The sequence below is a fragment of the Bradyrhizobium sp. USDA3516 genome, from assembly GCF_057651995.1.
The window spans coordinates 173,728-231,398 of the sequence record NZ_JBYGYN010000013.1 but is presented as its reverse complement, the minus strand read 5'-3'; the positions used below and the strand labels follow the sequence as shown (position 1 = coordinate 231,398).

Sequence of the window (57,671 nt, the reverse complement as noted above, 5' to 3'; positions counted from 1 at the left end):
TTGAGGAACCGGCAGACGCGAATTCAATGCTATGCTGAGCACAAATAACATCAACGCTGATCGCCCGCAGCCTCACAGGTTGAGGCCGCGCGTTCTCGGGGATCCATCGCGAAAGATCCTGCGGGAATTCGGAGCCACGCGCTCACTGTACGCCAGAGGCGCGACTGCACTGCGGCACGCACAGCCGTCATTGCGTTGCTCGTGTGGCTTCATTTTGGGAACGCAAGCCGTTTGGTCGCTCGCGAGAGAATGAATTGACCGATGCTTGGTGAAAGAAGAGCATGCAGACGCTTGCGCCTCTACAAAATCAACCTCTGCCCGACATCGAGCTGTTCGGCGCGAACTTTATCGCGCAACTGCGCTCCAAAAACGGCAGGAAGCCTGCCGCAGACGCTAGCCCGAGGGACAAACGCCTGGAAGCCAACGCTCGCCGCCGCAAGCCGTGCTGGCCATACCTTGGTCTCTCGCAAAGCAAGGGCAGCGTAGAAGCGCTGGGCTACGAGACCTTCGCCAGAATGGCGAACAGCGCCCGGAGCTATATCGGGGACAAAGGCCGCGGTGTAGTGAGGGAGCTCCAGTGCTTATACGCAAAGACGCTCTGGATAACGGCGTTACGGAGCGACCGATACCGCCGAACCCCGCGAAGCCTGCTGCCTTCATGCAAGGTAGTTCAACGCGGCGTGCTTGCTCATTCGCGCCGCCGTGCTGTGCATGACTACCAATGCTGGTAGGTTACCCGAGCCCACTCTCTCTCTAAAGTCCCACTGTACCCTGAGGCGGCGGGCCTCACGGGAAAGCCGGGTGGGTTAGCCTTGTGATCCCCCGAGGCTGACTACTGAGCCAGCGGTACGTGATAGGGACAGCGCCTTCCTTCCTCCAATGGGGGGTGCCGAGTCATGTCGCCCCCAGCGTTCCGGCGAAGCGGATGCGACAGATTGCGCATTTATCCACCCTCCCTGGTGGACATCGGCGCCGAGTCGCATCCGCGCTCTTTCTCTCGAACTCGCTAATTGCGTCTAATTTTCGCGCCTGACAGGGAGGTAGGCTGACGAGCTCATTAAGCATTTTGACGAATCGAAACCCAATCGTCCTCCACACGCGAACCCAGCGTGGAGCACGAGCCGGTAACGGCGCGAGGTATTCGAATTCGAAAGCAAGTGTGCGCAATCCGAATGGCCAATCCTGCATCGAAGAGCCCACGAGCCAGGGGGCGTGAAGTCATACGGCGATCAGTCATTAAACGCGCGGTGGATTGGTTGAGTGTCAATCCGGCGCGTGGTCCCAATGCGGTTGCCGCTCATCGCAAGCGCGCCGAATTGCTGATCTGAGGCGTAACGGCGATATCGCTGCCAGCGGCAAGCGGCCCGCGCCACATGCTCGCCTTCATTATTTGATTGCGCAGGTCTGTCAGCTTTCGGTAAGCCAGCCCCGATAAAAAAGCGTTGGGTTTAACGGGGCTTGGCAGGGACAGCGCATGAGCTGAAGGACCACCATGCGCCGAGTCACGCTTCCGTTAAGCTCATTGCATTGCGGATGCGGCAGAGTGGTGCCTCATGATGCCCCCAGGCTGCCAGGCGCCGAGTCGCGTCCGCAATGCTCACAACTCGCAGGTTAGTTCTCCTCTCGATTTCGATCGTTTTTGCAAGCAATCAGCTTCTTGCCGCCGCTTAAAGCTCAGTTTGGAGCAGTTAGCTGGGTGGCAGGGAAAGCGTTGCCAACTGCATGCGTGGCGAAAAAGTGCTGATTTATGTTCTGCTAGTTCAACAAGGAGTCCGGGCGGGGTAGGGACAGCGTCTGCTCCAGCGCAACCAAACGGCGCCGAGTCGCACCCACACTGCTTCCGATCAATTTTCGCCAACACTCAGGAAGGGAAAGGAGAGTGCTTTGGCTTAGTCCGGTGCGCTGTTGTCTTGATGCAATTGTGTCCGCCACGTGTGGCAACGACGACGCCCGCAGCGTCGTCGATTCTTCAACGCGGTACTTCCTGTCGCGGCTTTCAAGGTCTCGGATAATCTTCTCATTCTATCGCGCTTCGTCTGGACTTGCCCTGCCAACATTCTTGCGCCTCTCATGTGCGTTCGGCCTGACATTGTCTTTTATGCACTGTTTTCTATCTACGCCCACGTGTCTGGTCATGCTGGTGTCTCCAATCGCTTTAAGGCAAAGGCCCAGTTTAGAGGGGCGACGATGAGATGGGGCCGACCTATTTTGGTAGGTGCCCTTCATTACTTCTCGCAGATATAACTTAGTCACCCTTGAGAATTTGAGCCTCATGGGAGCAAAGGTGGCCAGCCCCAGTCCTTGTGACCGGGTTGGCCGCCAGCGCTTGCGACACCATGCCCAAGGCAGCTACAGGCCAAAAATGCATATATTGGAGCGGCATATCACCACCCTGCGGTCGCAAGCGCTTGCGGTGCTTGTAGCCAAGCAGGTCCGTGCCTCCGATCAGTCTCTGGGACTATCAGATCGCAAGGTCGCCACATTGAACATGGACGAAGTCCAGGCCATGCTAACCATACTCGATTGCATGAAACCCAACCTGCGGCCGAAGGAAGCACGGCAGATCGCTGCGCGCATACGCGCGCTTTTAGAGGGGGCGCATGAGTGTCAGCCGGTTCGGGTAGCATGTCTGTGAGCCCCCTAGTGTGAGCTCTCGGTAGGTTGTCCAACAGGTCGTGAACGAGGAAGCTGGAGTTAGCGAAGCTTTAGCCCACTCCTGGAGAATTGATAGGCACGCATAAGGATGCGGCTCTGACGCCGAGAGATCGGGAAGCCATGGTCCCGAGCGTGAGAGCCTGACAAAGGCCAACCGCGCTGCAATTCGGGCCAAGTCCGTCGCCAAGTGGGTCAGGCGTTCCGCAAGGGCAGGTGTCAATAGCGTGATCGCTCTACAAGGTTTCTTTGAACGCCGAGCCAAACTCTGCCTGCCACATGCGCCGAAGTCGGAGTGCGACGACCGCGCTATGCCGATTGCGCAGCTTGATCCGGCCGAACCGGTGCGGCGCTATGAACGTGAACATCCCGTGAGCTGACACATCGATATCAAAAAGCTGGGCAAGTATAACTGTGCCGGCCGGTTGAAAGAGCAGCCTGCAGGTACGCGGCGAAGAACCTGGCCAGGATTATGTCGACATCTGAATCGAGGATGCCTCAATACCTCCAGCAAGGCGATGAAGAGCGATCGTCAGGGCTGCGCCGCGGCCGTCCTCAAGGCGAGGACGCCACAAGCGTCGGCGTCAAGACCAGCAAGTCAGGACCGACAACGGACCCCGCTACGAACCTTTGCTTCCCGCTAAAGCGGGCGAACGCCTCGGCCTCGAGTAAATCGGCACCAAGTTCTATTGGGGCTCTTTAGCGACCGAGATCTGCTGCTGCGGTGCTTGGAAATGCGATCTTGTCAGGCCGCAGTATTGCGCACCTTGGCGGACCTCAAGGCATTCTACACTGCGCATCGTCGATCCAGCCCGTGAGCTGCTCTAGAGCAGACCGGATCGCTTGCCTACAGAGGCAGCCGGTAGGCGAATCGGCGGAAGCCGACGCACGCCTGCATTACTAACAGACAAGCGAAGAAAGTCTCGCGGCGATGATGGCGCAACCAAAAGGATTTTCATCCATTCCCGGGCCATTTTTGAGCCGTCGATTTCTTTTTCTCTTGTGCAAGTTGACAATTTTCTTCCCCGCTCCCTAGGAAGTACCGTTTGCGCGGAAGGCTGAATTTCTTCAAACGAGAACAGTATACGCCGCGAAGCATGAGACGGAGGCAATCTTCATTACCACGGCTCCATCAGCCCTCGATCCACCCCCTTATCTCGCAGCGGCCCTCCACCAAGGAGTTCGTAAACATCCGCAACAAGAACTCCGGGACGCAGTCAGTTAAGCTAAAGCCGAAGAGGTTCACCTGCGTTTCGCAGCAACTAGACTGCTGATCACCCGACATATTCGATCATTTCGTCGCTGTGGATAGCTATGACTTCGGAGTCGTTGACGAGTTAACCGAAGTTCAAGCTTTGCCACATTCGCACCTGCAAAATCGAACTGAGGTCCAAATGAGCCACGTTTCGGAGAAGCCGACCGATCGCATCACAATTCCCATGCTGCAGCGGTGGAAGCAGGACGGTCGGCGTCTCGTCATGACGACTGCCTACGACGCGGTTGCGGCGCGTATCGCGGATCCGTCCGTCGACATCATTCTTGTCGGTGACAGTGTGGGTAACGTTTGCCTTGGATTCGAAAATACGCTTCCAGTGAGCGTTGCGATGATGAACCATCATCTGGATGCGGTGGTACGTAGCAAGCCTCGTGCTTTACTCGTCGCCGATATGCCGTTTCTAAGCTTCCACGTCAGCGTCGAGGAAACGATACGCAATGCTGGCGGATTCCTGCAGCGAGGCGCAGCTGCAGTGAAACTCGAGGGCGGTGGCAAGAGAATCGAGATAGTACGGGCGCTTGTCGATTGCGACATTCCTGTGATGGGTCATCTCGGTCTTATGCCTCAGAGCGTCAACGTGATGGGCGGCTTCAAAGTGCAGGGTCGGAAAGCGGATGAAGCGTTGCGTTTGCTCGATGATGCTCACCTTCTGCAGGAGGCCGGCTGTTTCGCCTTGGTCTTGGAGGGCATTCCGGCCGAGCTTGCTGCTCGAGCGACCAAGTCCTTGACAATACCGACAATCGGGATCGGCGCCGGCCCGGACTGTTCAGGCCAGGTGCTCGTGTTTCACGACGTACTGGGCCTCACTGGAGGTCATCGCCCCAAATTCGTTCGCGCCTATGCAGAAGGCTTTCAGCATTTGCATGATGCGCTCTCGCGCTGGGCCGCGGATGTCCGCGGTGGTGCATTCCCGGGACCGCAAGAGTCCTATAGGCTTCCCGAAGACGTCGGAGAGTCAATTGCCACCTGGGCGCCGTCCAACCCAACTTGATATAGAGCTACACATGCAAACAATCACGACGGTCGCTGAACTTCGCCGTACTCTCGCTAAATCCCGCGGCGCCAATCGACGGGTCGGATTGGTGCCGACAATGGGCTATCTTCACGATGGCCACATGGCGCTGATCGCAGCGAGCCAGGCGCAATGCGACCTCACGGTCGTCAGCATCTTCGTCAACCCCACTCAGTTCGGACCAAACGAGGATCTCAGCAGCTATCCGCGCGACTTTCTACGTGATGAGGAACTGTGCCGTGATGGCGGTGTTCCTCTTCGCGCCGGATACACAGGAAGTTTATAGGAGCCATTTCGAAACCTTCGTTGAACCGGGCGACCTCGCCAAACCTCTGTGCGGAGTCTTCAGGCCTGGGCATTTTCGCGGTGTGGCGACCGTCGTATGCAAGTTGTTCAACATGGTGCAGCCCGATGTCGTATTTTTTGGGCAGAAGGATTTTCAGCAATGCGCAGTCGTGCGTCGCATGGTGATTGATCTCAATCTCCCGATCGAGATGGTCACTGTACCAACCGTTCGCGAACGCGATGGGCTCGCAATGAGCAGCCGCAACCGCTATCTCAGCAAAGAAGAGCGTCAGCGGGCCCTTGCGATCAACCGGGGACTATCCGCCGCGCTCGACGAATTTCGCTCGGGAGAGCGCAACGTAGAAATGCTGATTGCGGTCGCCAAGGGGCATTTAGAGGCAGTTGACAGATTGCAGTATCTTGAACTTGTCGACGGTGACACGCTCAAAACCGCCGATAGTCCACTGCGGCGCCCCGCGGCGCTTTGTGCGGCAGCCTACGTTGGCTCAACGCGTCTGATCGACAACGTCTTACTGGGTTGCCAACTCGGTAGCGAAATGCGTAGCTAAACCGCGCGCAGCATATTGAGTGGCAAGAAATGCTCAAAGCACCTCCGAAAGGCGCGTCGAGCTGGCAGCGAAGGGCCAACTCCAACGCGACTTTGTTTAGCGACTTAGCGAGGATAGGTAGCCGGTGCGTATGGAATATTGTGGGACCTAAAACTTTGTGTCTGGCAACATCACCAGATTTGCTCTACGGCGATCAGCGATCAATTCGACAAACCTTCGTATAGTGCTCTATAGCTCAGGCTATATCACCCATTTACCTTTGTAGAGTTGAGCACCCGTCACGTCGCGTGTACTTTCGACGTCGAACCTCAATCATTGGTCTGCGGGTCAGTGCGAAACCTGAGCTGCTGCCTTGCTATAATTCGTTAAGCTCCAATCAGTCGTTACGACGAACATCTGGAGTCAGGACCTCCGGCTGAGAAGACAGGGGCTTTATAGCAGGCGCCGATCATCGAGATGGGGATTGAGCCATCAGAGCAGCGGAATAACATTCACTCGAGCGACGAACATGGAAGCGAAGGATAGTGCGTCCGCACCCGCGAGCACGTGAGCTCTTAGAGTAGCCAATAGCGCGTCCCTCGTACCGGGGGCTAGCACAGCCGCAGCATTGGTGATCATTGCCGCTTTATAAGTTGCGGCGAATCTGCATCCCACTCTTGATACATGAGTCGATATGGCATTTACCGAGCTTTTCATCAAACGTCCGGTATTGTCTATCGTCGTCAGTTCCTTGATTTTGCTGATCGGCTTGCGCGCGGCCACCGTACTGCCGATCCGGCAATATCCCAAGCTATCTAATACGGTCGTCAATATCACGACGTCCTATCCTGGCGCTTCTGCCGACATGATCCAGGGGTTCATCACCTCTCCCCTGGAGCAGGCTGTCGCGTCCGCCGAGGGGGTTGACTACATTAGTTCCTCGTCTGTGCTTGGTACTTCGACCATCAAAGTCTACATAAAGCTCAATTTTGATCCCAACGAAGCGCTCACGGAGGTGCTCTCCAAGGTCAACTCAGTCAAACACCTGATCCCAAAGGAATCAAGCGATCCAGTTGTTACGAAGTCGACGGGTCAGAAGACTGCTGTCATGTACATCGCCTTCTCCAGCGAGGAACTGGCGGCAAGTGCGATCTCCGACTATCTCTCACGCGTTGTGCAACCGGTTATCTCAACGGTCGACGGCGTTGCAGCGGCAGACATTCTCGGCGGCCAGAATTTTGCGATGCGGCTATGGCTCGATAGTGCGAAAATGGCTGGGTACGGCGTGTCGCCGGCTGAGGTTTCGGCTGCAATCGCCGCTAACAACTTCCAGGCCGCGGCGGGGCAGACCAAGGGCTATTTCACTATCTTCGATGTCACGGCAAACACGGATCTGCGGAGTGTCGAAGATTTCAAGCGCATGATCGTGAAGGCCAATGACGGTGGCTTTGTGCGCGTGGAGGACATTGCGGTAGTGGAGCTTGCCGCGCAGACTGCTGACGTTAGTGTCGCGATGAATGGCGAGCACGCGGTCTTTGTCGGCGTGCAGGCGAGCCCGCAAGGAAATCCTCTAAACATAGCGCGAGGCGTTCGAGGGCTGTTTCCAGAAATCGAGCGTAACCTGCCGCCGTCATTGAGAATGAAAGTAGCCTACGACTCCACCAAATTTATTCAATCATCGATCGATGAAGTTGAGAAGACGCTCATTGAGGCCGTCGTGGTCGTTGTGGTCGTGATCTTCCTGTTCCTGGCCTCGCTGCGCTCGGTCATCATTCCTGTTGTCACTATTCCGTTGTCGCTCGTGGGTGTCTGCAGCATGATGCTCGTGCTGGGGTTTTCATTCAATCTCTTGACCCTCCTTGCAATGGTACTCGCTATCGGTCTCGTAGTCGACGACGCGATAGTGGTGGTAGAGAACATTCACCGCCATTTAGAAGAAGGTGCAACGCCGCGAAGGGCTGCCACAGCGGGAGCGCGCGAGATCGTCGGCCCCATTGTCTCGATGACGATTACTTTGGCTGCGGTGTATGCCCCAATCGGATTTCTGGGCGGCCTCACCGGTGCGCTGTTCCGCGAGTTCGCGTTTACGCTAGCTGGAGCGGTGATCGTCTCGGGCGTGATCGCTTTGACGCTATCGCCGATGATGTGCTCGCTCCTCCTGAAGCGCGACGAGGGGGGACGGTTTGCACGATTTGTGAACCGTGGGTTCGCCGCCATGACACAGTGGTACGGCCGCAAGCTCGACCGCTCGCTTGACTATCGACCGGTTACGGGCCTGTTTGCGCTAACCATGCTTGGCCTCGTCGGCTTTCTCTATATGCACACTTCCAAAGAGCTCGCCCCCGAGGAGGATCAAGGGATCGTATTCGCTTTAACGAAGGCGCCGAAATACGCCAACATCGACTACCTCGACTATTACGGCACCAGGCTCGAAAACGCGTTCCAGAAATTTCCAGAGACTGACTTGAGCTTCGTGCTCAATGGCGTTAGCGGCCAGCAGAGTGGCCTCGCGGGCATGCTGCTCAAGCCCTGGGACGAGCGCACGCGATCATCGATTGTACTAAAGTCCCTCGTCCAGGCCGAGCTGTCAAAAATCGAAGGCATCAACGCGTTTGCCTTTAGCTTGCCTCCGCTTCCGGGCGGTTCGGACGGGCTACCAGTGCAGATGGTGATCAATTCGACCCTCGGCTTCCAATCCATCTATGAGCAGATGTCAAAGCTGAAGGATGCGGCGCGTAAGAGCGGCCTGTTCATGGTGAGCGACTCCGACCTGGAGTTCAACCAGCCGGTGGTACGAATCAAGGTCGATCGATCCAAGGCTAACGAGCTTGGCATAACCATGCAGACCATCGGGAATGCGCTTGCCACATTACTGGGGGGAAACTATGTGAACCGCTTCAATTTGCAGGGCCGCTCATACCAGGTGATCCCGCAGGTTCCCCGAGGGGAACGTCTGGTGCCGCAAGCAATCGGGAGCTATTACGTAAAGAACGCGACAGGCTCAATGCTTCCACTGTCTACCGTAGTCTCCATCGAGACCGCCACCGATCCGAACGCGCTCACCCACTACAACCAGCTCAATTGCGCGACTTTTCAGGCAGTGCCGATGCCCGGCGTCACGATCGAACAGGCTGTGGATTTCCTGGAAGCCGAGGCGAAGAAACTACCGGCAGGATTCAGCCACGACTTCCTGGCCGACGCGCGCCAGTATGTGCAGGAGGGTAATCAACTGGCCATTACATTTGCATTTGCACTCATCATCATATTCTTGGTGCTTTCGGCTCAGTTCGAAAGTCTGCGCGATCCGCTCATAATCATGATCAGCGTGCCGATGGCAATTGTCGGCGCGTTGATTCCGCCGTTCTTTGGCTGGGCGACCATGAACATCTACACCCAGGTTGGACTGTTGACACTTGTCGGGTTGATTTCTAAGCACGGCATCCTGATGGTTGAGTTCGCCAATGAGCTGCAGCTCAAGGAGAGATTTGACCGTCGCTCGGCTATAGAGATGGCGGCGCGCGTCCGATTGCGCCCAATATTGATGACTACGGCGGCGATGGTCACGGGCTTCATCCCCTTGTTGACTGCAACGGGAGCTGGAGCGGCGAGCCGCTTCTCGATCGGGCTCGTCCTCGCCGCCGGCATGTCTGTCGGCACTCTGATCACGCTGTTCGTTCTCCCAGCGCTTTACGTCGCGATCGCGTCCGATCACCGTGACGACGCGAGCGCCGACCGTGCGAGCCTAGCCGAGCTCGACTTCACCGGCGCTGCTGATGCCGAGATGGCCAGGTAATGACCATCAAATAGATGTGGGTTTGCTTCGTGGTGCGCGCGAAGGAGCCTAGGACCGCTTCAAGTTTCCTGGGACGTCGAGATCTTCGCGCACTTGGTGCCAAGCTGGGAGCTTCTGCTCGGAGAAGAATACTTCGGTGGTCCGCTGCTGGCTGGTAGGCGAAGCGGCGCCGGATATTCACGGCTTCGGAACCAAGCTCGACCCACCGGAGGGGGCAAAAGACAGTTGATGCTCTCTTGATAAATAGGTGGATTTACCAATCATCGTGAATGGCTCGGCCCGCCATTCGGATCGTTGGTGGGATTGCTCTAATCCGTGATGCAGGCTTCCTTCTCGAGAACAAGCCGATCACTCTTGTGCCGTCGATCGCTCTCGATGCGAAACGCCCGGTATGCCAGCTGAATGCCCTCCTTGAGCGAGGTGGTGGCGCGCCAGCCGAGCCCAGATAGCCGACTGACGTCGAGCAGCTTGCGCGGCGTTCCGTCGGGGCGCGACGTGTCGAAGCTGATCTCACCGCGAAAGCCGACGGCGGCGGCAACCATGAGTGATAACTCGGCGATGCTGATGTCCTCGCCGGTGCCGATATTGACCGGTTCTGGCGAGGAGTAGGTCTTCATCAAATGGATGCAGGCGTCGGCGAGATCGTCGACGTAGAGAAATTCGCGGCGCGGCTTGCCGGTACCCCACACCACGACGTTGCTTCCGCCCGCAATCTTGGCCTCGTGGAAGCGGCGGATCAGCGCGGCCATGACGTGGCTGTATTCGGGGTGATAATTGTCGCCAGGCCCGTATAGATTGGTCGGCATCACGCTGATGAAATCGGCGCCGTACTGGCTGCGATACGCCTCGGCCATCTTGATGCCCGCGATCTTGGCGATTGCATAGGGCTCGTTGGTCGGCTCCAGCGGGCCGGTCAGCATCGAGTCCTCTCGCAGCGGCTGCGGCGCCAGGCGCGGATAGATGCAGGAGGAGCCGAAGAACATCAGCTTCTCGCATCTGTTGGCATGGGCTGCCTGGATCACGTTGCTCGATATTGCGAGGTTGTCGTGGAGAAACTCTGCGCGCAGGGTGTTGTTGGCGACTATACCGCCGACCTTGGCTGCGGCGAGGAACACGGCCTGCGGCCTCTTCGCTGCAAACCAGGCAGTCACCGCGGCTTGGTCACGCAGGTCAAGCTCGCTTCGTGACACCGTCAAGAGATCCACCTGCTCGCGTGCCAGTCGGCGCATCAGCGCCGCGCCGACCATGCCGCGATGGCCGCCGACGAAAACGGTCTTGCCTTTCAGCTCAAACGCCGCGATTGCCATTTGCTGCGTCCTGTCTGGCTTGGACGAGATCGCTGGCGACCATTTCCTTCACCATTTGCGAGAACGACGTTTTCGGCGCCCAGCCGAGTTTCGCGCGCGCCTTGCTGGTGTCCCCGATCAGGAGATCGACTTCGGTTGGACGGAAATAGGTGGGATCGACCTGTACCAGGGTCTTGCCAGAAGCCTTATCAATGCCGACCTCCTCGACGCCCTTGCCACGCCATACGATGCTGCGCCCGACCTCGGCAAACGCCAGCTCGACGAACTCGCGGACAGACCGCGTCTGGCCGGTCGCAAGCACGAAGTCACCGGGCTCGTCCACCTGCAGGATCCTGTGCATGCCTTCGACGTAGTCACGGGCATGGCCCCAGTCGCGCTTGGCCTCGAGATTTCCGAGATAGAGCTTGTCCTCGAGGCCGACCTCGATGGCGGCGACGGCGCGGGTGATTTTTCGGGTGACGAAAGTCTCGCCGCGGGTGGGACTCTCATGATTGAACAGGATGCCGTTGCTCGCGAACATACCGTAGGCCTCACGGTAATTCACCGTAATCCAGTAGCCATAGAGCTTGGCGACGCCATAGGGCGAACGCGGATAGAATGGCGTGGTTTCTGTCTGTGGCACCTCTTGCACGAGGCCGTAAAGCTCGGAGGTCGAGGCTTGGTAGAAGCGCGTCTCCTTTTCCATGCCGAGAATGCGGATAGCTTCCAACAGGCGCAGCACACCGATCGCGTCAGCATTGGCGGTGTATTCCGGACTCTCGAAACTGACGTGGACGTGGCTCTGTGCGGCGAGATTGTAGATTTCGGTCGGCCGAATCTGCTGCACAAGCCGGATCAGGTTGGACGAATCGGTCATGTCTCCATAGTGCATTAAGAACGGCACATCGGCGGCATGCGGGTCCTTGTAAAGATGATCGACGCGCGCGGTGTTGAAGGAAGACGACCGGCGCTTGACCCCATGCACGGTGTAACCGAGACCGATCAAATGCTGGGCGAGATATGCGCCATCTTGCCCGGTGACACCAGTAATCATCGCGACGCGCCGGTTTGAATTGTGAGCCACCATGATGTCTCGCTTACTTGCGCCAAAAGAGTTCGCTATGAAAAGCCATTGCGTAGTCGCTTCCCGAAAATCTAGATGGGCACGCGCGCGCCAATCTCACTAAAGGAGCGCGATCGTTAGCCCCTGTCATACACCTCATGAAAGAATACAACACCATATACGTTGATTTATAGGTGGACCTGCCAACACATTGATCTTAAGGGGATGAAACTCAGGCGACGTCGCAACGGTGATGATCCTAGGCAGGTGAGATGAATTGTAAGCGCTGGTGCGCCCGCTCGGGGCGCTTTCCGGCTGGCTATATTTCCAAATGAGACAGATGTCGTCCATCTGTGAGCCTTATCTATCCTCACGCGCATGTATGCATCCGCGCGCTCTCAGGGAGGCGGAGGAGCTGCGGGTTGCGGCTTCCAAATAGGAGACTCAGTCTTAACGGTCGGCATAACAACTATAGTCCCCGCCGGTCCCAAATAGCTGGTTTGCAGCAGGCGATGCACAGCCGACGTAAAACAAATGAGAAGGGCTGGCAAACGTTGGTATAGACCGTCGAACATTTCGATATCGAAAGTTTACGTTAGTACAATGGAGCTTCGACGCCGATCCTCTAATCTTGACCGAACGTAAGTTGCCTCAATCCGAGTATGACAAGTGTCTTGAGCCCGCGCCGGAAATTCGTTCTGAGGAGAACTAGACAATTCAAGCTAGAGCCGCCGCGCAGGTATATCACCAGCAGACCATGTAGAGGATGTGGGCAGCGTTCTTTTTCTGTCTGAGGCGGAGAGAAGCCGAGACCAAACGTGACCGCTCTCGACCCGATCCTGAGACGCATAGACTGAGTTGTTGCGCATCAACTTCATCGCGGGGGGCGGTATCGCTGCTCATTGTTTTGGAAACTTAGAAGGGGCGCGCGAGATGGCTCATGAGTTCGGGTGAGTCTGTTTGTGCCGAGCTGGATGTCGGCGCGCAGGCGCAACTGCACGTTCGGCTCTCGTCGAGGCGGTCACGGCGTTGGCGACACCATCGCAGCGTCTATTCGAATAGCTAGCTAAAGGAAGAAATGAAGCCGATGGCTGGAAAAAGATCTAAATCACGCGGGCGAATGCAGATGCGATAAAGGCGCCCGCGGAAGATTCGAACTTGAACCCCGTTGTTGTCGGGCAAGCGAGTTCTATCACGGGCTCCTATAGCGCGGACGCCAGACTCCTCGAAGTTGGGCTGCATGGATTGATATGTGTGGAATTATTGGCATTTTGGGACGTGGTCCGGTCGTTGAGAAGCTGGTCGCGTCACTCAGGCGACTGGAATATCGTGGCTACGACTCAGCGGGTCTCGCGACTCTCGAAGGTCTCCGTATCGAGCGCCGCCGCGCTCAAGGTAAGCTGAGAAACCTTGAGGAGCAGTTGCGCTATAGTCCCCCTGTGGGTCAAAGCGGCATCGGTCACACCCGCTGGGCGACTCATGGAAAGCCGACCGAGAGCAATGCTCATCCGCATGCGACGGAAAATGTCGCGGTCGTTCATAATGGGATCATTGAGAATTTCCGCGAGCTGCGAGCGGAGCTGGAACGAAGTGGAGCCGAGTTTTACTCAGAGACGGACACCGAGGTTGTGGTGCATCTCGTCGAGTTCTACCTCAAAAACGGCTACTCACCGCAGGATGCGGTGCAGGCGTCGTTGCCGCGCTTGCGCGGTGCCTTCGCGTTGGCATTCCTTTTCAAGGACCACGACGATCTTTTAATCGGTGCGTGCAAGGGGTCGCCTCTTGCGATCGGACATGGTAACGGCGAAGTGTATCTAGGATCTGATGCGATCGCGCTCGCGCCTCTGACCAATACCATTACCTATCTTGAGGACGGTGACTGGGCCGTGCTTACGCGCGCGACGTGCGCGATCTATGGTGCAGACGGCTGTGTCGTCCGACGGGAAACATCAAAGTTTGCTGTGTCGTCTCTCCTTGCGGAAAAGGCTAATTATCGCCACTTCATGGCTAAAGAAATCCACGAGCAGCCGACAGTGGTCGCGCAGACATTGGCGCATTATCTTGATGAGGCGGCCAAGCGGGTAGCGCTGCCGCTCGCATTGCCCTTCGACTTCAATTCCATTCAGCGCATTTCAATTACTGCGTGCGGTACCGCAAGCTACGCCGGGCACATCGCCAAATACTGGTTCGAACGGCTGGGGCGCTTGTCTGTGGAGATAGATGTAGCCTCTGAGTTTCGATATCGGGAGGCGCCTCTGCGCCGGGGCGATCTCGCGATCGTCATCTCGCAATCGGGCGAGACGGCCGACACACTAGCTGCGTTGCGATACGCCAAGGGCCAGGGCCTGCATACGATATCTGTAGTTAATGTCCCGACGTCGACGATTGCGCGCGAGAGCGAATCCGTTCTGCCGACGCTGGCTGGGCCGGAGATCGGCGTCGCTTCCACCAAGGCATTTATCTGCCAGCTGATGGTACTGGCGGTGCTTGCCATCGCAGCAGGGAGAGAGCGAGGTAAGCTGTCTGAAATCGATGAATCGAAGCTCGTGCAAGAGCTCATCGAAGTGCCGCGGTTGGTCGCTGCGGCCTTGTTAGTCGAGCCGCAAATTGAGAAGCTCGCGCGCTATATCGCCCGCGCGAGGGCGGCACTCTACCTCGGTCGTGGCACATCGGCTCCGCTGGCGTTGGAGGGCGCGCTCAAGCTGAAGGAAATTTCGTATATCCACTCAGAAGGTTACGCCGCCGGCGAGCTTAAGCACGGGCCGATCGCACTGGTCGATGAGGCTATGCCTGTGGTGGTGATCGCGCCTTACGATGGCGTTTTCGAGAAGACCATTTCGAACATGCAAGAAGTGGCGGCTCGCGGCGGCAAGATCATCCTGATCACCGATGCGAAGGGCGCTTCGGAAGCGACGGTGGACACGCTCGTGACCATCGTTCTGCCAACAATGGTCGCAAGCTTTACGCCGATGGTCTATGCTATTCCGGTCCAGCTCTTGGCTTACCATACCGGCCTCATAAGCGGCGCGGACGTGGATCAGCCGCGCAATCTCGCGAAATCCGTCACTGTGGAATGAGACTGCAGTGTTGCTATCGAGGCGTCAGGTTTCGGCGCCGACGCGTTCGGTTTGCGGCTCCTTTCCTCGGTTGGTGGGTCATGGATCTCGAAAAGTTCCCAATCCGGAGTCGCTGGTAGCTGCCGTGGGGTCTCGCAACCTCGAGCGATGCTACGGTCAGCCCGCCTCAGTGTAGTAGGATCGGCCACCCTATAGGCGGCTTTGGGTGCCTGTCGGCCTGCAAGGTGCTGGCGAAGCCGTTCAGGAGCCATTTGCAATCCGCCACAAGAGCCAAGAGTTCCACCTTGATTGGCCTGATGATGCTCCAAACCGTATGCTGGGATTGGACGGGTCGCGATGCTGCCGTCATGAAGCGCGCGCTCTACAATGCGCTTCTGCCCAGTATCGCGATCGATGCAAAGGATCCAATTGGCATCGCCAGTGAATCGTGGATCGACCGTTCCAACGGAGGAGGATCCTCGCACTGCTCGCTTCTCATTCAACCTAGTGAATCAATGCGCAAGCGCGCCACGTTCCACTAGAAGCAGGCCCTGCGTCAGCTAACGTGAGGGCGGCCGGCAGCATCACGTCAGATTCTCGTAAGCCTGAGTCCCTATCTGCGCCGCAGGGCCTAGCAAGCCTGAACCAGACGTGGAAATTCATGCCCGACCGGAGCACCAATTGCATGTATAATCGGATCAATGGCTCGTCCTATTTCACATCCTCTCCCCTTGACGAGACTGATGAGCAAAATGACGCAGACAGTTTCGCGGATGCGTTTCGGCGGCTGCGTTTAGCCCCGTCAAACTCCAGCGGCACTTCGTCTTCGACAACACGGCCCTATTGGCTTGATTCAAGCCCGCCTATCGTAGAGCTCGATAAGCGGTCGTTCAGAATGGCGGCACAGGGCTATCACAGCGACGAAATCAGGAAAATCGCCGATAACCCACATGAATATTCGGACTTCGTCTCTCGGAAAGCGGCACGAACTGCAGAGCTTGCACAGAAATATGGAACAGCTTCAGATTCTGATAACGCGCGATACTTCAGCTATCAATTAGGAAGCGAGAGTGTCGGCCTTCTACGAATGGAAGGGGGCGACAGCATGACGAATTTCGAGGTCGAAAACTGGCAGGAGCTGTTTCCCGGCCGATCTGGGACGACTGCTACTGTAGATCTTCAGGTCGTTCATCCGCTTGTCGAGAACGCTGGCGATATTCTGCTCGAGCATCAACTTGGAATCGCCGGTGAGCGGCCACTGCTAAATTTGCGTCCGGCGAATCCGGAGGCAAGAGCCCGTGCTGCAAAGATGGGGTTCGTGGAGGTTGACGCCGATAACATGGTCCTAGACCCAGCGAGGTCAGACAAGTGGGTGAGGAATGGCGAGGGCAAGTGGCAGCGAGAAGGCACCGCTTCGCGGTATCTTCGCAAAGCTGACGACAGCCAAGATCGTAAAATCGAGATGCCAGCGAGTGCTCCAACATACGATTATGAAGATGATTTCATGTGACCATGGAATCACCGGGCATTAGGCCCCTGGTGATCTAGCCTGCTCCGCACTTCCGTGCGGCGGGCGGCGGTTAGCCAGAGTACCGTGCTTAGCTCAGAATGCTCTCTCCTCAATTCTCCTTGGCTGAGCAGTTGCTGACTGTTCGCGCCTGCGAAATTAGGGGCCTATTGAATAAGCCTATTGCTGAGAATGCCCGCCTGCGGCGACGACCTGTTCTGCCCCCCGCCAACCGGGGGGCGGGACGGGTGGCGCCGAGCACGTTGGACGGGCTTGAACCACAAGTCTTCTGCAGTTGAAGCTTGCGAAGAAATAATGGCGTGGACGCCGGACGAGAGTCGGTCGCAACAATGTACAGCGAAGCGGCTGCCCAATGGACGACCCGGGCCCGCTCAACGGACGTAAGGATCTGGTGAGCACGAGGATCGTGCAGAACACTCTCACCAGAGAAGCGGTGCGTAAGACATGAGGGGCTACAAGCGAAGCTCCATTCTCGTCGTCACCGCGGTAGGGCTGAGCATAGCCAATCTCGTGCGTGCCGGGCGCACGCGGGCAACTCCGCTCTGCAATGGAATAAATAACCTCGCTCCAGATGGAGCTAAGAAGGGCTTAGGCGCAACGACGGCTCTGTATTACCATGAGCGTAGGCGTGGAATGAGCCGGTGCCAGCGTCTCTCGCAGGATAGTCTGTTCTGCAGCCGCCCAAATCCGTAAAGCCTGGAGGCGCAAGAAATTGCTGGCCGTAGCATATTTGGAGTAAGCCGGGGTTCGAACTGAGAACGTTGCCAGCCGACTTGATTGTTGCCCACGAGCTTTTAGATCGGACATCAACTCAAGCTGCAGGTTGGAATCAGATACCGCCTCGGGCGCTATATGCCTTCAGTGCGTTGTCGAGGCACTTAAGTAACTCTTGTCCGCCAAATGGTTTGGCGAGGAAGCCAATTGCGCCCGCCTCCAGGGCTGACGTGCGCACTCGCTCGCTGGGGAACGCTGTAATGAAAATGAATGGTGCTTCGTAGCCACGCGTCCGCATTTGCGCCAGCAGCTCCAGCCCGCTCATGGCCGACATCTGCACATCGGTAATGACACAGGATATCTCGTTCAACTGCGGCGACCGCAGGAGCGCCTCGGCCGACGCAAATATCTGCACGACGTAGCCACGCGATTTCAAGAGGTTCCCTGTCGCCGCACGGACTGAGGCGTCGTCGTCAACGACGGAAATCAAAGGCGTGGGCAAGATGAGCTCTCCTGACGCAGGAACAGTGGCTGCCAAAGTGTTAGCCACCTTCGGCGAAAATGGGCTGGAGAGATGAAACTGTAAAATCATACTTGCGTTTGTTCAGGATGATTTGCACGAAGTCCCAGCGTCTCGCTCATCCTGATCAGCTCGGCCAGCGACCGGGCACGCATCTTTTTCATGACGTGACCCCGGTAGATCTTGACGGTGATTTCGGCAAGCCCAAGTTCGGCGGCTACCTGCTTGTTCATCAGGCCGGCCGTGACCAGTTTCATCACCGCCTGCTCTCGCGGGCTTAAGGTCCCAAATAGAGACTGCAAGTTCGTGACGGTTCGCTGAGTTTCCCGCCTCTTGCGATCGCGTTCGGTCGCCGCAACCACGGCATCGAGCAATTCCTGATCGCGGAACGGCTTGCTGAGAAAATCGACCGCACCTCCCTTCATGGCCCTGACGGTCATGGGAATGTCGCCATGACCGGTGATGAAAATGATCGGGATGTGTATGTTCAGCCTGGCCAGCTCGGTCTGGTAGTCAAGGCCGCTGAGGCCTGGCAGCCGGACATCAAGAACTAAACAGCTTGTGACGTCGGGAATTGTGCTCTGCAGCATTTCCCGGGCCGATCCGAACGCAACGACCTCCAATCCTACCTGGCGGAAAAGGTTAGTAAGCGAGCGGCGCACCGAGATGTCATCCTCAACGACAAAGACGATCGCCTTCGTCGAGGCCTCGGCATTGCTCCCCTCACTTGGCGAGTCAAACGGTCCTGTCACTGGAGGGCCTCCTTATGCACTGGCAAGAAAAACTGAAAGGTCGCGCCCGGTTCATCTTTATGAAGAAGCGATAGCCTCCCTCCGTGAGCTTCCACGATAGATCGGCAGATCGAAAGTCCCATTCCAAGGCCACTCGACTTGGTGGTGAAGAAGGGGTCCAACACGTGGTCAGCGTCCTTCTCAGCGATCCCGACGCCGCAATCGGCCACGGCAAGCTGCACGCGCCCCAGATCGTCCTTGGATGATTGAATCAGAAGTTCGCGCGGCCGGTCTGTAATTGCGTCCATCGCCTCGATTCCGTTCATTACCAGATTGATGATCACCTGTTGTAGCTGAATTCGGTCCCCGAGGATCCTAGGCAGAACGGCCGTTAACTCGGTTCGCAACGTCACCCGGTGGCTCACCAGCTCTCGTGTTACCAGCGCGACGACGTCCCTGACGACATCATTAATGTCGAGCGGCACCATCTCAATCTCGCCTTTCTTCGCGAGTGCGCGAACACTACGGATCACCTCGCTTGCACGGATCGCGTCTTCGATGATCCATTCCACTGAAGCGCGCGCTTCGGCAAGATCAGGAGTTTCGCGAGCCATCCATCCGAGGCACGCATCGGCGTTGGTGAGAATAGCGGCGAGTGGCTGGTTTATCTCGTGGGCGATGGAGGTTGTCAGTTCTCCTAACGTCGTTACACGCGTCACATGGGCAAGCTCCGCCTGTGCCTTTCGCAGGTCTTGTTCGGTCTGATCGGCGCGAATAATGGCTGTGATGTCAGTGCTGACGCCACGGTAGCCCAGAAAATTACCGTTTCCGTCGAAGAAAGGCTTGCCACTCGTGCGGACGTAGATCGGAGATCCCATCCGATTCACGGTACGGTAGACGAGATCCCGAAACGGCTGACGCGCCTGCAACGTCGCCCGATGTTGCCGCCACTTTTCGGGCTCCTCTTCGACGTCGCACGCAATCTCCCAGCGAGGCAGGTCCATCAATCCAGTGGCCAAAATTCCTGCAGTGCTGGTGTGCTCGGATAAGCGGGTCACCCGATGATCTGGACCGGTCTCCCAGAGCCAGTCGGAAGCTGTCTCGGCGTAGTCGCGAAAGCGCTGTTCGCTTTCGCGCAGCGCGACAAGCGTGTTTTCCAGGCGTTCCCTAGCTGCGTGTTGATCGGTGACATCCATATGTGTTCCGATCAGCTCGCTGACCTTACCATCACTAGCGGCGACAACATGCGCAACCGAGTGTATGCGCCTTGTCCTGCCATCTGGCAGAAGGATACGGAAATCATATTCGAACCGCTCCTGCTCCTTTTCTCTCGCCTGGCGCTGCACCTCCTGTAACCGTGGCAAGTCTTCCGGATGGATGCGCGAGCGAATGGTCTCTATCGATACCGGCTCTTGTGGGTCAAAGCCGAACAATCGGTCAACTTCCGCGGACCGATAAACGAAATCTAGCCCGTGGACGTCCCAGGACCAGCTGCCTGTGTGGGTGAGATGCTGGGCCTCGGCCAGATAGGCCTCGCTGCGACGCAACTGCTGTTCTGCCCTCCTCGCTGCCGTAATATCGGTAGCTGCCCCAACAAACTCGATTTCACCAGAAGCGCTTCTCGTGAGCCGTGCCTTAGCACGGATGTGCTTCACAGAGCCGTCTGGTAGCAGCAATCGATACTCGTGCTCGAAACCGCTCAAGTCTCGCATCGCTCCATCGATAACTTCTTTAACCGAAGCCCTATCATCTGGGTGAGTGCGATCAACGACAAGCTGCGGCGAGGGGATCGTTTGAGGATCTAATTGGAAAATCCGAAATGTTTCCTTTGACCAGAATGCCTCGCCAGTGGTGGCGTTCCAGCTGAAGCTGCCTGTATGACTCAACTCCTGCGCTTGAGCCAAATGTGCTTCGCTCCGCTGCAGGGCGAGTTCGGTCCGCTTTCGCTCCGTGACATCTTCGCAGGCGATAAGGACAATGGGCCGGTCGTCCGCCCAAAGCATGGCTTTGGCGTTTTCACGTACCCACAACACGGAGCCGTCCTTCCTGACTTTCTGGACGTCCCACGTGCGCGATTGTCCAATATCCTCAAGGCACGCCCGAATGCAGTTGTGAACGAATGCGCGATCCTCCTCAAGAAATATGCCGAGTACGGAGTGGCCGATCAGATCTGCAGGAGCATAGCCGAGTTGTGTCGCGCCGAATGTATTGACGTTAAGGACAGTGCCGGCTTTATCGAGCATGAAGTACATGGCCGGATTGTGCTCGAAGATTGCTCGCCACCGTTTTTCACGATCCTCCAAATCCGCCGCGCTGCGCTGAAGCTTGACCGCAGCTACACGCGCAGCCTCTCTTTCCTGGCGGAGCTTTCCGATCAGGTACGTTCCTACAATGGAGACAAGAAAGAATGCGACAACCACTGGAAGATCGCGGGAGTCATCGATTTGCAGGCTAAACGCCGGCGGCGCAAAGTAGTATGCGAGAGCAGCGATTGCCATGATGCAAAGCGCGGACGACGCGATGAAGCTGCCCATCAATGAAAATAGCAAGACTACTAACAAATAGGCGAACGCCGTCGCGGCGAAATGGGCATTGAGGTATACGCAACTTAATGTAACAGCGGCTAGCGTTATGCCGCCGAAGGTCAACTGAGGGGCTGAACGTTTAAGACTGCTTATCTGGATAGACATTTTGAGACCGTCCGGCCTGTCTCCGGCGGGAGAGCTATAGCATTTTAGGCAAAAATGGGGCAATCCTCGTCGCTTGGGTCGAGCGTGCCCGAGATTGATCACCTGCTGCCGAACTCAGCACGTGCGGGGAAAAAACGCATTATAAACATGCGTATAGTTGTCCTAAACTTTCGAAGAGGTGCCGCTGACGTGCAGCACTCGAAGCTGAAATTTCTGACTTTCCGCCCCTGCCGATAGCCCTCCCGGCATTCGTTCGAGCCTGCCCCGATGCGCCCTCCTTACGCCCCCCGGACCGAGGACCGAGGATCTAGTTCAGCCGAGAGGTTGAAGCTAAACGATCAGGCGCGCCTCCGAACCGGCAAAGAACAGAAACAAGCGGCCGCCCCCGGCACAGTCTGCGAAGGAAAGCACAACCTTCATGTGCCGAGACAGGAACGAAAAGTTGCGCGAGTGCTACCGGTGCGATTGGGCCATCGCGCCTAGCTGCTCGGTCAAGGATACCTCCATCTGAACTGCGGCGAGCCGCCCACGGCACCGTCGGTTCGGTGTCATGCGGCGCTGGATTCCAGCGAAACCCACCCTGAAGAAGCCGCTATTTCTTTGATCGCGTGCTTTTCAGGAGGACCTGCCCGGCCGCGACGCGGGCGCAAGAGCTGTGCACTGGAGAGCGCATGAGAAAGTGCCAGCTCGCCTTAAGTCGGCTTGGCCGATTCGAGTCAATTCGTGTTCGGATGGTGGCGGTTAAGATCCGGGACCTACTTCATTGTGCTTGTAGGGTCGATAGTGGTCGAAGCTGTGGGCTGGTTGAGTCGAGCCTGCAGCGTCCCGTGCTCTAGCTCGTCTTCCCACCAGGATACGAACACGGCCGCGATACCATTGCCGATGATGTTGGTCAGGGCGCGAACCTCGCTCATGAATTTGTCGATCGAAAACACGATTGCCATGCCCGGCACCAGCGCTGGGTTTACCACCGACAATGTCGCAGCGAGGGTGATGAAGCCCGCGCCGGTGACGCCGCTTGCTCCCTTCGACGTTAGCATTGCCACGAGCAAGATCGTGAGCTGCTGGTTAAAGGAGAGATCGACCCCGAGTGCCTGGGCAATGAACAATGTTGCAAGTGTCATATAGATGTTAGTGCCGTCGAGGTTGAAGGAATAGCCAGTTGGCACCACCAGTCCGACGACCGTCTTGGAGCAGCCCAGCCGCTCGAGCTTCTCCATCAATTGCGGCAGCGCGCTTTCGGAGGACGACGTACCGAGCACGATCAGAATCTCGTCTTTGATATAGACAAGGAACTTGAAAATTGAAAAGCCGACGAGGCGCGCGATCAGGCCGAGTACCACCACAACAAACAGCGCGGCTGTTGCGTAAAACAGCGCGATCAGACCGATCAAATTACCGAGCGCTGCCGGCCCGAACTTGCCGACCGTGAAAGCCATGGCGCCGAAGGCGCCGACGGGGGCCGCTTTCATTACAATAGCGATCACGCCGAACACGGCTTGCGCGACGTCGTCAATCATGCCGCGCAGCCGCTCCCCACGCTTTCCCAGCGCCATCAGAGAAAAGCCGAAAAGGATCGCGAACAGGAGAACCTGCAGAACATCCCCGCGAGCGAAGGCGCCGACCACGCTATCGGGAATGATGTTGAGAAAAAAGTCGACGGTCTTCGAAGCTTCCGCTTGCTTGACGTAATTGGCGACCGCCGCAGCATCCGGCTTGACCGTAAGGCCATGGCCGATTTGGACGAGATTGCCCATAACAAGGCCCAACAGCAAGGCAAAGCTGGACACGATCTCGAAATAGAACAGCGCCTTGACGCCGACGCACCCGACTTTCTTCGCATCCTGGATATGCGCAATACCAGATGTGACGGTACAGAAAATAATCGGCGCGATCACCATCTTGATAAGCTTGATGAACCCGTCACCGAGAGCCTTAATCCAGTCGTTGGTGGCTAGAGATGGCCAGAGGCAGCCGACCACGGCGCCAATAAAGATCGCGATCAGCACTTGAACGTAGAGGATCTTATACCAAACTTGCGACGCGCGTGCGGGCGCCGCAGTTGCCATGGTGGTCATGACGCTTCCTTCCCGAATATACTCGAATGCGAGCCGCCGCGCCCTTCAGAGGCGGCAGCGTCATACGAGACTCATCATTTTAGCCGTGTCCGATTGAAGACGGTTCCGGGAGCCGGCGCGTCCTTCCAAAGGCAGGCGCTTAGTTACGTTGTCCATTCTCCTTAAGCAAGATATGCACCAGATGCCTAAACTGCGGCCGATTGATCAGTCGTGGACAAGTCGTCTGCCCGGGCGCATCGGCTGAGTCGAGCGCGGACCGCATGCGCAAGATCGGACAAAATAATTGCAGCGTAGCGCCGCCTTGGCGGAGTTACGTCTCGCCTGGGAGCGTTAGCGTGATCGATATGCACACACTGCTGAGATCGATGCAACAACACGCGGCATCGGTAAAATCGATAGTTTGGATCGAACGCATTTGTCGGATGGAAGCGCGGCTTGGGAATAGATTGTTCTGAAAAGCCTTTGATGGATGAACTGCGTTGTGGCTAGCGACAAAGCTCGCTGTGCACGGGGGCGTTTGTCTCCAGGCCTTTGCTTACGATCCGCATTGGCTATGTCGACCACGAGGCGGCCTTCGCTGGCGGCTCCTCGGGCCTTTGCGACCTCGCAGAGGCAGCGTTACAACGAGTTCTCGGCTAACCGTTCGTGTTGCGGCCAAACGGCGAGCTTGCTTCCGCCCGCTACACTACCGCCGCGGCGAGCCGTCGACCAACCACATAGGATCCTCTTCGGCCGGCAAAGTCGAACGCTTCGTTGCGGGGCCGTCGCTGTTTGCTCGGGAACAATGATGCCGAAAACCTGACAGAGTGTTAGGTCCACTCCAAAGTGACGTCGCCTTCCACTCGACTGTCTCTCGCATTGAGCATGGAGCTGCCACTGTTCGCACCCGGCACAGGAATTGCTGACGACAAATGAGAAGTTGCCCGGTCATATGGACCGAAGCGGACCTGCCACAGGAGTTGTCGATGAGGCTTGCGATGCTGCTCTTGCTCGCACAAAGGAAGCGCGTGAATTTGGCGGCCGCCGCGAGCCGCCGCGCGACCAATTGGCCATTCGCGCCACCTCCCCGTGTGAGCCGCACGTGCAGGCTATCACTGTCAGGATACGTCGGCCCACACTCTCTGGCGGGCTGACGCAGATGGAAGTGGTTTGGGCAGAGATTTCGCAATCCCTTGCGCTCACGATTGAGCTCGCCAGTGTGACGACCGTGATCCTTCTCTTGATTAGTGTGCCCCTCGCTTGGTGGCTAGCGCGCTCAAAGACCTTTGCGAGCGAGGCGGTGGCCACGATGATCGTCCTGCCGCTGGTGCTGCCGCCAACGGCTCTCGGCTTTTGCGTCCTCGTTTTGCTCGGCCCCCACGGACCGGGTGGCGTTCTCGCCTCTTTCTGGGGCGAGCGTACGCTAGCCTTTACCTTCGCCGGAATCGTCGTCGGATCGGTCCTCTCGGCGCTGCCGTTGGTCGTGCAGCCGATCCGTAGCGCCTTTGTTGCGATAGGCGATCTCCCCTTGGAAACGAACGGGCGCGTTCCGCCGTTCTACGCCTTCATTGCCGTCACCGCGCCACTGGCGCGACTGGAATTCATTAAAGCCGCCGTGGTTGGCTTTTCTCATACGATCGGCACATTCGGCGTCGTGATGATGATCGGCGGCAATATTCCTGGACGCACCAAGGTGTTGTCGGCCTACGTCGTAGACTTCGTCCAGGCGTCGCGCTGGCGTGAGGCAGGTGTGGTCGCCGGTGGTATGGTGATGTTCGCCTTGGCGACAATCTTCACTTTGGCGCTCATCGACAGACACTGTGCCAGGAGGGGCACCCAATCGTCTTAGCGCTGCGGCCTGACATTCCGATAATGCCGGGCAGCAGTCTAGCAAACTGGGCCCAGTCATCCTTCCGAGGGTACAATGAAAAAGCTTGCTATCGCCACGGCAGCTGCTGGATTCGCTCTCAATTCGGTGCACTCCGCGCCTCTGCCCGAAGCAGCGGCCGATGAGGTAGGCGTTTCTCAGCAGCGCATTGCCAAGCTAGACGACTTCTTCGCTCGTGAGATCGCAAGTAAACGCGTGCCAGGCGCGGTGGTTGCAATCGCAAGAGACGGAAAGTTGATTCACTACAAAGCGTACGGCCAACTCGACCCCGCAAAAGGAAGGCCGATGCGACTCGATGCGATCTTCGCGCTTGCTTCTATGACCAAACCGATGGTGGCCGTTGCGGGGCTCATCCTCATGGAGCAAGGTCGCCTACCTCTACAAGCCAAGCTTACTGATTACTACCCGGAATTCGCAAACATGAAGGTGGCAGTGCCACAGCATGACGGCTCATTAGAATTCCGAACACAGAGTTCTGCGATCTACATCCACGATCTTTATCGCCACACATCCGGACTCACCTACGGTGCGCCCGGCAGCTCAGACCAAGTGGTGCGTCTCTATCCCGGTTTCGCCGATCCGCCCCTAAGAGGCGATAAGCAGGCTTTCATTGAAGCGATTACCAAGCTGCCGCTAGCGCACCAACCGGGGACTGAATTCGAATACGGCTTCTCGACCGATGTGCTGGGAGCTGTCATTGAACAGGTCAGCGAACACCGATTGGGCGACTATCTCACCCGGAACCTATGGAAGCCCATCAAAATGCAAGATGCCACTTTCCATTTGTCGGAATGGCAACGCGACCGCCTCGCGCGCCCATTTTCGGAGGACCCCCTGACGGGAAAGCCGCAAGACATCGGACTCCTCGAAAGCCAGACGAAGTTTGACTGCGGCGGAGCCTGCGCATTTGCGACAGTGGGTGACTACGTGCGCTTTGGACAAATGCTGCTCAATGGCGGGGAGCTGGACGGGCAGCGAATTCTTGGTCCGAGGACGGTGGGCCACATGATCTCCAACCACCTTGGGCCAGAGATCAAGAATAAAGTCGCCAATGTCGAGCCGCATCGTGCCGGCTTCGGCTTCGGGCTTGGAGTGGCTGTACGGCTAACCGGAGGGCTCTCGGCGGTTCCGGGCAATCCAGGAGAGTTCACCTGGACCGGCGCCTACGGCACACAATTCTTCTGCGACCCAAAAGAGCGTCTGGTCGTGGTGGTCGGAACGGCAGCGCCCGGGGAAATCCGGACGTACTACCGCGAACAAGTCCAATATATCGTCTATGCTGCCATAATCCGATGACTCTCCGCCAAAAGGCTCGATGATCCGTTTTGGGTAGTAGGTAGGCAGTGTTGCTAGTACCCATGGATTTCGACTGAGTCTTGCCGTTGCCATCTATCCGTGTCGGATGGATCGTACCGATGCGTCAAGACGCGATCGCCTTCCGAAGAAGCCCCTGCAAGCCGGTGAGTGTCGCGATGCGCCCAGACGTCGCGCCTTGCCAACGATGGGCTTGCGTGATGAAGGCTCTTTGATGATAACTTTAAACGTCCGGTCTCTTGCCCACAGCGCCGTAGCGATCACGTGCGACCTGCCGCTATTACCAAAGTCAGATCGAGTCGATCCAGACTGTAAAGCAACGTCAGCGGGGCGCATCGCAGCTCGGTCCATTGCCGCCTCTCTTCCTCGCTCGACGGCCGCTTTTGGACGGGCTGCCTGTGCAGTCGCGAGCATCAGAGCTTGAACGCCTCGTTGGTCAGCAATCGGCAAGCCTGATTGGGGGAAGGCAGTGCAGTGCCCGTCAACTGCACCAATTCTATTCGACAATCGGACTGATGAGCGTAGCGATTGTAGGATAGTCTGCGTGCAGAGGTGAGCCATCGTACTGATTTGTTGATGTGCTCACATCTTCGAAACTGAACACCATTAGCATGACAGATCCATGGCAAAGCTACTGGTGGGTGGCTGGGTTCACAATTTCGAAAATCTCAGCGATCGATTGATGTCCTAAGTCTTTCGCTTCGCTGGCCTGGTTCTTGCTGAACCATCAGCAATTCGTAACGGCCACGGCTACTCACTTGGAAGGTTTCATGGATGATGCAACGGAAACGTTCTACAGCGTGATCAGACGTCAGGGTATCACGCGTCGTAGTTTCCATAAATTCTGTAGTGTGACGGCCGCGAGCTTGGGGCTTGGTTCGCTCACCCCAAGCAGTATTGCCCACGCCCTGGAAACCAAACCGCGTGTGCCCGTCATCTGGTTGCACGGGCTCGAGTGTACCTGTTGCTCGGAAAGCTTTATCCGCTCGGCCCATCCCTTGATTAAAGACGCGCTGCTGTCGATGATTTCGCTCGACTACGACGATACGCTCATGGCGGCGGCTGGACATCAGGCTGAGGCCATCCTGGAAGAAACCCGTGCCAAGTACAAAGGCCGGTATGTGCTCGCAGTGGAAGGCAATCCGCCGTTGAAGGAAGGGGGCATGTTCTGCATTGATGGCGGCAAACCGTTCGTTGAAAAGCTCAGGTGGATGGCGGAAGGGGCCATGGCGATCATCGCTTGGGGCACGTGTGCGTCCTGGGGATGCGTGCAAGCGGCCAAGCCCAATCCGACTGGCGCGGCGGCGATCGATAAGGTGATCACCGACAAGCCCATCATCAAGGTGCCCGGGTGTCCTCCTATCGCAGAGATCATGAGTGGTCTCGTGACGTTCATAGTCACGTTCGGAAAACTTCCGGAGCTCGATCGCCTAGGACGTCCAAGTATGTTTTACTCCGAGCGCATTCACGACAAGTGCTATCGGCGTTCCCATTTCGACGCTGGCCAATTCGTCGAAGAGTGGGACGATACGTACGCCCGCAAGGGCTATTGCTTGTACAAGATGGGTTGCAAGGGGCCAACCACCTACAATGCCTGTTCGGCCGTTCGGTGGAACGGCGGCGTCTCATTTCCCGTTCAATCCGGTCACGGCTGCCTCGGTTGTTCCGAGGACAGCTTCTGGGACAAAGGTTCATTTTACGACCGACTCACAACCATTAAGCAGTTCGGAATCGAGGAGAACGCCGACAAGATCGGCATGGCCGCTGCCGGGGTGGTCGGGCTAACGGTCGCTGCTCATGCGGCGGTCACCGCCGTGAAGCGGTTGACCCACAAGCCGGATCGCGCGGCCGATAAAGGCGACCCGAGTTGAGGAGACACGAAGGTGGCCGTCCAGACGCCGAATGGGTTCAGTCTCGATCGTTCCGGTAGGCGAATCGTCATCGATCCGCTGACGCGGATCGAAGGCCACCTCCGCGTCGAAGCCAATCTCGATTCCGACAATGTAATTCGCAATGCGGTCTCAAGCGGGACGATGTGGCGTGGCATCGAAGTCATCCTGCGCGGGCGCGATCCGCGCGACGCCTGGGCGTTCACCGAGCGGATTTGCGGGGTCTGCACCGGCACCCATGCGCTCGCCTCCGTGCGCGCGGTTGAAAATGCACTGGGAATTGCGATTCCGGAGAATGCCAATTCGATCCGTAATATCATGCAGTTGTGCCTACTCGTGCATGATCACCTCGTACATTTCTATCACTTGCATGCGCTGGATTGGGTCGACGTGGTTTCCGCGCTCAAGGCCGATCCCAAGTCAACCTCGGCGCTCGCGCAGTCTATCTCGCCCTGGCCGCTGTCATCCCCCGGCTATTTTAAAGATTTGCAGATCCGGCTCAGCAAATTCATCGGGTCAGGGCAACTCGGTCCGTTCAAGAATGGCTATTGGGGGCATCCGGCCTACAAGCTACCACCGGAAGCAAACCTGATGGCGGTAGCTCATTATATGGAGGCGCTGGACTTCCAGAAGGAGATCGTCAAGATCCAAGCTATCTATGGTGGCAAGAACCCGCATCCGAACTGGCTGGTCGGCGGCGTCTCCTGCGCGATCAACATCGACGGAATCGGTGCGGTGGGCGCGATCAATATGGAGCGACTGAATATCGTATCTTCGATCATCGACCGCTCAATCGAGTTTGTCGAGCAGGTCTATCTGCCCGACATTGCTGCAATCTGCTCGTTCTATAAGGACTGGCTCCACGGCGGTGGCCTGTCGAGCAAAAGCGTGATGTCCTATGGCGACATCCCCGAAAACGCCAATGATTGTTCTGAGAAAAGTCTCAAGCTGCCGCGCGGGATCATTCTTAATGGCAATCTCAATGAGATACTGCCGATCGACCATGGTGATCCCGAGCAGATCCAGGAATTCATCGCGCATTCATGGTATAAATACCCCAGTGATAGCGGTGGGCTCCATCCCTGGGACGGCATCACTGAGCCGAGTTTTAAACTTGGGCCAGAATTCAAAGGCAGCAAGACAGATATCAAGGAACTCGACGAAGGCGGCAAGTATTCCTGGATCAAAGCGCCGAGGTGGCGTGGCCACGCCGTCGAGGTCGGGCCGTTGTCGCGATACATCATCGGTTATGCGCAAGGCAAAGCCGAGTTCAAGGAGCCCGCCGAGAGACTGCTCAAGGGGCTCAATCTCCCTCTGACTGCGCTGTTCTCGACGCTTGGCCGTACAGCGGCGCGGGCGCTCGAATGCCAGTGGGCGGCGCACCAAATGCGTTATTTTCAGGATAAGCTCGTAGTCCAGCTCAAGGCAGGCAATACGGCAACTGCCGACGTTAGCAAATGGGGCCCGGAAAGCTGGCGTAAGGAGGCCAAGGGCTACGGGTTCACTGAGGCGCCTCGCGGTGCACTCGGCCACTGGATCAAGATCAAGGACGCTAAGATCGATAATTATCAATGTGTCGTTCCGACGACGTGGAATGGATCTCCTCGGGATTCCAAAGGCAATATTGGCGCGTTTGAAGCTTCGCTGATCGGTACCCCGATGGCCGATCCGCAGCGGCCCCTGGAAATCTTGCGCACCATCCATTCCTTTGATCCGTGCTTGGCTTGCTCGACGCACGTGATGAGTCCTGAGGGCCAAGAAATGGCTTCAGTCAAAGTGCGTTAGGTCCATGCTGGATAGGGCTCAGAAGCTCCTCGCCGCCGACGGTGCGGCACCGACTGATCGCAGCATTGGCACTGGCGTCGCCTACGTTTATGCGCCGGTGCGACTGTGGCATTGGGCTAACGCGGCGGCCATTCTGGTACTAAGTTTAACTGGCTACCTTATTGGGATCGGCACACCAGCGATGAAGGAAGAGGCAAGCGACGATTTCCTGTTCGGCTATATCCGCTTTGCCCATTTCGCGGCGGGATATGTGGCCAGCGTTGGCTTTCTTCTGCGCATCTACTGGGCCTTGATGGGAAATGCGCATGCCATGCAGATCTTTTGCGTGCCGCTCTGGCGCCGGTGCTTTTGGCGGGAGGTGTATCAGGAGATTCGTTGGTATGCGTTTCTTACAGGGGGGCCTGAGAGGCGCCTCGGGCACGACCGCCTTGCTCAGCTCGCAATGTTCTTCATGTTTACACAGACGATCAGCTTCATGGTCGTCACAGGCTTTGCACTGTATGGGCAAGGTGCCGGTACTGACAGCTGGCAGTACAAGGTGTTCGGCTGGGTGTTTTCAATCTGGCCGAACAGTCAGGACGTCCACACCCTGCATCATCTCGGCCTGTGGGTCATCGTGATGTTCGCGCTGGTCCACATCTACGCGGTGATCCGGGAAGACATCATCTCGCGCCGCAGCTTCTTTTCCAAAAGATCGGCTGAGCGCGGGTTTGGCGATTGACCGGGAAGCGAATGCTCAATCCGAAAGACAAAAAACGGATCCTCGTGCTCGGCATCGGCAATATCCTGTGGGCCGATGAGGGCTTCGGCGTGCGAGTGGTCGAAGAGTTTCATCGCCGCTACGCCGTCGATAATAATGTCACCGTTCTCGATGGCGGTACCCAGGGACTCTACCTCGTCAGTTTTCTTGAACAGGCCGATTGCCTGGTCGTGTTCGATGCCATCGACTATGGATTGCCGCCCGGGCAGTTGGAGCTTGTACGAGATGACGAAGTGCCGAAGTTTACTGGTGCCAAGAAAGTGAGCCTGCATCAGACCGGTTTTCAGGAGGTCTTGAGCGCGGCCGATTTTCTTGGCCGCCGCCCGCGAGAGCTCGCTCTCATCGGCTGTCAGCCGTTGCACGTGGAGAATTGGGGCGGTCCTCTGACCGCGCCGGTGCGCTTTCAGATTGCGCCTGCAATTGAACTGGCTTGTAAGCTTCTAGCGGAGTGGGGCTCGCCGGTGAAACCGCGGAGCGCGCCGCTGCCTGCATCAGAACGGCTGTTGGCAAACAATATTGACCATGCGAGTTATGAGATGAGGGCGCAGCCCGTCTAGCGACCTGCGACTGACAATGTGCCTTGGCTTGCCAATGACGATTGCCGAGACCGACGGTATCACGGCGCTGTGCAAGTATGGCAATGAACAGCGGCGCGTCTCGGTCATGCTGCTCCCCGATGTCACGGTCGGCGCCAAGGTGCTCGTCCATATCGACAGCGCGGTTCGGGTTTTGGACGACGATGAAGCAAGGCTGATCTCGGAAGCACTTGACGGGCTTGAGGCCAGCCTCAACGGCCAGGACAGCAATCGATTCTTTGCGGACTTGATCGGTCACGAGCCACAATTGCCAGAGCACTTACGGTAGCCGTTCCGCCCACTTGCGCCGAGTGAGGGTTCTCACAAATCGAATTCCAGTCGCACGTAACGTTTGCCTGGAAAATATCAGGCGCCTGCCGTTGGCCCGAGCGTGATCCGAGGCCAGACGATGATTGGCATGCGCCTTGCTAACGGCCTGCTAGCAGAACCGAACATCGTCAGAAAGGCGTTTGATGAAATTGCAGCCGGCGCAGCATGGTTCGGCGCGACGCCCCCCGTCTGACGTGGAGGGCGTCAGCGGCGTCGATGCGCGCATAGCCGCGCACGCTCAAGTGACGGTGACTGTGATGCCGCTGTCCGCGTCAGAGCTCCGGATCATCCAGCTCGCATTCTTCCTTCCTGAAGTTGTCAAAAAGTTTCGGCAAGGCATGCAAGACGCAGTGGTTTCCCGCGGCGTTAGTGGCACACGGGTCGGCGGGCTTGGCCGACGTAGACCGTCGATGCGGACCCTATGCCCTAGGCACGATGAAGTCTGCCTGCTCAGCGAGAGATCGGACCGTTTGCTTGGGATCAACCGCATCTCCGTACCGATCATTCGGGCACACGCCGCCAGCCCTTGCGTCGGCAAGTGCATTGCCGCTCGGTGCAGACAACGGAGCATTGCGTCATGAAACGAGCGACCCCCGTTGTATCCGGCGGCGCTGAGCGGGCGACGAGCGAGCTTGCCACTGGCTCTGCGAGTCTCGATGTATTCCATACCGGTCTCATGAGTGCGCTCGCCGGCCCCGCCTGGCGCGACGCGGACGAGCGTGGAAGTCACTATCCGAACGCCACCTTGCTGTTAGCAAACGCCGCTGCTGCCGTTCGCGGTCAGAGAAGCGGTGCTCGGACACAACTGTACGGACTCGCACATCTCGGCGATGGTGAACGCAAGTTGATTGACGAACTGCTCGGAGAAGGTGAGGTGGTCGGCGTGGCTGCGCTCCCGGATGGCTCTTTGGCGCAAATCCGGGAGTCTGTGCTTGCGGGAATCTGGCGCTTGCGCATCGGCACTGAGCCCGCGCATGAATATGTTGAGGTCGGGTCGATACCGCAGATTGTCCGGCGTGCTGCAACTGACCTGACGTCGGCCGATCTTGTGATCGGCTCGCCGCCGAATGGCGCGATGAACGCTCGACCGGTGCTGGCCGAAATACGCGAGCGGGCGAGGGTGTGGCAATTGGGCATGCACGCCCATGTTATCAATCTGACGTCACTGCCAATGAGCATTATCGACTTGGCGTTCCTACAGCAAAGCTTGGGCAATGGACCGGTCCAACTCATGTTGCACGGCTACGGCACCTGCCGAGTACAAGCGACCAGGATTAGGAATGTCTGGTCCGTGCAGTTCTTTAATTCTACCGACGACATCATCCTTGATACACTGGAGGTCGGCGGCGTGCCGGTTGTTACGTTGGCTGCCGATGAGGATTTACAGGACTCAGCCGAGCGCATGCAGGAAATTATCGGGGCGTACTTCACATGAAGAGCTCTCTCGGGCATTCGGCATCGGCTGGGACCCCGCAGACGGCGCATGCGCGTGGACTATAGCTTGCGCGGGATGATGGCGGAGTGTTGTCCATGAGTCTCGTTGCCCGCAACAAAATCGATGTCCGCGTATTGCTAGCTGCCGACGCAGTCGCCTCGGTCGAGATCCTGCCGCGAGTCCGGCCGCCGCTGGCGCGGATGTTCGTCGGAAAGGAGCCCTCGACAGTGCTCAACGTGCTGCCGCGGCTTTTCGCGTTGTGTGTCGCTGCGCAGCAAACTGCATTCTTGTCCGCGATCGAGACGGCGCGCGACGAGGTGATCACCCGCGCAACAAGGCGGCAGCGTATTGCACTTATCGTTACTGAGCGCATCGCGGAGTTGGCCCGGAGCCTTTTTGTCGGACATCTTACGTTAGATGTCGCCAGTGCGGCGACGATCCGCTCCCTGATGTCGGAGTTGTCAGCGTTTGTCCGCTCCGCACAGCCAGCCTGGAGTTCCGCTCAACGCGAAGCAACCGGCCGGATTGTCGCTGCGCTTGCCGTGCTCGGTCTAGATGAGGGGGAGGCGCTGAGGTCTGGTAGCCCGCTGGCGGTTCGCGTTGCGGCGCTTAATGACGTCGACGTGAAGTCAATTCCGGTGGGGCACTCATTCCTGTCTGTTGCTGACGACCCCAGCATCACGAAACGATTGCTCGGGGATGACTCGACGTTCTGCTATTGTCCCGATGTTGACGGAGATGTGCCCGAGACGGGTCCATGGGCGCGCCAGATAAGCCGGGATCGGGTCCCGCTGGAACCCTTCGGTGCGGCCGAGCGGCTGATGGCCAGATTTAATGAAATCGTCCGGCTATGTGCCTGGCTTAAGGCCGGCGCGCAGATTGCCGCCGCGGAGCATGGGATTATCGAAAGATATAAACTAGGGCCGCGCCGTGCAGCGGCCGCGGTCGAATGCGCCAGGGGCCGTCTCTATCACGCGGTTGAACTCGACGCTCAGGGTAGAATATCCCGCTTCGAATTTCTTGCGCCGACGGAGTGGAATTTCCACCGGCGCGGGCCGCTTGTACGGAACCTGCAAGGCGCGGTGCTGACGGCTCGAAGACGCGGAGATGCAGTCCATGCGGTGATTGCATCCCTCGATCCGTGCGTCGCGTTCACCCTCAACCTTAGCGAAGTTCGCGATGCATGAAATGGCGATTTGTCTTGGCATCATTCAGATCGTCGAGGAGAAGGTACACGAGCGATCCTCTTCGCGGGTGCGGAGCATCTGTCTGGAGATGGGAGCACTGAGTCATGCGGCGCCTGAAGCGATCAGGTTTTGCTTTGCTGCCGCTGCAACGCGGACCGTTGCCGAGGGCGCGGCTCTTAATATCGTCGAACTGCCAGGCGTTGCTTGGTGCATGAGCTGTTCGAAGAGCGTCGAAATTGCTCGGCGCGGTGAGTGCTGCCCTTGCTGCGGCAGCTATCACTTGCAGGTGACCGCGGGCGAACAGATACGGGTGAAGGAGCTGGAGATCGATTGATGTGTACTGTTTGCGGCTGCCACGACGGGACGCCGTCCACAAAACGCGCCGAGGAGAATGATGCGGAGAGCCATGAGCGATCCATTCAGGGCGATCGCGATTGCCATTCTGCGCTTCCGCCGGGCGACCGACGGCCGCCGCCGTCAAATCACGCTGATGATAGCTATAATCGCTGTCCTCGCTCAGCCAATTACCAGGCGGATAACGCGCAGGCGCTTCCGAGCGGCCTCGATCCGCCTGATTTGAGGGGCTGTGGCAGGAGCAGAAAACGGCTCGTTGAGATTGAGCGCGATATCCTGGACAAGAATAATGGACTTGCGGCGAACAATCGCGCGCTCTTCGCAGCCGATGACCTGCTTGTATTTAATCTTTTGTCCAGCCCCGGTGCCGGTAAAACGACGCTGCTCGTCCGCGCGGTGTCCGAGCTCAAGTGCAGCCGGTGGGTCGGGGTCATCGAAGGGGACCAGCAGACCTCGAACGATGCCAGACGGATTCAGGCCGCCGGCGTGCCAGCCGTTCAAATCAATACCGGCAAGAATTGTCATCTCGACGCTGCAATGATTGGCGAGGCTTATCGCCGCCTGCCGCTGCTCTCAGGCGGTATTCTCTTCATTGAAAACGTGGGTAATCTGATCTGTCCCGCCGCCTTTGATCTTGGCGAAGCCTGCAAGATCGTAGTGTTCTCGATTACTGAAGGTGAAGACAAGCCGCTCAAGTATCCCGATGTGTTTGCCGCTTCGTCGCTCATGGTGATTAACAAGATTGATCTAGCGTCGGCGCTCGAATTCGATTTGGGCAAGGCCATCGAATACGCCAGACGGGTCAACCCGAAGATCGACGTGATTGTAGTGTCGGCTCGGACTGGCGAAGGTTTTGCCGCGCTCTACGCCTGGATCGATAGACAGGCGGGCCGTCTGAGACGCGCCTTCCAGGACGCGGGGCGATGAGCGCCGCAGCCACCCGCGACGGAACACGGCTGCGCGTCATCGTGAGTGGGGCAGTGCAAGGGGTCGGCTTTCGTCCTTACGTCTATGGACTTGCCATTCGGTATGGATTGGCGGGCTTTGTCATCAATGGCGCTGAGGGCGTTATCATCGAGGTTGAGGGCCACCGTGCGTTGGAGTTTGTCGCCACGTTGCCGCTCGAGGCGCCTCCATTGGCACGCATAGTCGACATCTGCGTTCGCGAGACTGCCGCGCTCTCGGAGAAGGGCTTTTCGATCGGTACGAGCGAAGCCGGGAAATCGTCGACGCAGATCGTCGCTGATGCCGCGGTCTGCCAGCACTGCCTCAAAGAGCTATTTGATCCAGAAAATCGGCATTATCTTTACCCTTTCATCAGTTGCTGCCATTGCGGCCCACGCTACACCATCGCCGAACGGCTTCCGTACGATCGTCGCAACACTGTGATGAGGGCGTTTAGTTTGTGCGCCGCGTGCGTGGCTGACTATGCCGATCCGGCAAGCCGCAGGTTTCACGCGGAGGCGATCGCATGCCCAGCATGCGGTCCTCGGCTCAGCCATGCGATCAGCGATATTGTCGCGGCAATCGCGCGGGGGCAGATCGTGGCGATAAAGGGGCTGGGCGGATACCAGCTTCTTTGCGATGCGCGTAACCAGGACGCCGTGCAGCGTTTGCGAAGGAGAAAGCACCGCCTTCAGAAGCCGTTCGCGGTTTTGGTCGAGTCCATCGAGCGCGTCAGCGAGATCGCGGAGGCGAACGCGCCCGAGCTAGCGCTGCTAGAATCGGTAGCACGCCCCATTGTCCTCCTGCCATCGCGCCACAATCTGGCGCCCGCCATAGCTCCCGGTTTATCGCTAGTGGGTATCATGCTGCCGGTAGTGCCGCTGCATCACCTCATCTTCCATGCGCTTCGTTCGCGAGGTGTGCGTGCGGGTTGTAGCCCGGTCATGGTGGCCACCAGTGCCAATCTTTGCGGCGAACCGCTGTTGATTGACAACGCGCAGGCGCTGCGGCGGCTCGACGGAATCGCCGATCTTATCGTGACCCATGATCGCGATATCTTGGTGCGTGCTGATGATTCCGTGGTTTCGGTGGTGGCTGGCCGGCCGCAATTCGTTCGTCGTGCTCGTGGCTATGTTCCCGAGCCGATCCGGCTTGCGAGATCTGTCCCGCCCGTGCTCGCCGTCGGCGGCGAACTGAAGTCGACGATCACAATCACCCGGGACAACCAAGCGTTCGTCTCTCAGCATATTGGCGATCTAAATACGGCCGAAGGTATCCGTGCGTTCGAGAAGACGATCCGACATCTCACATCGATCCTCGACGTGGAGCCTGTCGCGTTCGCCCATGATCTGCATCCCGAAATGGCTTCTACCAGGTTTGCGGAAGCAAATGCTCGCGCGCTGGTCGCGGTCCAGCATCACCACGCACACGCTGCCGCGGTAATCACCGAGCATGGCCATACGGGGCCAGCGCTTGCCCTAGTGCTCGATGGCCATGGCTTCGGCGCTGACGGCGGTAACTGGGGTGGCGAACTATTGTTGTGCGAAGGGACGTGGTTCGGACGCATAGGGCACTTAGCGCCCCTGCAGATGCCCGGTGGAGATCGTGCAGCCCGCGAGCCGTGGCGTATGGCGAGCGCAGTATTACATGGGCTCGGCAGGGGTAACGAAATCGGGCAGCGCTTTGCGGCGCAACGGCAAGCGGGGTGTGTGTCGGACTTGCTCGATCAGCCGGGCGGGACCACCACGACCAGTGCGGGACGGTTATTCGACGCGGCAGCGGCGCTGCTGGGGATTGCGCATGTGCAGAGCTATGAGGGCGAAGCAGCGATGAAGCTCGAAGCGCTGGTGCGGCGGGCAACGATTCTCGAACCCGGCTGGACGATCGACGGCGGCGTGCTGTCGCTTCGTCCGCTGTTTTCGCGCTTGATTGCTGATGACATTGACGCCGCAGGTGGAGCGGGGCTGTTTCATGGCACTTTCGCCGCCGCCTGTGTCGACTGGGTCACGCGCGCTGCGCGAACAACCGGCGTCAATACCGTCGTTCTGAGCGGCGGCTGCTTCCTGAACGCGGTGCTGTCGGACGAGATCCCGCGCGGTTGCAGCGCAGCCGGTCTTACACCATTGGTGCCGCGGCGGCTGCCGCCCAGTGATGGCGGTTTGAGCCTTGGCCAGGCCTGGATTGCCGCTCTACAGATTGCTCAACAGTCGTCCGCCACGGGAGTAACTGCCTGATATGTGTCTTTCGGTTCCGGCGAAGATCGCGAAAATTCTACCCAGCGACATGGCTCTCGTGTCTATCGATGGCATCAGCTTGGAGATATCGATTGCTCTCGTCGACGAGCTCGATGTCGGCGATTGCGTCCTCGTCCATGCCGGCTATGCGCTCGCTAAGATCGATCAGGCGGAAGCCAAGCGCACGCTGGAGCTCCTGCAGGAGCTAAGCACCGCCGAGCAGGAATGCCGATCATGAAATATTCTGATGAATTTCGCGACAAGACCATCGCGCAGGGACTTGCGCGTGCGATTGACGCTGAGGTCAGTTCGCAAAGAACCTATCGGTTCATGGAATTTTGTGGCGGACACACTCATGCGATCTCCCGCTACGGCCTCGAGGATCTGCTGCCCGCGAACGTCCGGATGATCCACGGGCCCGGTTGTCCCGTCTGCGTTCTGCCCGCGAGCCGAATCGACATGGCGATCCGGCTCGTCGAGCGACCAGAGGTCACTCTCTGCGTCTACGGCGACTTAATGCGTGCTCCCGGGTCGCAAGGACAGTCTCTGTTGCGAGCCAAAGCGCTGGGCGCTGACATTCGGATGGTTTACTCGACGCTGGACGCTATCCGGCTCGCCGAACAGATACCGGGCCGCGAGGTGGTCTTCTTTGCCATCGGTTTTGAGACCACGACGCCCCCAACGGCGGTCATGATCCGGATTGCCGAGAGCAAGCGGTTGGATGGCCTGAGCGTGTTCTGCAATCACGTGCTTACACCCTCTGCGATGCACAGCATTCTCGAGAACCCGAAGATCCGCAACACCGGTGGCGTCCCAATTGACGGCTTCATCGGGCCTGCGCATGTCAGCACTATTATCGGTACGCAGCCTTACGAGCCGCTGGCAGAACAGTTCGAGAAGCCGATCGTAGTCGCGGGATTTGAACCACTCGACGTGTTGCAAGCTATATTGATGCTGGTGCGGCAGGTGAATCAACACCGCTACGAGGTAGAAAACCAATACCGCCGTGCAGTGACACGCGAAGGCAATCTGCGCGCCAAGGGCGAGGTGTCGCAAGTATTCGAACTGCGTGATCAGTTTGAATGGCGTGGGCTCGGGCTCGTACCCAACAGCGGACTGAAGCTGAAGCGGTCTTACGCAAAATTCGACGCCGAGACGCGTTTCGCGATCCATGACATGCCTGTCGCAGACAATCCGGCGTGCGAGTGCTGCGCGATCCTGCGTGGCGCCAAACGGCCGGCCGATTGCAAGTTGATTGGAAAGATCTGCACGCCGGAAACGCCCATAGGGGCCTGCATGGTATCATCAGAAGGCGCTTGTGCGGCGTATTGGACCTATGGCCGAGTTCGCGGTGAACAGGTGAGGCAAAGGTCATGAGCATGAAAGCCTATCCACGTAAGCTCGACGTAAAGAGCGGGCGCGTTGAACTGTCCCACGGATCCGGGGGGCGTGCCATGGCACAGCTGATCTCCGACCTTTTTCACCAAGCCTTCGGTAATGAATGGCTCGCTCGCTGCAATGACCAGGCGGCGTTTGATGTTTCGGCAGGAAGGATGGTGATGACGACGGACGGCTATGTGGTTACCCCTCTTTTCTTTCCCGGCGGCAATATCGGGTCAATGGCTGTGCACGGCACGATTAATGATGTCGCGATGTCCGGTGCGCGTCCGCTCTATCTGTCAGCCAGCTTTATCATCGAGGAGGGTTTCCATTTTTCGGATCTGAAGACGATCGCGGATTCGATGGGCGCGGCAGCTCGCGGGGGCGGCGTTCACATCATTGCTGGAGACACCAAAGTCGTCGAGCGCGGCAAAGCAGACGGTCTGTTCATCTCTGTGGCCGGGATCGGGTTTGTGGCCGATGGGCTGGATCTGTCCGCCGACAAGGTAAGGGTCGGCGATCGTGTGCTGGTGTCCGGAAGCCTCGGCGACCATGGGGTGGCGATTATGTCAAAACGTCAGAACGTCGCTTTTCAAACCGAAATCGTCTCGGACTCAGCCGCCTTGCATGATCTCGTAGCGGTCATGCTTGCCGCCGGCCCTGGCGGCATCCGCGTGATGCGCGACCCCACGCGCGGCGGGCTCGCTGCGGCTCTCAACGAGATTGCGCATCAATCCGACGTTGGGTTCCATTTGCAGGAATCAACCATTCCGGTGAAGCCTGCGGTTGCGGCTGCCTGCGAACTTCTTGGACTAGAGCCGATCCATGTCGCCAATGAGGGCAAGCTCGTTGCGATCGTCGCGCCTGAATCGGCCGATGCCGTGCTTGCTGCCATGAAGGCGCACCCGCTCGCGTCCGATGCAGCTGACATTGGCGAGGCGGTGGCTGACGATCACAAATTTGTGCAGATGACCACCGGTTTCGGCGGCCGACGCGTCGTCGACTGGCTGTGGGGCGAACAATTGCCTCGGATCTGTTGAAGAGGGGCGTATTCTGCGGCTGACGTCGTTTCAGAAACCTCCACTGATAAAATTCCTTCACGCCTTCGACCTCCACGGCCTCGGCGGTGGCCCGCAAGACGTGGCAGCGAAGGTGCTCGCTTCCGACCACACCCACCCTCCTTCGGTCGAGTGGAAGGATTCGCATGCCCGCCGCAAAGCTAACCGGGTCATTCATGATTTCACCGCCCTGCAAGCGAGGCTATCTGAAACTTCTACGCGGCGTGTGGACGCCCCAATCCCCAAAGCCATCGTCCCGATAAGTTAACCCGCGCCCGCGGGTAGCGCTTGGCTTCCCATGGTTGCGACCCTGTTCCTCGAGAAGGCGCTCGATCCGGCACAACGCTGATCGTGCACGGCCAGAACTTCCACGAGCAGCAACCGAATCCGTCCTAACTGTCGCGGACTCCCATACAGCCAGTCTCAGCAGCAGAAGAGGCGGAGCGGAAGGTCGTCGCCCGCAGAACGAGCGTAACTCTCGAGGGCGAGCCTGTGGCTGCCAACTTGCCGCCACAGGGATGATCCACGACTGCACGGAGGTCCGGCGAGAAGTTCGCCTGTTGGATATCGGCTCCAGCTCCTAATAGCGATACGGGATACGGTTGATGGCGAAGACCAAAGGCATGTCTGAAGCCTGGACGTATACGCGTCGTACGATGCTGTTGGGCAGTAGCGTCTTGGGTAGCGCGTTGTTCGGGGGCGTTACGGTGCCTACCCCAATCGGCCGCAGCGCAAGGTTGTCATGGTGTTGAAGGCCGCCGACTCTCCCTTCGTCGTGGGGTGCACACAAGACGGCATTACCTCGTTGCGTTATCGTAACGATGCGTATGACACGGATTATGTCCTGCCTGGAGCCGTGCTGGGGGCGGCTCACGCTAGAGTTCGGCGTGCCGGATCCGAGTGGCATACGCTTCGAACCGGCGCTGATGCAACGAGGCCGATGCATAGCGCGGCCCTTGAACTAGCAGCCCGCGATGCTGGCGTCCTTCTCACGACCCGCCTCGCAGTCGATGAGGCTGGATTGACGTGGGAGATCATGCTGCGGAACGATGGCATGGCGAGCGTGGAGGTTGGCGACCTATATTTACCCATGCCGATGAACACCGAATTTCCGGCAGGACAACCGGTATCGGTGGCTGTTTTGAAGCACAGCTTCATCTCGGGGCATGGATCGCACATCTTCTGGATTCGCGGCAACAGCATCGGTCCCTTCCTCATGCTCTTACCGGAAGCGGACACGTCACTGGAATATTGGAATGTCCATAAGGATTCGGCCGAAGCCAGTGGTAAGTGGTGCGCCTACATCTTAGCCGGGGCGGCCGCCGGCGAGGCAGGGGCGGGCGGGACTCGCTGGCGCCAGCCGACCCATTCCCTGTTCCTGTCGCCGACCGAGCAACGGCGTTACCGTCTCCGCTTCCAGTGGGTTGCCGATTACGAGGCGGCGCGCAGGGCTATCGCAGACGCCGGTCTGGTGGACGTGGAAGTAACGCCGGGCATGACGGTTCCCAACGACCTGCATGTCGACATCGCGCTCGCGTCCTCCATTCCGGTGGAGCGAATCGAAGCGGAATTTACCGACGATACGATGGTGCAACGGTTGCCGGATCGGGCTGGCAGGCGACTGTGGCGGATTCGCTTTTCGCGATTGGGAGAGAACCGGCTGACCCTGCACCAGCCGGGTGCGCGCCAGACCTTTCTTGAATTCTTCGCTACCGAGCCCGTCGAGACGATGATGAAGAAGCGCGCAACCTTCATCGTGAAGCGGCAGCATCGTGACCCGTCCAAATGGTACGACGGTTTGTTTGGCGAGTGGAATATGGAGACGCAGGTCCTGCTTGGCCCGGACAATTACGACCGGATCAAGGGCTGGCGCATCTACGAGGTGACGTGCGACGATCCCGGGCTGAGCAAGCCCGCCTATCTCGCGACCAAGAATGCCGAGCATCCTGATGTGGCGGAAGTGGCGGCGCTAGATCGGTATATAGATACGTTCGTCTGGGGCGGGCTGCAACGTACTACACAGGAGGCATACGCCTACAGCCTCTATGGCATACCCGATTGGAAGCAGAACAGGGAGAGCAGCGATCCCGGCCCAAAGGGCCGCCTGCATATCTGGCGGCCTTATGACTATCCGCACATCTTCGCAATGTATTTGGCCATGCACCGCATCGCGCGTGACCATCCCGCGATACCCACCCGCCAGAGCGCACGAGATTATTTGATACGCGCCTACGGTACGGCGCTGGCCATGTTCACGGTGCCGATGCGCGTGGTGATGTGGTCTGCCTACCGCACCGGCATCTGCAACGAATGTGTGATCCCCGAACTGGTTTCGGCGCTCACGACGGCGGGCTTGACGCGCGAGGCGGCGACGTTGGAGGCGCACTGGGCACGTAAGGTGCGCGCCGTCGTCGATCCGAAGGCGGACCTGTTCAAGTCTGAATATCCGTTCGATTCCACAGCCTTCGAATCAACGCAGGCACTGGCGCGCTCGGCCCTTGACGACCCTGTCGCCATGGGGGTTTCGAAGGCGGCAGCGCGTGCCTTCGCGGAGAGTCAGATCGCTGCAAATCTGTTCTGCCGTGGCTGGCTGGAACCTGCTTATTACTACCTGGGCAGCGATTATCGCCGCACTGCGGGCGACGCCTATACGCTAACTTACATGGCGCAGATGGGTGGCTGGGCGCTGCTTGATCATGCGCTGAATGATGCAGACGACCCGCATCCGCTGCTTCGTCTCGGCTATGCGTCACAACTCAGCGCGTGGGCTTTGCTGAACAGCGGCCCGGCGTCGGCCGGTCATGGCTACTGGTATCCGGGCGAAGAGAATGACGGCGCGGCCGGTGGCGGCTTCGAGCCGGCGCCGAGCGGGACCACATGGCTCGGTCAGCCGCATCACCGTGGAGCGTGGTATTACTCGTGCGAGATCGACCTGGGATTTTGTGGGGCGGTCCGCGCTGCCGCGACGATCGTTGCCGATGATCCCATCTTTGGGCAGGTTTGTCACGGTGGCATCATGAAGACGCTCGCTCACACCCTGCGTATTTGGCCACATGATGGCGTGCGTCGACGGCTCAACGTGCGGCTCCAGTCCTTCCGATTGGACTTGGTGCTGCTCGACGCCCGATTCCGAGCGGATCGACCGATCATTCTGAATTTGGGGGAGGGGTGGATCAGCCTTACGCCTGAGCCCTTTACCCCGTCTGCATCGAGAGTGACGTTCGAATTGCGGTACGATGACGGAAGAAAGCGCAAGGAAGTCGTCAACATCACGGACAGCCAGATCGTCATCCGCTTGCCTGCGGCGCGCTTACCGCGGGTTCAGGTCCGCTAGTGATGCCGATTATCCGGTGCGATCGGCACTTATGGCCTCCCGTTCCAAGAGGCTCCCGAGGCGATGACGATCATCCCCGCAAATTCCGAGCATCTCGGCGCACGTATCCGCATCACCGCGGTGCTGCATTCCTCGGGTACGGCGATGAACCACCATCCGCACATCCACATGATCGTACCGGAGGGCATCGACGACAAATCCAATATCCGTTGACATATGGGAAAGAGTGAATGCCGTGGCCGCCCTCTCCTGAGAATAGCCTCTAGAGTCAATCCGCACTGGAATCGCACCCCCACCGGCGTCCAAAAGGGGCTCTGATTCATCTTTGGAACGGCCCGGCTGCAAGATCTTTCTCTGGTTGAACAAGGGACGACGGTGCGGTCATATGTTCGCCCTGTAAACGGGGCGCTTGGCCGCTGGCCACGACGATATCCGCGGAAGCAATCGCCCAATCAATTTCTCGCGCTCGAAGCGCAGTGAGTCAGGCGGTCTGATCGCTACAAACGCGCATGCGTGAGTGCGAGTAATATGCCGATTCGCTACTTCCCTCGTTTCTTTGCCCCGAAATGCAGCCCATCACGCCGGAAAAATGCGTTCTTCTCTAGAAGCAGCCGGATTGCTGCTCTGAACTCGGAGCGCTGTCACACTTGAGTTTCTAGAGTAAGGTGATCGTCCCACGATGGCGACCGGCTATTTGCCATTGACTAGAATCATAGCATAAAATCCGAATCCTCTATCCTTCGGCAAGAATTAGCGGAGGCGAGATCATGCGCAATCTTCTGTTTATCGGTGTGCTTGCAATCCCCATGGTCGTCAGCTTTGGATCGGCTTCGAGCGCGGCTTCGCGGGGTCGCTCGTACATCCCCTCGGCCCCGCAGGACGTATATTGTCTGCAGGGACGTACCTGGGGATATCCGGGCAATTGCCAGTTCTCGACCTATGAGCAGTGTATGGCCACTGCATCCGGCACCTACGCCTATTGTGGTATCAATCCGGTCTACGCGTTTGCGCGACAGAGAGCGCAATCGCGCTAGCGTGCGAAGGTCGAGCAGTCTGAGGCATGCTTAGATAAATGGACCGGCTGTGCCGGGTTGAGGGACCTGGCCCTGCCGTCCGATCCGGACCTCCCCCGTTCGAGCATCGAGCGCGCCACGCGATGCGTCGCCTCAGATGCGTCGGACGCAAAGCAAAAGCATTAGGCTGCAGTGGTTCATCGGCGTCACTGCAGCCGGGCGTCGCTCTTTATTCAATTCAAGAAAAAAGCAACGCGAAGCGTCAAACAGACATCTGCTTGTTGCGTCTTGTCAGCTTCCTTTTCCATGGTGACCGCTTGACTAATCTACTTTGAGTAGTGTTTGAAGTGAGGCTTTCCAACGCGAAATCTACGCTAGCTGCGGAAAATGAGGGAGATCGCCAGATGTTGGATGACCCCAGCACTGCCTCTTACCCGTGGTTCTCGACGAAGTCTGCAAGAACCTTCCGCACCGAGCCGGAACCGCAATTCGGAACGTGTCGACGCGTTAAGTTCAGGGAGCAAGCTCCCACGGTCCGCTCGGCACCCGTGGGTTTGAAATCCTGCGAAGCCTGTCAATTATCGCTGAATTCCTGCAGGATTTTATCGGCTGCGTCGCGATATCGCTGCTCGCTTCCGATATGAAGGGCGCGTCAGGCAGGGAGTTTTCAAATGAAGGTCGGAGTCCCAAAGGAAATCAAGGCGCACGAATATCGCGTGGGCCTTACTCCTGGAGCTGCCCGCGAATACGTGGCAGCAGGCCACAGCGTGATGATCGAGACCAATGCGGGCGCTGGCATTGGTGCAACCGACGACGATTATCGCAATGCTGGCGCAACGATACTAACTTCCGCCGTTGAGGTATTCGCCTTGAGCGAGATGATTGTAAAGGTCAAGGAGCCTCAGCCGTCCGAATGGTCTCAGCTGCGTGAGAATCATATCCTCTTCACTTATCTGCATCTGGCTCCCGACCTGGACCAGGCTACCGGCCTCCTGGAATCTGGATGCACCGCGATCGCCTATGAGACGGTAACTGATGCGCATGGTGGTCTTCCACTGCTGGCGCCGATGAGCGAGGTCGCGGGTAGGCTTGCGGTCGAAGCGGCGGGTAGCGCCCTAAAGCGGAGTACAGGCGGACGAGGGCTGCTGATCGGTGGGGTGCCCGGTGTTCAGCCTGCCCGAATCGTTGTGATCGGAGGTGGCGTCGTCGGTACGCACGCGGCACGCATGGCGGTCGGTCTCGGCGCAGAAGTGACCATCATCGATCGTTCGTTAATCCGGCTCCGCGAGCTGGACGAGCTATTCGAAGGACGCGTTCGCACCAGGTTTTCAACCATCGAGTCCGTAGAGGAAGAGGTATTTGCGGCCGATGTCGTGATTGGTGCCGTGCTCGTTCCAGGTGCGAGCGCGCCGAAGCTGGTCCGCCGGAGCATGCTGAGCTCGATGCGCAAGAGGGCGGTACTCGTGGACGTCGCTATCGATCAGGGCGGCTGCTTTGAGACATCACACCCAACCACTCACGCTGATCCAACTTACGAAGTAGATGGCATTATTCATTATTGCGTGGCTAATATGCCCGGCGCCGTTCCGCTGACGTCGAGTCAAGCACTGAATAACGCAACTCTGCCGTTTGGTTTGGCTCTGGCCAACAAGGGGTTTTCCGCCGTACTGGACAATCCACATTTGCGCGCAGGCCTCAACGTCCATCGGGGCCGGCTAACTTACAAAGCGGTGGCCGAAAGCCTCGGGCTGCCCTTCTCACCGATCGAACAGGCTGCGGCGTGATCCCAGAGGCCCTCATGGCTGTTCCCTCCGTGACTAAGCCATCCTTTGGGTGGCTTTTTTTTCGGCCACATTAATCGGCTGACCGCTGCCGGCATCTACTCTGACCGCGAAGCGTACGGAGGATCACTAGACGAACACCTGGCTTCAGCCGCGCGCGCGAGGGGAGAAAGTGTACTTTTGCCCCATAAAGCGCATGTGAATGCCGGTTTGCCGGCAATACGGGGCAACTGAAAATGCGTCCCGCGGGCCCCGAGAGGGACGCGCATCACGGGTGTGATTGTATCTGGAGCGGCCGCCGCGGCCTTCTGGCTGTGGCGAGGCGGACTGGTGAGGACCCGCCGGTTGTTGCCCGTGATCCGTCGCGTAAGCGGCGGCTGTCCCGGTGAGTGGAACTAACAAGATGCGCTCTGGGTTAGACGGGCGGGGAACTCTATGATGCCGCGCGGCGCATCGATCTTAGCCCTGGCACGGCGGGCGTTGGGGAGCATCTCAGATCGTTCCGCTGAGTCCGGCGAAGCTGGTTCATCTGATCGCTAATTGATGTGAATTGACCATGCGCAAATCAAAGCATCGAGATCAAGCCGCCACGCCCTTGTAGGATTTGCGACAGCGTGTCGAGGCGGCGATTTGCGTTATCGAAAATACTTCAGACGAATCAAGCTCAAACTGTCTGGCACAAGACTTGATAGCAAGAAGCTGTCCCGCACCTTTTTTATGGAATCGCAGTGATGGCTTACAAGATAATCGCATCCCAGTGCACCGTCTGCGGTGCGTGTGAGTTCGAGTGTCCCAATGCTGCGATCAGCCTGAAGAACGACATATATGTGATCAATCCGTCCCAGTGTACCCAATGTGAAGGGCATTTTGACGCGCCACAATGCGCCGTCGTTTGCCCGGTGCCCAATACGTGCGTGCCGGCAAAGGTCGGTTAGCCGACGAGAGGAGCTCCCGCACGAAACATAATGAAGACGCTATCGACACAGCCGCCTTTCCTATCCGTCTCCTGTTTTTCTCACTTGCTAGCCTCGAGTTCGTGGTGACTTGCGCGAGCCGCTCGTAGAGTGTTGCGACGTAACGAGCGCCGCGCCCCGAGACCCCGGCAAAGGGGCAGGAGTGGGCTTTAGTACTTCTAAATTGTTCTAGCAGAAGTTCTTCACGACTAAATACAGCCGTCGCCACATTGTTAGAGTGAGTCCGCTTTCACTCCGACTGAAGCGACGAGGCGAGATGCCCGAGGCTGAAATGAATGCACGGGAGAGCGACATGGATGGTCGCGGCGATACCAACGGCACCAAGGCCGCTTCGGGAATCGAAGCTGACGATGCGGTCGACCAGCGCCTGGGTGAAACCGTGCGGCTGCTGCGGCAGCGCGCCGGCCTCTCGATCCAGGAAGTCGCCAACAAGACCGGCCTGTCCACCGGCATGATCAGCCAGCTCGAACGCGCACGTGCGATGCCGTCGATCCGCACGCTGCGCCTGCTCGGCATCGCGCTCGACGTCCCCATCTCCTATTTCTTCGAGAGCAGCGATCCCGCCGACGGGCAGCGCTACATGGTGCGCAAAACCAACCGCCGGCTGCTGCGGCTCACCGCCAGCGGCGTCGTCAAGGAAGCGCTGACCCCGGAAGGCAAGGGCCAGCTTGAGCTCTACGAGCTCACGCTCAACCCCGGCGCCTCCTCCGGCACCGACTTCCTGCAGCACACCGGCGAGAAGGCAGGCTACATCCTCTCGGGCAGCCTGCGGCTGTGGCTCGAGAACCAGGCCCATGTGCTGGAAACCGGCGACAGCTTTCGCTTTCCGAGCATCGTGCCGCACATGTTCGACAACCCGACCCAACAGGTGGCGCGCGTGATCTGGGTGACGACGCTGCGCCAGACCGATTCGCCGGCAGGTTGAGGCGCCAAGGCGTGTTCCTGGCATTCCAGAACCTGTCGAGTTTCCGGCGTGACGACAATGAACTTCCTGCGGGGGGCACTGAACGCCCAGGGCAAGGCGCGCGGCGAGCAGGAATTCTCCATCCGCGCCCGAGAAGATACTGGTTGCTTACCCGGAGGAGGGGCTCAGGCCATCAACTTCGTGCGCATGATCGGGACGCCGGCCGAGAAGGGTCGATCATTTCGTTTGAAGTGAAGAACACATGCGCATGATATTGCCACCATCCTTGACCTTGCCGGTTTAGCCGTGCGGGCCGGGGCGCACTGTGCGATGCCGCTGCTCAAGTGTTTCGGCCTGCTGGCGACGTGCCGTGTGTCCCTTGGGCTTTACAATACACGCGAAGAGATCGATGTGCTGTGCGTGTCCTTGTCAGGGCGTGGCAACTGCTCGCGTAACCTGGCGAGCGTTCACGTGGCAAGGCAGCTCGCGTTGAGCTCTGCAGCTTCGGATCGTACACGTCATCATCATCGCAGCAAGCGAGCATCTGTAGGTAAGTATAGAAGCATTGGTAAGCCTGTGTCGGCCAGCCGGCCTTGCTGCCGACTTTCTTCCTTCAATCACAGAGCACTGCAATCGCGGATAGGCTCCAGAACGGGGTGGGAGATTTCAGGCAGAGCTCGCCTTGTTCAATTTCGAACGGGGCCACACCAAGAGTTCTCTGCGAAAGCGCCATGTCGGATTCGCAACAACGGCCTTGTCACCGCACGAGGTGCGGTAAGTAGCTTTGATTGTTGCGGTTTTGGTGCTCAGGAGACGCTGGCATGCTGGTTGCAAAAGTCTTGGATCAAGAAGCCGCCCTCGCAACAGCTAACCTTTGAAGGACATCAGATGAGTCTCGCCACGACCCAGAGCATCGCAGAAATCAGGGCTCGCAACAAAGAGCTGATCGAGGAGGTGCTGAAGGTCTATCCGGAGAAAACCGCGAAGCGGCGTGCCAAGCACCTCAATGTTCACCAGGCCGGAAAGTCAGACTGCGGCGTCAAGTCCAACATCAAATCCATACCCGGCGTGATGACGATCAGAGGCTGCGCCTATGCGGGGTCAAAGGGGGTGGTCTGGGGACCAATCAAGGACATGGTTCACATCAGCCACGGCCCCGTCGGCTGCGGTCAGTATTCGTGGGGCTCGCGTCGCAACTATTACGTTGGCACCACAGGTATCGATAGCTTCGTGACCCTACAGTTCACCTCCGACTTCCAGGAAAAGGACATCGTATTCGGCGGCGACAAAAAACTGGTCAAAGTTCTTGATGAAATCCAAGAGCTGTTTCCGCTCAACAACGGCGTCACGATCCAATCGGAATGCCCGATCGGATTGATCGGCGACGATATCGAAGCCGTGTCACGAGCAAAATCCAAGGAGTATGGAGGCAAGACCATCGTGCCGGTCCGTTGTGAGGGCTTCCGAGGCGTGTCGCAGTCACTGGGCCATCACATTGCGAACGATGCGGTGCGCGATTGGATTTTCGGTCATCTCGAGGACGATGCCAAACCCAAGTTCGAGCCGACGCCGTACGATGTTGCGATTATCGGAGACTACAATATCGGCGGGGACGCTTGGTCATCCCGAATTCTGCTGGAGGAGATGGGTCTGCGGGTAATCGCGCAGTGGTCCGGCGACGGCTCACTCGCTGAGCTCGAAGCAACGCCGAAGGCAAAGCTCAACATTCTGCATTGCTACCGTTCAATGAACTACATCTCACGCCACATGGAAGAGAAGTTCGGTATTCCGTGGTGCGAGTACAATTTCTTCGGACCATCAAAGATCGCAGAGTCATTGCGCAAGATTGCGGGCTATTTCGACGACAAGATCAAGGAAGGCGCCGAGCGGGTAATCGAGAAGTATCAGCCGCTCGCGAGCGCGGTGATCGCTAAATATCGGCCTCGCTTGGAGAGCAAGACCGTGATGCTGTACGTCGGCGGGCTCCGTCCGCGTCATGTTATCGGCGCATATGAGGACCTGGGGATGGAAGTCATTGGCACCGGATACGAGTTCGGTCACAACGACGACTATCAGCGCACAGCTCAGCACTACGTGAAGGACAGCACGCTTATCTACGATGACGTCAATGGCTATGAGTTCGAGCGCTTCGTCGAAAAGCTCCAGCCTGACCTTGTCGGGTCGGGTATCAAGGAAAAGTACGTTTTTCAAAAGATGGGTGTGCCGTTCCGGCAGATGCACTCTTGGGACTATTCGGGTCCATATCACGGCTATGACGGATTCGCGATCTTTGCGCGCGACATGGACATGGCTGTCAACTCGCCGATTTGGAAGAAAACGAAGGCCCCCTGGAAGGAAGCTTCGAGCGCCAAGCTCCAGGCTGCCGAATAAAGCAAATCAACGCTCGGGCAAGCCGAGACGATACCAATCTCGACGACAGTGAAGGATTTCACCAATGGCGCAGAGTGCCGAGCACGTGCTCGATCATGTCGAACTGTTCCGCGGTCCAGAATACCAGCAGATGCTGGCCAAGAAGAAGATATTCGAGAACCCTCGCGATCCTGCCGAGGTCGAACGTATCAAGGAATGGACGAAAACCGCCGAATATCGCGAAAAAAACTTCGCGCGGGAGGCGCTAGCGGTAAATCCGGCCAAGGCGTGCCAGCCGCTTGGCGCCGTATTCGCCTCTGTTGGCTTTGAGCGTACGTTGCCCTTCGTCCACGGCTCGCAAGGCTGTGTGGCCTACTACCGCAGTCATTTGTCGCGGCACTTCAAGGAGCCTAGCTCCTGTGTCTCTTCGTCAATGACGGAAGACGCTGCCGTATTCGGCGGTCTGAACAACATGATCGACGGGCTCGCAAACAGCTACAACATGTACAAGCCCAAGATGATTGCGGTTTCCACCACCTGCATGGCCGAGGTGATCGGCGATGACCTCAACGCCTTCATCAAGACTTCGAAAGAAAAAGGCTCAGTTCCGTCGGACTTCGACGTGCCGTTCGCCCACACGCCGGCGTTCGTCGGTAGCCACGTGACGGGCTATGACAATGCGCTCAAGGGCATTCTGGAGCACTTTTGGGACGGCAAGGCCGGGACAGCGCCGAAGCTTGAGCGCAAACCGAATGGGGCGATCAACATCATTGGCGGCTTCGATGGCTATACCGTTGGAAACCTTCGCGAGATCAAGCGCGTCTTGGAATTGATGGGCATCCAGCATACGGTTCTCGCCGACAATTCGGAAGTCTTTGATACTCCGACCGACGGCGAATTCCGGATGTATGACGGTGGTACGACGCTGGAGGATGCGGCGAACGCGATTCATGCCAAGGCGACTATCTCCATGCAACAATGGTGCACGGAAAAGACGCTGACATTCGTGGCGGAGCATGGCCAGGACGTCGTATCCTTCAATTACCCCGTGGGCTTATCTGCAACGGATGACTTCATCGTCGCGCTGTCACGCCTCAGCGGCAAGGAGATTCCCGAGCAACTTGCGCTAGAACGTGGCCGCCTGGTGGACGCCATCGCCGACTCCAGCGCGCATGTTCATGGCAAGAAGTTCGCGATCTATGGCGATCCGGATCTTTGCTATGGGTTGGCTGCGTTTCTGCTCGAACTCGGCGCCGAACCGACCCATGTGCTGTCTACCAACGGCAACAAGGCATGGCAGGAAAAAATGCAGGCGCTGCTTGCAAGCTCGCCATTTGGACAGGGCTGCCAAGCCTATCCTGGCCGAGACCTCTGGCATATGCGCTCACTCCTATTTACCGAGCCGGTCGATTTTCTGATTGGCAACACCTACGGGAAGTACCTGGAGCGCGATACCGGAACGCCACTGATCCGCATCGGCTTTCCGATTTTCGATCGGCATCATCATCACCGCTCCCCCCTATGGGGCTATCAGGGCGGCCTGAACGTGCTGGTGAAGATCCTGGACAAGATCTTCGACGAGATCGACAAGAACACCAACGTTCTTGGCAAAACGGACTACAGCTTCGACATCATTCGCTGATGAGCGACTGCGCGTGCCATCGCTCAAGCAATGGGCGATGGCACGTTCGCATGGTCGTTGCTTTGCAATTTGTTCGCCCTGAGAGGAAACAGGATGAGTTCACTAGCGGCCAGGGTCCAGGATATCTTCGACGAGCCGGGCTGCGCCAAGAATGGCAGTAAGTCGGAGGCTGAACGCAGGAACGGCTGCACCAAACAGCTGCAGCCAGGTAGTGCTGCCGGCGGCTGTGCTTTCGATGGTGCCAAGGTTGCGCTCCAGCCGTTCACCGACGTGGCTCACTTGGTACATGGTCCGATCGCGTGCGAGGGCAATTCCTGGGACAATCGGGGGGCAGCGTCGTCAGGCTCGGATCTGTGGCGCACCGCATTTACAACCGATTTGAGCGAAACCGATATTGTATTCGGAGGCGAGAAGCGGCTTTGCAAGTCGATCAAGGAGATCATCGACAAGTACGATCCGTCCGCAATCTTCGTTTATCAAACCTGCATCCCGGCGATGATCGGCGACGACATCAACGCAGTCTGCAAGGCGGCATCTCGAAGATTCTCAAAGCCGGTGATTCCGATCAATTCTCCGGGCTTCGTCGGTTCGAAGAACCTCGGCAACAAGCTGGCCGGCGAGGCCTTGCTTGACTATGTGATCGGTACGCGAGAGCCGGACTACACCACCCCGTACGACATCAATCTGATCGGAGAATACAACCTTTCGGGAGAGCTCTGGCAAGTCAAGCCATTACTAGACGAGCTTGGAGTACGAATTCTCTGCTGCATCTCAGGCGATGGCAAATATCGCGAAGTCGCTTCATCTCATCGCGCACGGGCGTCGATGTTAGTGTGCTCAAAGTCCATGATCAACGTCGCACGCAAGATGGAGCAACGCTACGGGATTCCATTCTTCGAGGGGTCTTTCTACGGTATTCAAGATTCGAGCGAATCGCTACGGCAGATTGCCCGCTTATTGGTCGAACGCGGCGCCCCAACAGATCTGCTGGGGCGCACCGAAACGGTGATCGCGCGCGAGGAAGCGTGGGCCTGGGGTGCGATCGAGCCGTATAAGCCACGGCTCGAAGGCAAAAAGGCATTGTTAGTGACCGGCGGCGTCAAGTCATGGTCGGTCGTTGCGGCACTCCAGGAAGCCGGGCTTGAGTTAGTCGGTACCAGTGTGAAAAAATCGACCAAGGAAGATAAGGAGCGCATTAAAGAGCTCATGGGGCATGAAGCCCATATGATCGAGGATATGACGCCGCGCGAGATGTACGAGATATTAAAGGGCGCAAAAGCGGACATCATGCTATCGGGCGGCAAGTCGCAGTTCGTCGCGCTGAAAGCGGCGGTGCCTTGGCTCGATATCAACCAGGAGCGTTGCCACGCCTATATGGGCTATGTCGGAATGGTCAAGCTGGTGGAGCAGATCGATAATTCGCTCTCCAGTCCGATGTGGAAGCAGCTACGTCGACCGGCGCCATGGGAGGCGTTGACCAAGGCGATGGAGCAGATGCAATCGCCCGCGACCGCGCTCGCCGATCCGGCGCTCGCCGAAGAGTCGCGCCGCGCCAGGAAGATCTGCATGTGCAACAAGGTCGATCTGGGCACGATCGAGGATGCAATCTACGCGCATCGCCTGAGGAGCGTCGAAGCGGTCAGGGAGCATACCAATGCGGTCGGTGGCTGCTGCCAAAGACGTATCGAGGATATCTTGGCGTCCGAGCCATCTGCCATGCGACAGGCCGCAGAGTAGGGAGGCGTCATGGCCATCGTCACGGCGCCAACAAAAGCCTGCGCTGTCAACCCGCTGAAGATGAGCCAGCCGATCGGCGGCGCATTCGCTTTCATGGGGCTGGGCGGGGCGATGCCGCTTCTGCACGGCTCCCAGGGGTGCACATCCTTCGGGCTCACGCTCTTTGTCCGGCATTTCAAAGAGGCTGTACCGCTGCAGACCACCGCGATGAGCGAGGTCACGACGGTACTTGGTGGTTATGAGAACCTCGAGCAGGCGGTACTAAACATCTACAAGCGAGCTAAGCCAAAGATCATCGGAATCTGCTCGACTGGTGTCACCGAAACCAACGGCGACGATGTGGATGCCTACCTCAAGCTGATCCGGAGCAAGCATCCGCAACTCGCAAAGTTGCCGCTCGTTTACGTCTCGACACCTGATTTCAAGGGTGCGTTCCAGGACGGCTGGGAGAAGGCTGTCGCGCGCATTGTGGAGGTGCTGGTGGATGGGCCAAATGCCAGTCGCCTGAGGGATCCATCGAGGGTGAATGTTCTGCCGGGATGTCACCTCACGCCCGGCGATCTTGATGAACTCCGTGTCATACTGGAGGATTTCGGGTTGTCACCGTCCTTCCTCCCTGACCTGGCGGGATCGCTCGATGGGCATATCCCCGATGAGTTTACGCCAACGACCATCGGTGGCATCGGCGTTGGCGAAATTGCGGATATGGGCCGCGCGGGCTGGACGATTGCAATCGGCGCGCAGATGCGGCGAGCTGCAGAGGTCATGCAGGCAAAGACCGGCGTGCCTTTTCGTGTCTTCGAGCGGCTGTGCGGTCTCTGTCCGAATGATGAGTTCATGACGTTTTTGAGCGAGATCAGCGGGCGCCCGATACCCTTGAAATATCGACGCCAGCGCAGTCAGCTCGCAGATGCCATGCTGGATGCACACTTCCATATTGGCGGTCGCAAACTCGCAATCGGTGCTGAGCCAGACCTTCTGCTCGATTTGTCCGACATGCTGAGCGAAATGGGCGCGCAGGTGACCGTTGCCGTGACGACTACTCAGTCGGAGGTGATCGAGCGGATCCAGACCAAGGAGGTGATCATTGGCGATCTCGAAGATCTGGAAGACCTTGCCAAAGAGAGGTGTTGCGACCTGCTGATCACGCATTCGCATGGAAGGCAAGCGGCGGCGCGGCTGAAGGTGCCGTTCTATCGTGCAGGTTTTCCGATATTCGATCGACTTGGCGCGGGACACCAGCTGTCAGTAGGCTATCGTGGTACCCGTCATCTGATCTTCGAAATCGCCAATCTCGTGATTGCGCATCGCGACAAAAACGATCAGCCTACGCCAGATAGGTGGCGAACTGCGCGCGGACTGCCACTATGCCCAGGCTATCGCAGCTCCGCTGGCGCGACTGAGAGGTCGGTTGCATGAAAGTTGCGTTTGCCACTCAGGACCTGAGACGCGTCGATGCTCATTTTGGTTGGGCAAAGAATATCGCAATCTACGATGTCGCTCCCGGCGGGCACGTGTTTGTTGAAGCGATCGAATTTGAGGGCGATCTTAAGGAAGACGGCAGCGATGATAAGTTGGCGCCAAAGATCGAGGCCGTCAAGGATTGCGCAATCCTCTACGTCGCTGCCATTGGTGGTGCAGCGGCTGCGCGAGTGGTGGCCAAAAAAATTCATCCTATCAAGGTGAGTAAACCAGAAAATATTCTGGTGTTGCTAGAAAAACTTGAGCGGGTGCTGAAGGGCACACCACCTCCCTGGCTGCGCAAGGTCATGGCAAAGGACCAGCGGAGAACGTTCGACTTTGATGAATGAGGTGATATGACCGCAAAAATAGAGCAGCAGGCCAGCCTTGTCGACGCGCCATTCCTCATCGATTTGGTCAAGATTTGGCGTGCTCAGGATACCAACGGAGCCTGGGAAGGGAAGAGCGATCGTGATCTGCTCGAACCCTATATCCTGAACATGGAAAAGCGGCGCGCATTGCCGATTATCGGTGATCCCGATCCAAAAACACTGTGGCGGCTTGAACTGTTCTTCAATGCAGTTGCGCTGTCGGTAGAGAGGGAGACTGGCGTCATGATTCAGCCGATTCTGAAGCTGCATCATGAAGGCTTCGGGCGCATAGTGCTCATTGCAGGGCGGTTGGTCGCCGTAAACAAGCAGCTGCGCGACGTGCATCGCTTCGGATTCGACAGCTTCGTCAAGTTGGCGCAGGAGGGGGATAAATATGTCAGGGACGGAATCGACCTGATTCGGAAGTTCCCGGACGTGGCAAACTATTGAGGATACTCATGGGGGATCGTGAAACACTGAAGGCCGAACTGAGGAAAGTGTCCGCCAAGGCGATACAGGCCAAGATGGATTTGCACGATCTTTCGGAAGAATTACCCATCAACTGGACCTCGATCATGGTGGTCGCTCAGAAAGCGTACGATTCTTACGCCGAACTTGATCGCACGAGCCGCGCCTTAAAAGCGCTGGAGAATACCTAGAGGGGGCAATGCATGTCGTTTCAAACACGAGACGGACGCGACTGGACGCCACAATACCTGGTCACGATCGATGCAAAGAAATGCATCGGTTGTGGCCGCTGTTTCAAGGTATGCGGTCGAGATGTCATGACCTTGAAAGGAATCAACGAGGAAGGCGAACTTGTCGACCTCGACAATGACGAGGACGATGAGGTCGAGAAGAAGATCATGGTCTTGGACGATCAGGGTGCCTGCATCGGATGCGGTGCGTGCGCCAGGGTTTGCCCGGCCGACTGCCAGACCCACGTTTCAGCTGCAGCCGAAGCTGCATGAGCGAAGGCGCTCTCCGGGGCATTTAAGTGCAGCAGACCCGGCTCGGATTAAAGGAGAGGATTTGCAGGAACAGCTGGGCCGCAACGATATCACGTCCTTGGTAGGTCTTCAGGTTACTCATCCCCGTCGAGAACGCGGGCGAAGTGTGAAGAACGAGAACGACGAGTGGAAGCGCGTCGACGGGCCTACGAGGTCGTCCGTGCTTTAATCGCAGTTACGATGTCAACCCCGATAGTAAACGCGATCCACTACCGAGTTCATGGGTCCTTCGGCGGTCGTCTCCACAGGGGGCCGCCGCATGATCGCGTTCAAGAGGTGTGCATCTCGACGTGGAGAGTGCGGCGCGTAAAGCCCGCAGGCACGACTTCAAGATTGCCACGACCTTCGTCCCGGCAGGGACGCTTGTTCCGCCGAAGGCGCATCTGGTATGGTTTAAGACTGCCTCATCCGGCCCTCACCTGTGGCCGGAACTCAGTGCCATCGGCGGTCAGGAAGAGACGCCAGAGAGTTTTCAGCCAGGCGTGCAAGGTGCCCACCTGCCGCTGAGAGCCTGTGGTTGTGTGGCCGATGCTGGCCGCTCGAAACAAGCTCGTGGAGCTGCGGCGCGACGGCTGTTCTCGCTGTACAGCGGCGGATGTCGATCCAGTCCCAATCGACCTTGGTGGTGAGCTGAACCGCGAGTGCTTCATATTGATGATCTGGTCCAGCCTCGCCCGGAACGGATTGCCCGGACCCGTCGTCCTGTGCTTCGTCGGCCGCATCGCCACC

The 57,671-nt window shown here is 58.0% G+C and carries 40 protein-coding genes and 5 pseudogenes; 38 read left to right on the top strand and 7 right to left on the bottom strand.

Annotated elements, in window-relative coordinates:
• The first annotated feature begins 4,046 nt into the window (after positions 1–4,046).
• The 3 genes and pseudogenes from panB (at position 4,047) to AC24YW_RS32985 (ending at position 9,566) form a co-directional block, all read left to right on the top strand.
• Positions 4,047–4,919: a 3-methyl-2-oxobutanoate hydroxymethyltransferase gene (gene panB / locus AC24YW_RS32995; protein WP_487486596.1), complete on the top strand. Its 873-nt coding sequence runs from the start codon at positions 4,047–4,049 to the stop codon at positions 4,917–4,919.
• Positions 4,920–4,932: 13 nt separating this feature from the next.
• Positions 4,933–5,794, top strand: a pseudogene (panC, locus tag AC24YW_RS32990) (pantoate--beta-alanine ligase).
• 673 nt (positions 5,795–6,467) lie between these two features.
• A complete protein-coding gene (locus AC24YW_RS32985; protein WP_487486595.1) occupies positions 6,468–9,566 on the top strand; it encodes an efflux RND transporter permease subunit in 3,099 nt (1,032 codons plus the stop codon).
• 308 nt (positions 9,567–9,874) lie between these two features.
• Here the strand turns inward: AC24YW_RS32985 and AC24YW_RS32980 are convergent, their stop codons facing one another.
• Both AC24YW_RS32980 and gmd read right to left on the bottom strand, forming a co-directional pair.
• Positions 9,875–10,873 carry a GDP-L-fucose synthase family protein gene (locus tag AC24YW_RS32980; protein ID WP_487486594.1) on the bottom strand — a complete coding sequence of 333 codons (999 nt, stop codon included), beginning with the start codon at positions 10,871–10,873 and terminating at the stop codon, positions 9,875–9,877.
• On the bottom strand, positions 10,854–11,939 hold the full coding sequence (gmd, locus tag AC24YW_RS32975; protein WP_487486593.1) for a GDP-mannose 4,6-dehydratase: 1,086 nt from the start codon (positions 11,937–11,939) through the stop codon (positions 10,854–10,856). Before gmd ends, AC24YW_RS32980 begins: the two co-directional genes overlap by 20 nt.
• A 1,226-nt stretch (positions 11,940–13,165) precedes the next feature.
• Here gmd and glmS point away from each other — a divergent pair.
• The 3 genes from glmS to AC24YW_RS32960 all read left to right on the top strand — a co-directional run bounded on the left by glmS (position 13,166) and on the right by AC24YW_RS32960 (position 16,481).
• Positions 13,166–14,992 (top strand): glutamine--fructose-6-phosphate transaminase (isomerizing), encoded by a 1,827-nt coding sequence (gene glmS / locus AC24YW_RS32970; RefSeq protein ID WP_487486592.1) that lies wholly within the window; start codon positions 13,166–13,168, stop codon positions 14,990–14,992.
• Positions 14,993–15,276: 284 nt separating this feature from the next.
• Positions 15,277–15,513 carry a hypothetical protein gene (locus AC24YW_RS32965; protein ID WP_487486591.1) on the top strand — a complete coding sequence of 79 codons (237 nt, stop codon included), beginning with the start codon at positions 15,277–15,279 and terminating at the stop codon, positions 15,511–15,513.
• A 143-nt stretch (positions 15,514–15,656) separates the two neighbouring features.
• A complete protein-coding gene (locus AC24YW_RS32960; protein ID WP_487486590.1) occupies positions 15,657–16,481 on the top strand; it encodes an Effector protein NopP in 825 nt (274 codons plus the stop codon).
• Between the two features lie 847 nt (positions 16,482–17,328).
• Here the strand turns inward: AC24YW_RS32960 and AC24YW_RS32955 are convergent.
• The 4 genes from AC24YW_RS32955 to dctA form a co-directional block, all read right to left on the bottom strand.
• A complete protein-coding gene (locus AC24YW_RS32955; RefSeq protein WP_246708936.1) occupies positions 17,329–17,715 on the bottom strand; it encodes a response regulator transcription factor in 387 nt (128 codons plus the stop codon).
• A gap of 86 nt (positions 17,716–17,801) precedes the next feature.
• Complete coding sequence (locus AC24YW_RS32950) at positions 17,802–18,485, bottom strand: response regulator transcription factor (protein WP_172787765.1); 684 nt, start codon at positions 18,483–18,485, stop codon at positions 17,802–17,804.
• Entirely contained in the window at positions 18,482–21,154 is a 2,673-nt protein-coding gene (locus tag AC24YW_RS32945; protein ID WP_172787764.1) for a PAS domain S-box protein, read from the bottom strand. Before AC24YW_RS32945 ends, AC24YW_RS32950 begins: the two co-directional genes overlap by 4 nt.
• 755 nt (positions 21,155–21,909) lie before the next feature.
• Positions 21,910–23,232, bottom strand: a complete 1,323-nt coding sequence (gene dctA, locus AC24YW_RS32940; RefSeq protein WP_487486589.1) for a C4-dicarboxylate transporter DctA — start codon at positions 23,230–23,232, stop codon at positions 21,910–21,912.
• Between the two features lie 1,138 nt (positions 23,233–24,370).
• Here dctA and AC24YW_RS32935 point away from each other — a divergent pair.
• The 32 genes and pseudogenes from AC24YW_RS32935 (at position 24,371) to fdxB (ending at position 56,903) form a co-directional block, all read left to right on the top strand.
• Complete coding sequence (locus AC24YW_RS32935; protein ID WP_487486588.1) at positions 24,371–25,060, top strand: molybdate ABC transporter permease subunit; 690 nt, start codon at positions 24,371–24,373, stop codon at positions 25,058–25,060.
• A 75-nt stretch (positions 25,061–25,135) separates the two neighbouring features.
• Positions 25,136–26,395, top strand: a complete 1,260-nt coding sequence (locus tag AC24YW_RS32930) for a serine hydrolase domain-containing protein (RefSeq protein ID WP_487486587.1) — start codon at positions 25,136–25,138, stop codon at positions 26,393–26,395.
• 788 nt (positions 26,396–27,183) lie between these two features.
• Positions 27,184–28,284 carry a hydrogenase small subunit gene (locus AC24YW_RS32925; protein WP_172787762.1) on the top strand — a complete coding sequence of 367 codons (1,101 nt, stop codon included), beginning with the start codon at positions 27,184–27,186 and terminating at the stop codon, positions 28,282–28,284.
• Positions 28,285–28,296: 12 nt separating this feature from the next.
• Complete coding sequence (locus tag AC24YW_RS32920; protein WP_172787761.1) at positions 28,297–30,087, top strand: nickel-dependent hydrogenase large subunit; 1,791 nt, start codon at positions 28,297–28,299, stop codon at positions 30,085–30,087.
• A 4-nt stretch (positions 30,088–30,091) separates the two neighbouring features.
• Positions 30,092–30,808: a Ni/Fe-hydrogenase, b-type cytochrome subunit gene (gene cybH, locus AC24YW_RS32915; protein ID WP_487486586.1), complete on the top strand. Its 717-nt coding sequence runs from the start codon at positions 30,092–30,094 to the stop codon at positions 30,806–30,808.
• Between the two features lie 11 nt (positions 30,809–30,819).
• Complete coding sequence (locus AC24YW_RS32910) at positions 30,820–31,404, top strand: HyaD/HybD family hydrogenase maturation endopeptidase (protein WP_487486585.1); 585 nt, start codon at positions 30,820–30,822, stop codon at positions 31,402–31,404.
• 16 nt (positions 31,405–31,420) lie between these two features.
• Positions 31,421–31,711, top strand: a complete 291-nt coding sequence (locus AC24YW_RS32905) for a HypC/HybG/HupF family hydrogenase formation chaperone (protein WP_172787758.1) — start codon at positions 31,421–31,423, stop codon at positions 31,709–31,711.
• A gap of 618 nt (positions 31,712–32,329) precedes the next feature.
• Positions 32,330–33,187, top strand: coding sequence for a hydrogenase expression/formation protein (locus AC24YW_RS32900; protein WP_487486584.1), 858 nt, complete (start codon positions 32,330–32,332; stop codon positions 33,185–33,187).
• A 95-nt stretch (positions 33,188–33,282) separates the two neighbouring features.
• Complete coding sequence (locus tag AC24YW_RS32895) at positions 33,283–34,374, top strand: hypothetical protein (protein WP_487486583.1); 1,092 nt, start codon at positions 33,283–33,285, stop codon at positions 34,372–34,374.
• Positions 34,367–34,708, top strand: coding sequence for a hydrogenase maturation nickel metallochaperone HypA (gene hypA, locus AC24YW_RS32890; protein ID WP_271596666.1), 342 nt, complete (start codon positions 34,367–34,369; stop codon positions 34,706–34,708). Before AC24YW_RS32895 ends, hypA begins: the two co-directional genes overlap by 8 nt.
• Positions 34,708–35,655, top strand: a complete 948-nt coding sequence (hypB, locus tag AC24YW_RS32885; RefSeq protein ID WP_246708935.1) for a hydrogenase nickel incorporation protein HypB — start codon at positions 34,708–34,710, stop codon at positions 35,653–35,655. Before hypA ends, hypB begins: the two co-directional genes overlap by 1 nt.
• Entirely contained in the window at positions 35,652–37,907 is a 2,256-nt protein-coding gene (gene hypF / locus AC24YW_RS32880; protein ID WP_487486582.1) for a carbamoyltransferase HypF, read from the top strand. Before hypB ends, hypF begins: the two co-directional genes overlap by 4 nt.
• A 49-nt stretch (positions 37,908–37,956) precedes the next feature.
• Entirely contained in the window at positions 37,957–38,145 is a 189-nt protein-coding gene (locus tag AC24YW_RS32875; protein WP_257187456.1) for a HypC/HybG/HupF family hydrogenase formation chaperone, read from the top strand.
• Positions 38,142–39,284 (top strand): hydrogenase formation protein HypD, encoded by a 1,143-nt coding sequence (hypD, locus tag AC24YW_RS32870; protein WP_487486581.1) that lies wholly within the window; start codon positions 38,142–38,144, stop codon positions 39,282–39,284. Before AC24YW_RS32875 ends, hypD begins: the two co-directional genes overlap by 4 nt.
• Positions 39,281–40,327, top strand: coding sequence for a hydrogenase expression/formation protein HypE (gene hypE / locus AC24YW_RS32865; RefSeq protein ID WP_271596662.1), 1,047 nt, complete (start codon positions 39,281–39,283; stop codon positions 40,325–40,327). The genes hypD and hypE overlap by 4 nt, the downstream gene beginning before the upstream one ends.
• Before the next feature lie 10 nt (positions 40,328–40,337).
• A complete protein-coding gene (locus tag AC24YW_RS32860) occupies positions 40,338–40,613 on the top strand; it encodes a DNA -binding domain-containing protein (protein ID WP_487486643.1) in 276 nt (91 codons plus the stop codon).
• A gap of 753 nt (positions 40,614–41,366) precedes the next feature.
• Positions 41,367–43,679, top strand: coding sequence for a DUF5695 domain-containing protein (locus tag AC24YW_RS32855; RefSeq protein WP_487486580.1), 2,313 nt, complete (start codon positions 41,367–41,369; stop codon positions 43,677–43,679).
• An 84-nt stretch (positions 43,680–43,763) separates the two neighbouring features.
• Positions 43,764–43,865: pseudogene (locus AC24YW_RS32850) on the top strand (transposase); the annotation flags it as partial.
• A gap of 581 nt (positions 43,866–44,446) precedes the next feature.
• Positions 44,447–44,713, top strand: a complete 267-nt coding sequence (locus tag AC24YW_RS32845) for a DUF3551 domain-containing protein (protein ID WP_271596659.1) — start codon at positions 44,447–44,449, stop codon at positions 44,711–44,713.
• Positions 44,714–45,363: 650 nt separating this feature from the next.
• Entirely contained in the window at positions 45,364–46,476 is a 1,113-nt protein-coding gene (ald, locus tag AC24YW_RS32840; RefSeq protein ID WP_487486579.1) for an alanine dehydrogenase, read from the top strand.
• Positions 46,477–47,204: 728 nt separating this feature from the next.
• On the top strand, positions 47,205–47,408 hold the full coding sequence (locus tag AC24YW_RS32835; RefSeq protein WP_487486578.1) for a 4Fe-4S binding protein: 204 nt from the start codon (positions 47,205–47,207) through the stop codon (positions 47,406–47,408).
• Positions 47,409–47,739: 331 nt separating this feature from the next.
• Complete coding sequence (locus tag AC24YW_RS32830; protein ID WP_487486577.1) at positions 47,740–48,372, top strand: cupin domain-containing protein; 633 nt, start codon at positions 47,740–47,742, stop codon at positions 48,370–48,372.
• Positions 48,339–48,492 (top strand): annotated as a pseudogene (gene sufC, locus AC24YW_RS32825) (Fe-S cluster assembly ATPase SufC); the annotation flags it as partial. The gene AC24YW_RS32830 and the pseudogene sufC, both read left to right, overlap by 34 nt.
• Positions 48,493–48,621: 129 nt before the next feature.
• Positions 48,622–48,756: pseudogene (locus tag AC24YW_RS32820) on the top strand (aminotransferase class V-fold PLP-dependent enzyme); the annotation flags it as partial.
• A 483-nt stretch (positions 48,757–49,239) separates the two neighbouring features.
• Positions 49,240–50,742, top strand: coding sequence for a nitrogenase molybdenum-iron protein alpha chain (gene nifD, locus AC24YW_RS32815; RefSeq protein ID WP_487486576.1), 1,503 nt, complete (start codon positions 49,240–49,242; stop codon positions 50,740–50,742).
• Positions 50,743–50,806: 64 nt separating this feature from the next.
• A complete protein-coding gene (gene nifK, locus AC24YW_RS32810) occupies positions 50,807–52,363 on the top strand; it encodes a nitrogenase molybdenum-iron protein subunit beta (protein WP_487486575.1) in 1,557 nt (518 codons plus the stop codon).
• A gap of 93 nt (positions 52,364–52,456) precedes the next feature.
• Positions 52,457–54,100: a nitrogenase iron-molybdenum cofactor biosynthesis protein NifE gene (gene nifE, locus AC24YW_RS32805; protein ID WP_487486574.1), complete on the top strand. Its 1,644-nt coding sequence runs from the start codon at positions 52,457–52,459 to the stop codon at positions 54,098–54,100.
• Between the two features lie 9 nt (positions 54,101–54,109).
• Positions 54,110–55,519 (top strand): nitrogenase iron-molybdenum cofactor biosynthesis protein NifN, encoded by a 1,410-nt coding sequence (gene nifN / locus AC24YW_RS32800; protein ID WP_487486573.1) that lies wholly within the window; start codon positions 54,110–54,112, stop codon positions 55,517–55,519.
• A complete protein-coding gene (nifX, locus tag AC24YW_RS32795; protein ID WP_172787742.1) occupies positions 55,516–55,911 on the top strand; it encodes a nitrogen fixation protein NifX in 396 nt (131 codons plus the stop codon). The genes nifN and nifX overlap by 4 nt, the downstream gene beginning before the upstream one ends.
• 6 nt (positions 55,912–55,917) lie before the next feature.
• Entirely contained in the window at positions 55,918–56,382 is a 465-nt protein-coding gene (locus AC24YW_RS32790) for a NifX-associated nitrogen fixation protein (RefSeq protein ID WP_487486572.1), read from the top strand.
• A gap of 8 nt (positions 56,383–56,390) precedes the next feature.
• On the top strand, positions 56,391–56,591 hold the full coding sequence (locus AC24YW_RS32785; protein WP_271596649.1) for a CCE_0567 family metalloprotein: 201 nt from the start codon (positions 56,391–56,393) through the stop codon (positions 56,589–56,591).
• A gap of 12 nt (positions 56,592–56,603) precedes the next feature.
• Positions 56,604–56,903, top strand: a complete 300-nt coding sequence (gene fdxB / locus AC24YW_RS32780) for a ferredoxin III, nif-specific (protein WP_172787739.1) — start codon at positions 56,604–56,606, stop codon at positions 56,901–56,903.
• A gap of 607 nt (positions 56,904–57,510) precedes the next feature.
• Here the strand turns inward: fdxB and AC24YW_RS32775 are convergent.
• Positions 57,511–57,664: pseudogene (locus AC24YW_RS32775) on the bottom strand (IS5/IS1182 family transposase); the annotation flags it as partial.
• Positions 57,665–57,671 lie beyond the last annotated feature (7 nt).

Coding starts and splice junctions, on each gene's coding strand:
- panB (WP_487486596.1), top strand. CDS start 4,047: ATGAGCCACGTTTCGGAGAAGCCGACCGATCGCATCACAATTCCCATG.
- AC24YW_RS32985 (WP_487486595.1), top strand. CDS start 6,468: ATGGCATTTACCGAGCTTTTCATCAAACGTCCGGTATTGTCTATCGTC.
- AC24YW_RS32980 (WP_487486594.1), bottom strand. CDS start 10,873: ATGGCAATCGCGGCGTTTGAGCTGAAAGGCAAGACCGTTTTCGTCGGC.
- gmd (WP_487486593.1), bottom strand. CDS start 11,939: ATGGTGGCTCACAATTCAAACCGGCGCGTCGCGATGATTACTGGTGTC.
- glmS (WP_487486592.1), top strand. CDS start 13,166: ATGTGTGGAATTATTGGCATTTTGGGACGTGGTCCGGTCGTTGAGAAG.
- AC24YW_RS32960 (WP_487486590.1), top strand. CDS start 15,657: ATGTATAATCGGATCAATGGCTCGTCCTATTTCACATCCTCTCCCCTT.
- AC24YW_RS32945 (WP_172787764.1), bottom strand. CDS start 21,154: ATGTCTATCCAGATAAGCAGTCTTAAACGTTCAGCCCCTCAGTTGACC.
- dctA (WP_487486589.1), bottom strand. CDS start 23,232: ATGACCACCATGGCAACTGCGGCGCCCGCACGCGCGTCGCAAGTTTGG.
- AC24YW_RS32935 (WP_487486588.1), top strand. CDS start 24,371: ATGGAAGTGGTTTGGGCAGAGATTTCGCAATCCCTTGCGCTCACGATT.
- AC24YW_RS32930 (WP_487486587.1), top strand. CDS start 25,136: ATGAAAAAGCTTGCTATCGCCACGGCAGCTGCTGGATTCGCTCTCAAT.
- AC24YW_RS32925 (WP_172787762.1), top strand. CDS start 27,184: ATGGATGATGCAACGGAAACGTTCTACAGCGTGATCAGACGTCAGGGT.
- cybH (WP_487486586.1), top strand. CDS start 30,092: ATGCTGGATAGGGCTCAGAAGCTCCTCGCCGCCGACGGTGCGGCACCG.
- AC24YW_RS32910 (WP_487486585.1), top strand. CDS start 30,820: ATGCTCAATCCGAAAGACAAAAAACGGATCCTCGTGCTCGGCATCGGC.
- AC24YW_RS32905 (WP_172787758.1), top strand. CDS start 31,421: ATGTGCCTTGGCTTGCCAATGACGATTGCCGAGACCGACGGTATCACG.
- AC24YW_RS32900 (WP_487486584.1), top strand. CDS start 32,330: ATGAAACGAGCGACCCCCGTTGTATCCGGCGGCGCTGAGCGGGCGACG.
- AC24YW_RS32895 (WP_487486583.1), top strand. CDS start 33,283: ATGAGTCTCGTTGCCCGCAACAAAATCGATGTCCGCGTATTGCTAGCT.
- hypA (WP_271596666.1), top strand. CDS start 34,367: ATGCATGAAATGGCGATTTGTCTTGGCATCATTCAGATCGTCGAGGAG.
- hypB (WP_246708935.1), top strand. CDS start 34,708: ATGTGTACTGTTTGCGGCTGCCACGACGGGACGCCGTCCACAAAACGC.
- hypF (WP_487486582.1), top strand. CDS start 35,652: ATGAGCGCCGCAGCCACCCGCGACGGAACACGGCTGCGCGTCATCGTG.
- AC24YW_RS32875 (WP_257187456.1), top strand. CDS start 37,957: ATGGCTCTCGTGTCTATCGATGGCATCAGCTTGGAGATATCGATTGCT.
- hypD (WP_487486581.1), top strand. CDS start 38,142: ATGAAATATTCTGATGAATTTCGCGACAAGACCATCGCGCAGGGACTT.
- hypE (WP_271596662.1), top strand. CDS start 39,281: ATGAGCATGAAAGCCTATCCACGTAAGCTCGACGTAAAGAGCGGGCGC.
- AC24YW_RS32845 (WP_271596659.1), top strand. CDS start 44,447: ATGCGCAATCTTCTGTTTATCGGTGTGCTTGCAATCCCCATGGTCGTC.
- ald (WP_487486579.1), top strand. CDS start 45,364: ATGAAGGTCGGAGTCCCAAAGGAAATCAAGGCGCACGAATATCGCGTG.
- AC24YW_RS32835 (WP_487486578.1), top strand. CDS start 47,205: ATGGCTTACAAGATAATCGCATCCCAGTGCACCGTCTGCGGTGCGTGT.
- AC24YW_RS32830 (WP_487486577.1), top strand. CDS start 47,740: ATGGATGGTCGCGGCGATACCAACGGCACCAAGGCCGCTTCGGGAATC.
- nifD (WP_487486576.1), top strand. CDS start 49,240: ATGAGTCTCGCCACGACCCAGAGCATCGCAGAAATCAGGGCTCGCAAC.
- nifK (WP_487486575.1), top strand. CDS start 50,807: ATGGCGCAGAGTGCCGAGCACGTGCTCGATCATGTCGAACTGTTCCGC.
- nifE (WP_487486574.1), top strand. CDS start 52,457: ATGAGTTCACTAGCGGCCAGGGTCCAGGATATCTTCGACGAGCCGGGC.
- nifN (WP_487486573.1), top strand. CDS start 54,110: ATGGCCATCGTCACGGCGCCAACAAAAGCCTGCGCTGTCAACCCGCTG.
- nifX (WP_172787742.1), top strand. CDS start 55,516: ATGAAAGTTGCGTTTGCCACTCAGGACCTGAGACGCGTCGATGCTCAT.
- AC24YW_RS32790 (WP_487486572.1), top strand. CDS start 55,918: ATGACCGCAAAAATAGAGCAGCAGGCCAGCCTTGTCGACGCGCCATTC.
- AC24YW_RS32785 (WP_271596649.1), top strand. CDS start 56,391: ATGGGGGATCGTGAAACACTGAAGGCCGAACTGAGGAAAGTGTCCGCC.
- fdxB (WP_172787739.1), top strand. CDS start 56,604: ATGTCGTTTCAAACACGAGACGGACGCGACTGGACGCCACAATACCTG.